60 protein-coding genes and 1 pseudogene (2 of these 61 cut by a window edge) are annotated in these 53,975 nt (G+C 63.5%); 19 read left to right on the forward strand and 42 right to left on the reverse strand.

Going from position 1 to position 53,975, the window contains the following annotated elements:
- Window positions 1-57 carry the end of a DNA-binding protein gene (locus AC5P98_RS18110; RefSeq protein WP_102947322.1) on the forward strand. The gene continues 996 nt to the left of window position 1, outside the view, so only the last 57 of its 1,053 coding nucleotides appear in the window; its start codon lies off the left edge, out of view; the stop codon is at window positions 55-57.
- Between the two features lie 143 nt (window positions 58-200).
- Window positions 201-802: pseudogene (locus AC5P98_RS18115) on the forward strand (DDE-type integrase/transposase/recombinase); the annotation flags it as partial.
- Between the two features lie 41 nt (window positions 803-843).
- Here AC5P98_RS18115 and AC5P98_RS18120 read toward each other — a convergent pair.
- The 3 genes from AC5P98_RS18120 to AC5P98_RS18130 form a co-directional block, all read right to left on the reverse strand.
- Window positions 844-1,146 carry a putative quinol monooxygenase gene (locus tag AC5P98_RS18120; protein WP_102947323.1) on the reverse strand — a complete coding sequence of 101 codons (303 nt, stop codon included), beginning with the start codon at window positions 1,144-1,146 and terminating at the stop codon, window positions 844-846.
- 160 nt (window positions 1,147-1,306) lie between these two features.
- Window positions 1,307-2,974 carry a cyclic nucleotide-binding domain-containing thioredoxin-disulfide reductase gene (locus AC5P98_RS18125; protein ID WP_102947324.1) on the reverse strand — a complete coding sequence of 556 codons (1,668 nt, stop codon included), beginning with the start codon at window positions 2,972-2,974 and terminating at the stop codon, window positions 1,307-1,309.
- 74 nt (window positions 2,975-3,048) lie between these two features.
- Window positions 3,049-3,273 carry a hypothetical protein gene (locus tag AC5P98_RS18130; protein WP_102947325.1) on the reverse strand — a complete coding sequence of 75 codons (225 nt, stop codon included), beginning with the start codon at window positions 3,271-3,273 and terminating at the stop codon, window positions 3,049-3,051.
- 138 nt (window positions 3,274-3,411) lie between these two features.
- Between AC5P98_RS18130 and AC5P98_RS18135 the strand changes: the two genes are divergently transcribed.
- Window positions 3,412-3,786, forward strand: a complete 375-nt coding sequence (locus AC5P98_RS18135) for a hypothetical protein (protein WP_102947326.1) — start codon at window positions 3,412-3,414, stop codon at window positions 3,784-3,786.
- A gap of 497 nt (window positions 3,787-4,283) precedes the next feature.
- Window positions 4,284-4,640 (forward strand): hypothetical protein, encoded by a 357-nt coding sequence (locus AC5P98_RS18140; RefSeq protein WP_495230135.1) that lies wholly within the window; start codon window positions 4,284-4,286, stop codon window positions 4,638-4,640.
- Between the two features lie 804 nt (window positions 4,641-5,444).
- Here the strand turns inward: AC5P98_RS18140 and AC5P98_RS18145 are convergent.
- The 3 genes from AC5P98_RS18145 to AC5P98_RS18155 all read right to left on the reverse strand — a co-directional run bounded on the left by AC5P98_RS18145 (window position 5,445) and on the right by AC5P98_RS18155 (window position 13,382).
- On the reverse strand, window positions 5,445-11,504 hold the full coding sequence (locus AC5P98_RS18145; RefSeq protein WP_495230136.1) for an ATP-binding protein: 6,060 nt from the start codon (window positions 11,502-11,504) through the stop codon (window positions 5,445-5,447).
- A 312-nt stretch (window positions 11,505-11,816) separates the two neighbouring features.
- Window positions 11,817-12,056, reverse strand: a complete 240-nt coding sequence (locus tag AC5P98_RS18150) for a hypothetical protein (protein WP_146027648.1) — start codon at window positions 12,054-12,056, stop codon at window positions 11,817-11,819.
- A gap of 189 nt (window positions 12,057-12,245) precedes the next feature.
- On the reverse strand, window positions 12,246-13,382 hold the full coding sequence (locus AC5P98_RS18155; RefSeq protein ID WP_017354461.1) for a site-specific integrase: 1,137 nt from the start codon (window positions 13,380-13,382) through the stop codon (window positions 12,246-12,248).
- 123 nt (window positions 13,383-13,505) lie between these two features.
- Here AC5P98_RS18155 and AC5P98_RS18160 point away from each other — a divergent pair, with 123 nt between their 5' ends.
- The 3 genes from AC5P98_RS18160 (at window position 13,506) to AC5P98_RS18170 (ending at window position 15,123) form a co-directional block, all read left to right on the forward strand.
- Window positions 13,506-13,790 (forward strand): hypothetical protein, encoded by a 285-nt coding sequence (locus AC5P98_RS18160; protein WP_017354460.1) that lies wholly within the window; start codon window positions 13,506-13,508, stop codon window positions 13,788-13,790.
- Between the two features lie 519 nt (window positions 13,791-14,309).
- Complete coding sequence (locus AC5P98_RS18165; RefSeq protein ID WP_164093704.1) at window positions 14,310-14,663, forward strand: DUF3653 domain-containing protein; 354 nt, start codon at window positions 14,310-14,312, stop codon at window positions 14,661-14,663.
- 67 nt (window positions 14,664-14,730) lie between these two features.
- A complete protein-coding gene (locus AC5P98_RS18170) occupies window positions 14,731-15,123 on the forward strand; it encodes a hypothetical protein (protein WP_164214000.1) in 393 nt (130 codons plus the stop codon).
- Between the two features lie 93 nt (window positions 15,124-15,216).
- On the opposite strand, the gene AC5P98_RS18175 is transcribed toward AC5P98_RS18170, so the two are convergent.
- From AC5P98_RS18175 to AC5P98_RS18215, 9 genes are all read right to left on the reverse strand, one after another.
- Window positions 15,217-15,843: a TraX family protein gene (locus AC5P98_RS18175; protein ID WP_164214001.1), complete on the reverse strand. Its 627-nt coding sequence runs from the start codon at window positions 15,841-15,843 to the stop codon at window positions 15,217-15,219.
- Window positions 15,840-17,042 carry a zonular occludens toxin domain-containing protein gene (locus AC5P98_RS18180; protein WP_495230137.1) on the reverse strand — a complete coding sequence of 401 codons (1,203 nt, stop codon included), beginning with the start codon at window positions 17,040-17,042 and terminating at the stop codon, window positions 15,840-15,842. The genes AC5P98_RS18175 and AC5P98_RS18180 overlap by 4 nt, the downstream gene beginning before the upstream one ends.
- A gap of 1 nt (window position 17,043) precedes the next feature.
- On the reverse strand, window positions 17,044-17,355 hold the full coding sequence (locus AC5P98_RS18185) for a DUF2523 family protein (RefSeq protein ID WP_049405310.1): 312 nt from the start codon (window positions 17,353-17,355) through the stop codon (window positions 17,044-17,046).
- A 2-nt stretch (window positions 17,356-17,357) separates the two neighbouring features.
- Window positions 17,358-18,782: a virulence factor TspB C-terminal domain-related protein gene (locus tag AC5P98_RS18190; RefSeq protein ID WP_164214003.1), complete on the reverse strand. Its 1,425-nt coding sequence runs from the start codon at window positions 18,780-18,782 to the stop codon at window positions 17,358-17,360.
- A 98-nt stretch (window positions 18,783-18,880) separates the two neighbouring features.
- Window positions 18,881-19,114, reverse strand: a complete 234-nt coding sequence (locus AC5P98_RS18195) for a major capsid protein (protein ID WP_164214004.1) — start codon at window positions 19,112-19,114, stop codon at window positions 18,881-18,883.
- Window positions 19,115-19,122: 8 nt separating this feature from the next.
- Entirely contained in the window at window positions 19,123-19,326 is a 204-nt protein-coding gene (locus AC5P98_RS18200; protein ID WP_049405305.1) for a hypothetical protein, read from the reverse strand.
- 3 nt (window positions 19,327-19,329) lie between these two features.
- On the reverse strand, window positions 19,330-19,629 hold the full coding sequence (locus tag AC5P98_RS18205; RefSeq protein ID WP_495230139.1) for a hypothetical protein: 300 nt from the start codon (window positions 19,627-19,629) through the stop codon (window positions 19,330-19,332).
- 73 nt (window positions 19,630-19,702) lie between these two features.
- On the reverse strand, window positions 19,703-20,452 hold the full coding sequence (locus AC5P98_RS18210; protein ID WP_458242291.1) for a rolling circle replication-associated protein: 750 nt from the start codon (window positions 20,450-20,452) through the stop codon (window positions 19,703-19,705).
- Complete coding sequence (locus AC5P98_RS18215; RefSeq protein ID WP_164093702.1) at window positions 20,442-20,840, reverse strand: hypothetical protein; 399 nt, start codon at window positions 20,838-20,840, stop codon at window positions 20,442-20,444. The genes AC5P98_RS18210 and AC5P98_RS18215 overlap by 11 nt, the downstream gene beginning before the upstream one ends.
- 137 nt (window positions 20,841-20,977) lie before the next feature.
- Between AC5P98_RS18215 and AC5P98_RS18220 the strand changes: the two genes are divergently transcribed.
- Both AC5P98_RS18220 and AC5P98_RS18225 read left to right on the forward strand, forming a co-directional pair.
- Entirely contained in the window at window positions 20,978-21,349 is a 372-nt protein-coding gene (locus tag AC5P98_RS18220) for a DUF3693 domain-containing protein (RefSeq protein WP_495230141.1), read from the forward strand.
- Between the two features lie 336 nt (window positions 21,350-21,685).
- A complete protein-coding gene (locus AC5P98_RS18225; RefSeq protein WP_401732953.1) occupies window positions 21,686-21,904 on the forward strand; it encodes a DUF3693 domain-containing protein in 219 nt (72 codons plus the stop codon).
- 25 nt (window positions 21,905-21,929) lie between these two features.
- Here the strand turns inward: AC5P98_RS18225 and AC5P98_RS18230 are convergent, their stop codons facing one another.
- From AC5P98_RS18230 to AC5P98_RS18240, 3 genes are all read right to left on the reverse strand, one after another.
- Window positions 21,930-22,163, reverse strand: a complete 234-nt coding sequence (locus AC5P98_RS18230) for a hypothetical protein (protein ID WP_099475810.1) — start codon at window positions 22,161-22,163, stop codon at window positions 21,930-21,932.
- A gap of 30 nt (window positions 22,164-22,193) precedes the next feature.
- Window positions 22,194-22,889 carry a hypothetical protein gene (locus AC5P98_RS18235; protein ID WP_143570033.1) on the reverse strand — a complete coding sequence of 232 codons (696 nt, stop codon included), beginning with the start codon at window positions 22,887-22,889 and terminating at the stop codon, window positions 22,194-22,196.
- A gap of 67 nt (window positions 22,890-22,956) precedes the next feature.
- Window positions 22,957-23,619: a hypothetical protein gene (locus AC5P98_RS18240; RefSeq protein ID WP_262085326.1), complete on the reverse strand. Its 663-nt coding sequence runs from the start codon at window positions 23,617-23,619 to the stop codon at window positions 22,957-22,959.
- Window positions 23,620-24,369: 750 nt separating this feature from the next.
- Between AC5P98_RS18240 and AC5P98_RS18245 the strand changes: the two genes are divergently transcribed.
- Entirely contained in the window at window positions 24,370-24,726 is a 357-nt protein-coding gene (locus AC5P98_RS18245; protein WP_099475638.1) for a hypothetical protein, read from the forward strand.
- Entirely contained in the window at window positions 24,727-25,197 is a 471-nt protein-coding gene (locus tag AC5P98_RS18250; protein WP_099475639.1) for a hypothetical protein, read from the forward strand.
- Between the two features lie 61 nt (window positions 25,198-25,258).
- Here the strand turns inward: AC5P98_RS18250 and AC5P98_RS18255 are convergent, their stop codons facing one another.
- From AC5P98_RS18255 to AC5P98_RS18290, 8 genes are all read right to left on the reverse strand, one after another.
- A complete protein-coding gene (locus tag AC5P98_RS18255) occupies window positions 25,259-25,927 on the reverse strand; it encodes a nucleotidyltransferase family protein (protein WP_099475640.1) in 669 nt (222 codons plus the stop codon).
- Entirely contained in the window at window positions 25,903-26,964 is a 1,062-nt protein-coding gene (locus AC5P98_RS18260) for an XdhC/CoxI family protein (RefSeq protein ID WP_099475641.1), read from the reverse strand. The genes AC5P98_RS18255 and AC5P98_RS18260 overlap by 25 nt, the downstream gene beginning before the upstream one ends.
- Before the next feature lie 8 nt (window positions 26,965-26,972).
- On the reverse strand, window positions 26,973-29,177 hold the full coding sequence (paoC, locus tag AC5P98_RS18265) for an aldehyde oxidoreductase molybdenum-binding subunit PaoC (RefSeq protein ID WP_262085378.1): 2,205 nt from the start codon (window positions 29,175-29,177) through the stop codon (window positions 26,973-26,975).
- Complete coding sequence (locus AC5P98_RS18270; RefSeq protein WP_014647153.1) at window positions 29,177-30,127, reverse strand: FAD binding domain-containing protein; 951 nt, start codon at window positions 30,125-30,127, stop codon at window positions 29,177-29,179. Before AC5P98_RS18270 ends, paoC begins: the two co-directional genes overlap by 1 nt.
- Window positions 30,124-30,771 (reverse strand): aldehyde dehydrogenase iron-sulfur subunit PaoA, encoded by a 648-nt coding sequence (gene paoA, locus AC5P98_RS18275; RefSeq protein WP_495230151.1) that lies wholly within the window; start codon window positions 30,769-30,771, stop codon window positions 30,124-30,126. The genes AC5P98_RS18270 and paoA overlap by 4 nt, the downstream gene beginning before the upstream one ends.
- Before the next feature lie 233 nt (window positions 30,772-31,004).
- Entirely contained in the window at window positions 31,005-31,733 is a 729-nt protein-coding gene (locus AC5P98_RS18280; RefSeq protein WP_099475644.1) for a hypothetical protein, read from the reverse strand.
- Window positions 31,734-31,812: 79 nt separating this feature from the next.
- Window positions 31,813-32,235: a nuclear transport factor 2 family protein gene (locus AC5P98_RS18285; protein ID WP_234413152.1), complete on the reverse strand. Its 423-nt coding sequence runs from the start codon at window positions 32,233-32,235 to the stop codon at window positions 31,813-31,815.
- A 115-nt stretch (window positions 32,236-32,350) separates the two neighbouring features.
- Window positions 32,351-32,920, reverse strand: coding sequence for a TetR/AcrR family transcriptional regulator (locus tag AC5P98_RS18290; protein ID WP_049407330.1), 570 nt, complete (start codon window positions 32,918-32,920; stop codon window positions 32,351-32,353).
- 168 nt (window positions 32,921-33,088) lie between these two features.
- Here AC5P98_RS18290 and AC5P98_RS18295 point away from each other — a divergent pair, with 168 nt between their 5' ends.
- Window positions 33,089-34,042 (forward strand): alpha/beta fold hydrolase, encoded by a 954-nt coding sequence (locus tag AC5P98_RS18295; RefSeq protein ID WP_049407332.1) that lies wholly within the window; start codon window positions 33,089-33,091, stop codon window positions 34,040-34,042.
- Window positions 34,043-34,096: 54 nt separating this feature from the next.
- Here AC5P98_RS18295 and AC5P98_RS18300 read toward each other — a convergent pair whose 3' ends face one another.
- The gene (locus AC5P98_RS18300; RefSeq protein ID WP_049407335.1) at window positions 34,097-35,293 is read right to left on the reverse strand and encodes a GAF domain-containing sensor histidine kinase; all 1,197 of its coding nucleotides are present in this window, start codon (window positions 35,291-35,293) and stop codon (window positions 34,097-34,099) included.
- Window positions 35,294-35,347: 54 nt separating this feature from the next.
- The gene (locus AC5P98_RS18305) at window positions 35,348-36,247 is read right to left on the reverse strand and encodes a GlxA family transcriptional regulator (protein ID WP_234413153.1); all 900 of its coding nucleotides are present in this window, start codon (window positions 36,245-36,247) and stop codon (window positions 35,348-35,350) included.
- Between the two features lie 155 nt (window positions 36,248-36,402).
- Here AC5P98_RS18305 and AC5P98_RS18310 point away from each other — a divergent pair, with 155 nt between their 5' ends.
- Complete coding sequence (locus AC5P98_RS18310) at window positions 36,403-37,206, forward strand: SDR family NAD(P)-dependent oxidoreductase (RefSeq protein ID WP_032962419.1); 804 nt, start codon at window positions 36,403-36,405, stop codon at window positions 37,204-37,206.
- Window positions 37,207-37,265: 59 nt separating this feature from the next.
- On the opposite strand, the gene AC5P98_RS18315 is transcribed toward AC5P98_RS18310, so the two are convergent.
- Window positions 37,266-39,911: an excinuclease ABC subunit UvrA gene (locus tag AC5P98_RS18315; protein WP_049407339.1), complete on the reverse strand. Its 2,646-nt coding sequence runs from the start codon at window positions 39,909-39,911 to the stop codon at window positions 37,266-37,268.
- A gap of 275 nt (window positions 39,912-40,186) precedes the next feature.
- On the opposite strand from AC5P98_RS18315, the gene AC5P98_RS18320 reads away from it, so the two are divergent.
- The gene (locus tag AC5P98_RS18320; protein WP_049407341.1) at window positions 40,187-40,441 is read left to right on the forward strand and encodes a hypothetical protein; all 255 of its coding nucleotides are present in this window, start codon (window positions 40,187-40,189) and stop codon (window positions 40,439-40,441) included.
- Entirely contained in the window at window positions 40,438-40,860 is a 423-nt protein-coding gene (locus tag AC5P98_RS18325; RefSeq protein WP_014647164.1) for a low affinity iron permease family protein, read from the forward strand. Before AC5P98_RS18320 ends, AC5P98_RS18325 begins: the two co-directional genes overlap by 4 nt.
- Before the next feature lie 21 nt (window positions 40,861-40,881).
- On the opposite strand, the gene AC5P98_RS18330 is transcribed toward AC5P98_RS18325, so the two are convergent.
- Window positions 40,882-42,375, reverse strand: a complete 1,494-nt coding sequence (locus tag AC5P98_RS18330; RefSeq protein ID WP_049407343.1) for an FAD-dependent oxidoreductase — start codon at window positions 42,373-42,375, stop codon at window positions 40,882-40,884.
- Window positions 42,376-42,600: 225 nt separating this feature from the next.
- Between AC5P98_RS18330 and AC5P98_RS18335 the strand changes: the two genes are divergently transcribed.
- Window positions 42,601-42,831, forward strand: coding sequence for a hypothetical protein (locus AC5P98_RS18335; protein ID WP_014647166.1), 231 nt, complete (start codon window positions 42,601-42,603; stop codon window positions 42,829-42,831).
- A 9-nt stretch (window positions 42,832-42,840) separates the two neighbouring features.
- Here AC5P98_RS18335 and AC5P98_RS18340 read toward each other — a convergent pair whose 3' ends face one another.
- The 3 genes from AC5P98_RS18340 to AC5P98_RS18350 all read right to left on the reverse strand — a co-directional run bounded on the left by AC5P98_RS18340 (window position 42,841) and on the right by AC5P98_RS18350 (window position 46,168).
- On the reverse strand, window positions 42,841-43,290 hold the full coding sequence (locus AC5P98_RS18340; protein ID WP_049407346.1) for a BLUF domain-containing protein: 450 nt from the start codon (window positions 43,288-43,290) through the stop codon (window positions 42,841-42,843).
- Between the two features lie 138 nt (window positions 43,291-43,428).
- Window positions 43,429-45,978: a DNA ligase D gene (gene ligD, locus AC5P98_RS18345; protein ID WP_262085317.1), complete on the reverse strand. Its 2,550-nt coding sequence runs from the start codon at window positions 45,976-45,978 to the stop codon at window positions 43,429-43,431.
- A 13-nt stretch (window positions 45,979-45,991) separates the two neighbouring features.
- Window positions 45,992-46,168 (reverse strand): DUF3606 domain-containing protein, encoded by a 177-nt coding sequence (locus tag AC5P98_RS18350; protein WP_065427868.1) that lies wholly within the window; start codon window positions 46,166-46,168, stop codon window positions 45,992-45,994.
- Window positions 46,169-46,415: 247 nt separating this feature from the next.
- Here AC5P98_RS18350 and AC5P98_RS18355 point away from each other — a divergent pair, with 247 nt between their 5' ends.
- Window positions 46,416-46,913, forward strand: coding sequence for a YciE/YciF ferroxidase family protein (locus AC5P98_RS18355; RefSeq protein WP_005416567.1), 498 nt, complete (start codon window positions 46,416-46,418; stop codon window positions 46,911-46,913).
- Between the two features lie 39 nt (window positions 46,914-46,952).
- Here AC5P98_RS18355 and AC5P98_RS18360 read toward each other — a convergent pair whose 3' ends face one another.
- The 3 genes from AC5P98_RS18360 to AC5P98_RS18370 are packed head-to-tail and all read right to left on the reverse strand — an operon-like array spanning window position 46,953 to window position 48,911.
- A complete protein-coding gene (locus AC5P98_RS18360) occupies window positions 46,953-47,687 on the reverse strand; it encodes a DNA-formamidopyrimidine glycosylase family protein (protein WP_049407349.1) in 735 nt (244 codons plus the stop codon).
- Complete coding sequence (locus AC5P98_RS18365; RefSeq protein ID WP_099475646.1) at window positions 47,680-48,447, reverse strand: DUF72 domain-containing protein; 768 nt, start codon at window positions 48,445-48,447, stop codon at window positions 47,680-47,682. The genes AC5P98_RS18360 and AC5P98_RS18365 overlap by 8 nt, the downstream gene beginning before the upstream one ends.
- Window positions 48,444-48,911 (reverse strand): BLUF domain-containing protein, encoded by a 468-nt coding sequence (locus AC5P98_RS18370; protein ID WP_099475647.1) that lies wholly within the window; start codon window positions 48,909-48,911, stop codon window positions 48,444-48,446. The genes AC5P98_RS18365 and AC5P98_RS18370 overlap by 4 nt, the downstream gene beginning before the upstream one ends.
- 303 nt (window positions 48,912-49,214) lie before the next feature.
- Between AC5P98_RS18370 and AC5P98_RS18375 the strand changes: the two genes are divergently transcribed.
- Window positions 49,215-49,538 (forward strand): KGG domain-containing protein, encoded by a 324-nt coding sequence (locus tag AC5P98_RS18375; protein WP_049407354.1) that lies wholly within the window; start codon window positions 49,215-49,217, stop codon window positions 49,536-49,538.
- 101 nt (window positions 49,539-49,639) lie between these two features.
- On the opposite strand, the gene AC5P98_RS18380 is transcribed toward AC5P98_RS18375, so the two are convergent.
- The 3 genes from AC5P98_RS18380 to AC5P98_RS18390 all read right to left on the reverse strand — a co-directional run bounded on the left by AC5P98_RS18380 (window position 49,640) and on the right by AC5P98_RS18390 (window position 51,610).
- A complete protein-coding gene (locus AC5P98_RS18380; protein ID WP_046430681.1) occupies window positions 49,640-50,548 on the reverse strand; it encodes a manganese catalase family protein in 909 nt (302 codons plus the stop codon).
- A gap of 36 nt (window positions 50,549-50,584) precedes the next feature.
- Window positions 50,585-51,106, reverse strand: a complete 522-nt coding sequence (locus AC5P98_RS18385) for a ferritin-like domain-containing protein (protein ID WP_049407357.1) — start codon at window positions 51,104-51,106, stop codon at window positions 50,585-50,587.
- Window positions 51,107-51,265: 159 nt separating this feature from the next.
- On the reverse strand, window positions 51,266-51,610 hold the full coding sequence (locus AC5P98_RS18390) for a hypothetical protein (protein ID WP_495230143.1): 345 nt from the start codon (window positions 51,608-51,610) through the stop codon (window positions 51,266-51,268).
- 207 nt (window positions 51,611-51,817) lie between these two features.
- Between AC5P98_RS18390 and AC5P98_RS18395 the strand changes: the two genes are divergently transcribed.
- Entirely contained in the window at window positions 51,818-52,210 is a 393-nt protein-coding gene (locus tag AC5P98_RS18395; protein WP_014647178.1) for a response regulator, read from the forward strand.
- A gap of 16 nt (window positions 52,211-52,226) precedes the next feature.
- Here AC5P98_RS18395 and AC5P98_RS18400 read toward each other — a convergent pair whose 3' ends face one another.
- The 3 genes from AC5P98_RS18400 to AC5P98_RS18410 form a co-directional block, all read right to left on the reverse strand.
- Window positions 52,227-52,625, reverse strand: a complete 399-nt coding sequence (locus AC5P98_RS18400) for a BLUF domain-containing protein (RefSeq protein ID WP_032955963.1) — start codon at window positions 52,623-52,625, stop codon at window positions 52,227-52,229.
- Between the two features lie 135 nt (window positions 52,626-52,760).
- Window positions 52,761-53,189, reverse strand: coding sequence for a BLUF domain-containing protein (locus tag AC5P98_RS18405; protein WP_049407359.1), 429 nt, complete (start codon window positions 53,187-53,189; stop codon window positions 52,761-52,763).
- An 82-nt stretch (window positions 53,190-53,271) separates the two neighbouring features.
- Window positions 53,272-53,975 carry the 3' portion of a glycosyltransferase family 2 protein gene (locus tag AC5P98_RS18410; protein ID WP_049407360.1) on the reverse strand. 22 nt of this gene lie beyond the right edge of the window, so the window shows 704 of its 726 coding nt (coding positions 23-726); its start codon lies off the right edge, out of view; the stop codon is at window positions 53,272-53,274.

Consider the following 53,975-nt stretch of genomic DNA (forward strand, 5'->3'; position numbering starts at 1 on the left):
CACGCCAACGACAGCGCGGCCGATGCGATCTCATCCCGTGAGAAGGCCGCCCCTTAGCCTCATCGCGTTGAACGTCCGGAGACTCACATGAGCAAACTTGATGATGCCATCGCGGGGCTGGCGCCGCGCGGGAGGCTTACCACGCCCGTTGTCTTATGGTGTGGCAAGAACTGCAAGCCGCCGAGCCGGCCGCTGCGAAAGTGCCGCACAAGGCCTTCAAGCTTTACGAGCCGGGCTACTTCCATATGGACGTCAAGTACTTGCCGCAGATGGCCGATGAGCGTCGCCGACGCTATCTGTTTGTCGCCATTGATCGGGCCACGCGTTGGGTGTTCGTGGCGATCAAGAGCGACAAGAGCGCCGCCAGTGCCCACAGCTTCTTGCAGGCGCTGCACCAGGCCAGCCCGATCAAGATCGTCAACTGTTGACCGACAACGGCAAGGAGTTCACCGATCGCCTGTTCGCCACGCGCGAGCGTCAGCCCAGTGGCCATCACGAGTTCGACCGGCTGTGCCGGGCCTTGGGCATCGAGCACCGCCTGACCAAGCCCAGGACGCCGAAAACCAATGGCATGGTCGAGCGCTTCAATGGCCGCATCAGCGACGTGCTCAACACCCACCACTTCCATGGCGCCGACGACCTGGAGCACACCCTGTTACGTTACGTGGCCTTGTACAACCACCAGTTGCCGCAGTCCGTGTTGAAAAGCAAGACACCGATCCAGTCCATGAAGGATTGGTACAAGTCCCATCCGATGCTCTTCAACAAACGGCCTTATGATCGTGCGGGATGCGACAAGTAGCATCCTCTCGGGTGATCGTACGGGGTTTGCCGGCGTGCGGGCTATGCGGCACCCTTGGCAGCCAGTACGTCGAGCTTGTGGATTTCCGGGTCCTTCGCGAATAGATCCGGTGCTTGTTCCATCAGGGCTTCGGCGACCTTGCCGGATAAATGGGCGTCTCGACCGGCGTCGTCATCAAAGGTGTCGAAGATGCCAAACGTCGACGCCCCCAATTTTACGGCGTACCAGGTCGCGGTGCCGGGTTCCTGCTGAACCAGTTCAAGGCCGCTGTTGAGAAACGCCTCGACCTCGGCTTCCTTGCCGGGTTTGGCTTCGAGTGGGACCCATAGTGCTTTGCTTACCATGTCGGTTCTCCTTGGGGTTGGATGGACGCGGCCCGGGCAGCTTCAGCACTGACCCGGTCCGGTGCTGCGGTTTCGCTCTTCCTGTGACAATCTGGAACAAGACGCCGAGAATGGCTACTCCGCATACCGCCACCACATCACTTTGCATTGGTTAGACAGCTCAACTCTCGCCGAGAATGCTATGCAGGTACTGCACGGCGATCGAGCCCTCGCCGACGGCCGAAGCCACGCGCTTGACGCTGCCGGAACGCACGTCGCCAACCGCGAAGACCCCAGGCCGGTCGGTCTCCATCAGAAAGGGCCTCCGGTCACGGGCCCAGCCCGCATGGCTCAGATCTTCCGAGGCCAGATCGCCGCCGGTCTTGATAAAGCCTGCGTCGTCGAGCGCCAGGCACCCGCCCAACCACCCCGTATTCGGGGTCGCGCCGATCATCACGAACAGGTGGCGTATAGGCCTCTCCTCGGTCTCACCCGTTTGGTTGTTCCGCCAGAGCAGGCTCTCCAACGCACCATTGCCGATCAGGCCAGCGACCTCCGTATGCCGATGAAGCGTTATGTTGTCTGACGGCTCGATTCGGTTGATCAGATACGACGACATGCTGTCGGCCAATCCTTGCCCGCGCACGAGCATGTGGACGTGCCGGGCACGGTTCGAGAGAAACACCGCCGCCTGACCGGCGGAGTTACCACCGCCCACCACCGCCACCTCCTCATCCTCGCACAGCGAGGCCTCCACATGGGTCGCGCCATAATAGATGCCGGCGCCCTGGCAATCGTGTTCGTTGTCGAGACCGAGGCGCCGGTACTCGGCGCCGCTGGCGATGACGACGGTGCGGGTCTTGATCGCCTCGCCGTCGTCGAGTCCCAGGGTGAACGGTCGCTGGCGGCAATCGAGCGAGCACGCGCTGCGCGGTGTCACCACGTCGGCGCCGAACTTCTGCGCCTGGGTCAGCCCGCGCCCGGCCAGCGCCTGGCCCGATATACCCGTGGGGAAGCCCAGATAATTCTCGATCTTCGAACTGGTGCCCGCTTGGCCGCCCGGCGCGGTGCCCTCGATGACGATCACGCGCACACCTTCCGAGGCGGCATACACCGCGGCCGCCAGGCCAGCCGGCCCGCCACCCACCACGGCCACATCGTAGACCTCCACCGCCTCGCGCGGCTCCGACAGCCCCAGGCAGTCGGCGATCGCGCGCGGCGACGGCCGCTTCATCAGCTCGCCGCGGCAGACGACGGCCGGCAGGTCCGCGCGCGCAATGCCGAGCTCGCGCAGGAACGTCTCGGCGCTCGCGTCGCTGTCCACGTCGACATAGCGATAGGGGTGGCCGTTTCCCGTCAGGAAACTTCTGATGGGCAAGGCGCCGCCCGTGTGGCTTGAGCCGACCACGATGACATTGCCCTGCTGATTTTCGATCAGTGCGGTGCGGCGCAGGATGAACGCGCGCGTTACCACCTCGGCGATATCGGCATGCCGCGCGATCAGCCTCCAGAATCCCTCGCGAGCGATGAACAGCATCTGGCCTGCCTCGATCACGGTCCCGCGCACCAGGCTGCGCCGGTTGGAGAACATATCGATCTCGCCGGAAAACTCACCCGGCCCGTGCGCGGTGATCTCCTGTTCGCCCTCCCAGCCCAAGTGGGAGATGCGCAACTTCCCGCTCAGAACCACAATAAACTCGGCGTGCTGCTCGCCGACATCGAACAACACCTCGTGCGCCTCCACGTCATGCACCGTCCCGAAGGCCCGAACGGCCTCGAGCTGCGCCTGGGTCAGCGTCGGAAACGCTTGCGCGCGGCGGCGGGTCCAAGGGTCGGTCGAGTTGGTCATATGATTGCGCGGGAGGTTTTCCAGCAACGTATGTTAGCTATATGGTCGTGATGAGGTTGAAGCTGGTCGTGAGGTCAGTCAACGTCTTCGTCACTCCAGCGCGGCAGGTCCCACGCGATCGCATGAAACCACTGGGCGGCTCTCCCTCGGTCCAGGCTAGTGCCACTTTCAACGGTCGGCGCCAAGTCGGCCATGAACGCCTGCAGGACCGCTGCCGGGGCAGCGCCGTGGCCTTCACAGTACTCGGCGAAGTCAGGCGGCACCGGGATGGTGAGAAGGGGATAGCGGTCGCGCTCCATGCCAGTCCTGGAACTTATTGCGTACGAGTGAGCATAACAGCGCCCCCAAAATTCGAACGGCAGTCATCGACGATCGATGCGCCGGCGGCGTGCGGATGTGCCAAGTGTTGACACACCTACATATGCGGGCAGTCCGACATGGGTGTCAACACCCCCGAGCACGCCACGGAACGGGTCGTGGTCCTGATGCCCCCCAAGCAAAAGGCCAACGCCAGCCGCCGCGCGAAAGCGGCGCGGCTGTCGCTGGGCGATTTCATCCGCCGGCAGATTTTCGGCGATGAGGAGCTCTTATCGGCTGTGGTGGCTCAACTTGAGGAGTCGACCGCCACAGCAACCGCCGCGCTCGACAGCGCGACGGTTTGTCTGGCCGATGCGCGGGCGCTCCAACCCGAATGCGAGGCGCAGGCACGCGCGAGCGCGCGAGCCGAGTTCGCCGATGTCGACCCCGAGGCGTTCGCCGAGCTGGTCGCCGGCGCGCCGGGATCGCGGGTGCACCCGAGGGCGGGCCAATGAACGCCTTATCGGTGGTGGCATAAACCGAACCCGCATGATTCGTGAAAAGAAGATCCCGGAACCCGAGGGATATCCCTTGTTTGGCTGGACATCGACCACTGTCAAAGCCCATCTGCAGGCGCAGCCGCCGGGAGTAGGTGACGCCATGATCATCTACAACGCGCATGGCGGGTTTCATGCGTACCCGCTGGCGACGGTGGTCAACCCATCCGCCGGCCGGCAAAAGCGCTCGTGCTCTCCAAGGCCGGCAGTTCGGGAGGCACCGCGTTTTACCGCAGCGGAATCAACGCGTTCATGCCCAAAGGTCGCACCTGCATGATCCCGCCCGTGCCCGCGCTTTTGAAACACCTTACCTCGGAGTGCGACGTGGTTCTGGATATGCCGCTCAATGCGCAAGAACCGATTCGATAAGGGAAATCATTTACAGATTCAGCCTGTTAGGTAACTTTTGGCTGTTTTTCGCACGAATCCCTGCCGACCCTCATCAAGATCGGATCGTGGGTGTTGCCGCAGCGACCTGCGCCTACTCAACTGTAGAGGCAACCGATATACCACTAGAACATCCCAAACGCGTTGTCCTCAGTGCGTCCATCAAAGGCTTGCTGGAAGCCGCAGTGGACAAGCAATGCATCGTCGATGTGATGTTTGCCGGAATCCAGCCCATGAGTTGGTCTAGCTCGTTGGCTGACATCATAGAAATTCGGGCCAAAGCTTTTGCTGAGCTGCTGGAGCATCCATTGGCCGAAGTTAGGAATCTTGTGGCGGAGAGGCTTGAACGGATCGAGCTCACAGTGCGAAGAGAGCGACAGAGGGAGGCGGAAGATCACAGTCGACGGGAACAGCGCTTTGAATGATGCGTATGGGTGAGATGGAGCCGGCTAGTCATCTTGGTGTTGCGCCCCGCATAGATACTCGGTCCTGTTGGCTCATTGTGAATTCGATGTACATAGATGAAAGGACCCTGTGCACACTGATTGGTTCTACGCGGGCACAATCAGCTGTGGCCGAACAGCAACAGGGCGGCAACTCAGGCGGGACTGTCACTCAAGCAGCTTGGGACCCAGTAAGTCCTTGGTAGCAGGTCGCCGAAGAACCGCCGGATGAACGCTGTTCTTCGGCGTATCCCTGTGGTGACAGACGGCGCTTTGCGTGGTCCAGCCGATATGGGGCCAGCTGGCATCGCCAGGTGAGCCGCTCCAGGTTGTGACGCCTAACATGGCCCAGTCGGATCTGCTGGGCCGTGGGCGTATGCAGGCCGGCTACCTCAACGGGCAGCGGGGCAGCGTGGGTGCAGGCTGCGCTCAAAGATCTAGGAGAGATCTGGACCAATGGTGTCACTTCGACTAGCGCCAAGATTCGACTCTGCCTCTTTTCCAGGCTCCGCGCGAATCCTGGGAGTGACCGGCTAGAAGATATTGAAGTCTCTCCCGATTTATCCGATGCGCCCAGGAAGGATGGGCTTTAGGTTCAGCCTTGGCTCCAACAGCGATGGACCGAAGCAGGCTCAAGGCCAAACATGGATTCGGGGTGTCTATCGTGGTAGGGCAATGGCTGCTTCCGACGCATAGCGGTCGTTCCAGTTCTTACGCCAGAAGGGCTGCGTCAGCGATAACAGCCTGTAGTTTAGCGTCTAGGATCGAAGCGGAGTATGGATGGCCTTAGACCGAGTATCCGCCCTTCGCCGTTCTTAGGAGAGTTTGCCCGCAATTACTCGGCTGCTCTATATGCCTGCTTGCGAACACATTAACGGCTAAGGACTCTTTCCCATAAGCGGCGGTGAGTTGTTCCAGGCCAGCCGGCGTCACAACGAGGTAGCAACCCTCGCCCCACAGAGAATCCGCATCGATTCCAACCGGGCCAGCGTCACGCCACCAGTGAAGCTCTGCGACCACCGTTCCGCTCGCATCGAAGAATACGCTCGGTGTCTCGTCATGAGCGCGCCAGCGAAGCCCCTCAACCCAGTTTGGGCATAATGCAAACGGATTGGCCGCTGTGTCAAAGCCCATGTCCACGGAGCAGACAACTCGCCTTACCAGCGTTGGTGCCAGATCATTGTCGAGTGGGACGTACTGGCCTAGCCAAACAGCGATGGGCAGCTTGGCGTAACAATCGTCGAACTCTTCACTATCAGTCTCTGCCCAAGGTGCTCTAAAGCGGTAGAAGCGGTGCTCTGACAGTCGTGCCTTGTGGATATGGAAGCGAGACACCTCGGCCACGACTTGGCCGTCGCAGTGCGCCAGGAAAGGGGCAACATCGCCGTCAACCTCGTCAATCCACTTCTGCTCTCGCTCGGACCAACCGGCACTTCGGTCAATCAGCGGCCTTCGAATCCACTCGGGACGAACTCGCGGGAGCATCAATGGCCGAGGCGGAAGCGGGTAGCCCAATCTCTCCAACAGCATCGGACTGTCCCGGCTCTCCAACTTGCCGGCCAGGCGCAGCTCCCCTGCGACGTGGCGAAGGGCAGCAATGGCGATGTAGGCGTGTGGCTTCATGTAAGTGATCTGCATATCAAGGACACGAAGCTGAGCCTCAAGCTCTTTGACACCAGAGGGCCCGAAGGCCTCAAGTCCACCCCAATCCTGGATGAACATCGCCGCGCGACGGCGAACTGTCATCTCCTCGATGTCTGCCGCCTTTGCAATGTGACGTGCCGTCGAGCGCAACATACGAGTCCAGCCAAGCGGCGATTCGACGCGCATTGCACCAGTTCTCTCGTCCGTGAATGCCTGGTCGCTCTCTGGCAGGTCACTGAATTCGAGGAGATAGAAGAGCGGCAGTGGCGTCGCGTCAAAAGAGACAGCCAGCCCCCACCGATGCGACAAGAGCGTGGCTGACTCGGCTACTGCAATGTCACGGTGACTGACCATTGCAGCTACGGCGCGGCCCAATACGGGCTCGAGGTTCGCGCTGTCGGCAGCGAGCAGCGTTCCGAGTGCCTGCAAGGGGGCGTCCAAGTCACCGTCCATAAGTCGCCGGATAAGGGATGTGAACAAAGATTGACCCTGTCCGACTTGCCTTGCCAAGCTCAGGGCGCAATTGCGCGCGTGCCGCTGAACCTCTGCAATGGGAAGTCGATAGGCAAAGTGCAGCAACTCCTCCAAAAGGTCCGTGTCGCTGAGTGGTAGCTCGCTCGACTGGAAGGGTCGCCCCAACTGGAACTCGCGAGTGCAGGTCATCTGCTCCTCAATCAGCGACCAGATAGCCGGCCAATCTGGCGTCAAGCTGATGACCGGCAGTATCGAATCCAGCTCTGTGAGCAGTGCCTGGGTATTCTCCTGGCCCGTTGTCACTGAATCGACTATGTTCTCGAAGGCCGCAGGGCATGTGGATGATCCGTGCAGAAGCTTCTTCGCCTTAAAGTAGAAGAACTTGCCGCCACCCATCCCTTGGCTCCAGGAACTCCAGGGGTCGTTGCTTGTCTCGTAGCCTTGCATAAGCTTCTTGGCGTAATCGACCTCATCGGCTGCAGCAAACCGCTTCACCATCAGGAAACGGCAGCGTGCGTTGTCCTGCAATACCTGCCAGCGCTCAAAGACCCTTCGCGCCAGATGAATCGGAGCTATGTCTGCCAGCTCTTCGAAACGGTCCGGGGCGTTGTGGTTCAGCTCGTCGCTATCTGCTTCAAACGCGAGTTCAAGATCCGCGAGAGTAGCTTCCGAGGCGTACTTGTTAGACGTATACGAGTGTCGAGGCTCCGGCGCTTCTGGCGTCCACCGGGCGATGGCGGCTTCGAGCTCAGGCGACGAGAATCCATGCTTTCCGGAAGCCTTGTGAATGCGCTGGAGCAGCGTGATTCTCTCGTGCGCTCTGCTGGCTACCTCGACCGCCCCAAGCAGCATCAGAGCGAGCGGTTCAATCTGGTCAGGGCCGGCTGCGTCCGCGGAGGCGTCGATGAAGTCACCAACATGGGACGGATCCCGGTAGTGCGGTTCCATATAGAATGGCAGGCAGAGACCGCACCAGACGGTCGCGCATGCCAAGACGAGTTCAGGGTTTCGCCTGACCATCCCCGTCATGAGCAGGTCGACACGATTCGGCCAGCCGATTAGATGCCAATCCGCCAGTGTCTTTGACACCTCGAAGCCGAAGCGAGGTCCAACCTGCATCGCTTCCTTAATCAGTGCCATGGTAAGGCGACGCGCGGCCGACGACCCTTCCGTTTTGGTCATGCCACCGACCTGACGCATCAGGTCTGAGACCCGCTTGACACGGTTTTCCGGGTCAGCCGCGTTCGCGAGAGCTAGAGTGTTTCGCCAGATCGCGTACTGCGGGTCTTTCTTGGGAGCCAAGGCATAGCCAAGGCATTGCTCAGGAACCGTCGCCAGCAACTGATTCGCCCGCTCTAACTCCCCGACCGCAGCCAACCCGATGGCTAGATTCGCTAGCCCGTCGATCTGCTCGCTTGGTGTACTTTCTTTAAGCTCCGCCACGAGGGCATTAAGCCGATCCGCCGCCGCCGCACGATCACCGTCAACGCGATATGCATCGACAGCCAATCTGCGTCGCAGGTAAGCAGTTCCCTTCGACGCCGATGAAGCGATGGCTGAGTCAACCTCCCGAAGTACCGCGCGATACTCAGTCTCACCGCGCTCGGCGCCGAGCCTCAGCAGCGCTTGCACGAGCGTGGGGATCGCTTTCAAAGACTGCTGGATACGGTATGACTCGCTGCCGCCTTCTGATGCGAGACGTAGGACATACCCAAGGGACGTGCGGGCTATGCCTTGGATGCCGCCTGCCGATAAGGACCCGTTGACGCCGGCAGCGCGAGCTAGAAGCACACCTATCGTCGAAGCGTGCTGTTGGAGTGGATGAAGGAAGGTGTGCTTCGACGGTGTCACGCTTGGCAGTGGCCTCTTGAGCAGCGTGCAAAGCCTCGCGTGATGCATCACTGCGCCGACCAGATTGCCCAGCCCAGCCAGGTCCGTCTTGTCGTCGCACATGGAGATCATCGGTGCGACCAGCTTGTCGAACAGGGCCTCGGCTAGGTCACGACGGCCAGCTTCGAATGCGATCAGCGCCATCCGTTGACGGTAGCCGTTTGGTACCTCCCCGAACCGGGGAAGAGCGACGGCACTATCAAACAGCGCAAGCGCTTGCCCAACGTCGCCACGTCGACTGGCCGCAAGCCCTGCGTGAACCATCACCGACGGCTTATCTTCGTTGGCTACTCCGAGCTTGCTACATAGTTCTTGAGGATCGGAGCCAACCTTCTGACCTAGCATCGCCTTTGCGGCTTCCCTCCTAAGATGCAGCCGCAGCGCTACGGCAGATTGCGGATCCACCGTTTCCGGCTCCCTTAGACCCTCTGCGGCGAGATGATCAATCGCTATCTGGATCTGCTCGGTGTCTCGGAAGTGGACGGCGCGCATTGCCCATCTTTCGAATTCCTTGATGTTGTGCTGGTGCCCGTAGTTTCTGAACTTGGGCGTATGGAGCTGCGATAGTGGTTCGAGGCTTTCAAACAGCTCCTTCGCGCGGTCGAAGTCGCCTCGCGCTAGTAGGGCGTCGACGACCTCGTAGCCCTGGCTGGGGAAGTCCTGCACGAGGGAGACAGCTGCTTCAATGTTCCCCACCGCCAGCATAGCCAGCGGGAGTTGGTTGGCGTACTCAAGGGCTGATTTGCGCCGATCCACTTCGTCACGACACAGCAGCAGTCGTGTAAAGGCGGTCGCGTCGTGCGTTTCACGCACTGCCAGCAGGGCGAGGCGGATGTCGGCGTGAATCTCGGCGATAGAACGCCCGTCAGCCAGCTGCTGCCTGAAGCGAGCGGGCATCGCCAATGCCAGTACATCGGCACCGTCGCCGGCACGCGCGCGGTAGCGCAGCTCAAGCCAGTACTGTGCCGATTCAGGTGGCGCGCTCTTCGCCAACTGGGCAAGGTTGCGGTATACGCGCTGCGAGTATTCAGCGTCGACGCTCCCGAGGCGGGTTCGCGGTTGAGCGATGACGAACAGCCTAAAGCTGTTGTGGAAGACGCTCCATCCCCGGGATGAACTGCGGAGCAGGTGCTGCGCAATGACCAGGGCGCGTTCAATCGAGGACTCCTTGACCATCGTGGCCAGCAGTCGCAGGTCCATGGGTGCCTCAGCCCGAGCGATGAAGCCCAGCACATCCATGGCATCGACATCGTTTGCGATCTCGCGCCAAGCAGCTGAATATACAGTCTCAATATCGCCGTCGAACGGCATCCCGCCGCTAAGAAGGTGCTTGCGACCAGCTTCGTCAGCGTGCAGCAGTGCCTGAATCAAGTAGCGCGTTGCCAGCGGGTGGCCATGCGTGAGATTGCTGAGATCCAATCTTGGAATCTCGGCAGGCAAGCCTAGCGCATCCGCCATCCAGGTGAGTTCCTCGCGACCGAGAGGCCCCATGAGAACCTGTCGCTCGCTCTTCTCCGCTTGCGCTCTTACGGCGGGCTTCAGATTAGCGAGATCCAACCGTTGCGTGCCGAGCACGAACACGACCCCATTTGGGATTGCCGCGGGAAGAGGCAGCTCTCCCAGAAACGAATTGGTCGGCCGTTCTTCGCGTGGCACATGGTCTAGCCCGTCGACAACGATGATTGTACGGATCCCTTCGCGAGTGAAGCGCTCACCAGCCTGCCGTAGCAGGACGCCGAACTGTTCGCGGCGCTCAGATAGCGAGTCATCGCGAAGACGAAGCCCAACTAAACCGCTGTTCCGCAGCTGCGTACCTACGTCGGTCAGGAAGTTGTCGGCCTCCCCACGACCCACGCCTTGAGCCGCGCCCGGCACGTACGCTAAGTAACGAACGAGCCGGACACTTGCTTCAGTGGCCAGCGCAACCTGCAGGAGAGTGGATTTTCCGGAGCCAGGTGGTCCTATGAGTGAGACGTAGCCGTGATTGGAGGCATGAAGCGCTGCTAGTAGCTTGACCTCAGTGTCCCGATTGCGCTGGACATAGGCGCCGACCGGGAACCGATGGATGAGCAAAGTCTTGGCGGGATCGCGCCATCCAAGCTCATGAAGCAGCTCGTCACGCGTCCACCTGTCCTTGTCGCGTTCATCGGCGACTAGCTTGGGCAGCACGCTGGCAATCTCGCATGCCTGTCTCGCCTGCTCCGCATTCAGCTTGTGCGACTGGATGAAGTTCGCTGCAGCTCCGCACACCACGCGCAGGGCATGCATGAACTGTTCGAAGTCGTCATCATTTAAGCCGGCTTCGCGGCGCAGGTGGTCGATCAGTCGGCTCCATCCTCGCGCGGACCAATCCGACAGCGACCGATTTGGATGCTGTTGGAACTCCTCGAGAAATGCAGCGCTGTGCCGTAGCCTGCCGTCGCCTGGCTTGTCGGTAACCGATGGAAAGTCGTTGACGACCAAGTGAATCTCGACGCGACTTCCTGGGTTGTCCTTGGACAGGCACTGCCAAGCTTGAACTAGGGGCTTCAAGAGACCATTGGCACCAGTAAACAGCGTCTCAACAGTGAAAGTGCCTGGGAACTTGGACGTCTTGAACTGGTGACCGACCACCAATCCATCGAATCCTAGTACCAGGTCGTCCGCAATGCCCGCGTTGCGGTCAGCGACGCCAATCCAAAGCAGCTCGTCGCGCTCAAGCGCGGCATAGATGGCAGCGCCCGCGCGCTCGTACTGGCCGACGTATCCACGAAGCGCTCGGCGTTCGCCCTCCGCCGGTGCCGTTGCGGGAGCTGTAGCAGCGGATGGCTGCGAATTTTTGGGCGCTTTCGAGGCCATAAATATGGATTGGGTAGTGGGTGCGAACCTGAGAAAAGGGAGCCGCTCCAGCATAACCCGGGGGCGTCGAGCACCAGCGGGTATGCCGTCGCCGCATCGAGCGGCATTGTGAATCGAAGTATATCCGTCGTCGATCACATCGGTCACTCGCACGGACGCGAGAACGGCTGTTCAGCCCATGGCTGACATTTGTCCGTAGGAGCTGATCGGACGCATGTGGCCGCAGGCGGACATCAACGGAACAAAGGGGGGGGCAGGGGGAATTATCGGGGGTGAAGCATGGCAGCTGTCGGCCCGAAACGGAGGCTCGACTTACACCTTCCAGACTTTGCTAATCACGGGCACATCAGCTTTATCGAGTCTAGGGAGATAGGCAATCAGTTTGTAGCCGCCAGGTCGAAAGTGGTCGAGACGAAGCTCCGCTTCTGCTTGCAATCTGGTGCCGTCCGGACCTTCGACCATGACCGCATAAACGGGATTCTTCTTGCCATGCGAGAGCGGCAAATCGGACGGCAGGGTCGAGTGGCCATTGCCTTTCGCACCGCCAAGCATCGCAGGATCTTTGGTGTAGCCGCGCGCGATTTACTGGAGACGGCCGACTCAAGCATCGGGCACAGATCACCCGATCTCCGTGACGTGAGGGCCGACTGCGACGGGAGATCATCAGAGACCGACAGTGATAGATCGCAGCGAAGCCGCGACGATCAAAGGATACTTCTACTAGTTTGACCGCACGATTGCCTAGGACTCAGCGCTCGTCGTGTCTCCATACCGCCCTATGGGGCGCTCGGCACTTGACCTTGCGGCAGCTTCCAGCATTCGAGCCGCCGGATTCGTTTCGGCCGCACCGGCCTGATAGTAGCCGATGACACTGACCACCGATCGGTGATCGGTCATTGCCATAATGGCTGGCAGGGCAATTCCTTGCCTAGCACCTTCCGTTACGAAACCCGATCGTAGGCTGTGACCGCCAAAGCTCCCCACCAATCCGGCAGCGCGGGCGCGATTCTGGATGATGGTGGCCACCGACTTGGGTGACAAGCCGGCCCCAACTTTCCCGCGTGTCAATTGGCGGAAGAGGGCACCCTCCTGCAGTCCAGCCGCTTCGATCCAGGTGCGAAGCGCTTCGGCCGGTGGACCTAACAAGGGCTTGTCCGGCGAGCCGCCTGCTTTGACGCCCTCCTGAAGCGTTTTGCCGACGTCCAGGTGGTAGAGGTAGCCGCCGTCGATCGGCGCAAGCTTGCTCAAGACGGCATGGGCCGTCTCGCTCCGACGGCGCCCACCACTGGCGAAGGCGAAGTAGAGCAGGGCACGATCACGTTTCCCAACAAGATCGTCCTCACAGGTCGCAATCATCGCCATCAATTCGGTCGCAGTGATCGCCGTCTTCTTGCTCGGCCGCTCGCCGCGCTTATGTGCGGCGCGACGGCCCTTGGCCAGCAGCTGCCGAACCTCGCTGCTTTCGCAGGGATTGGCCAGCTTGAGCAATTGATGGGCGCTGGAGAGCACCGCAACGCGGTGGACGATGGTCGACAGCTTGAGCGGTCCTTGGCGCTGCTTGAATTTGCCTTCCACCAAAAGCGCATCCAGTGTCGGCGGCAGCTCCCAGGTCAGGGCATCGCCTGAGCGCCGGGCCAGATGATCGATGATGAACTGGATCACGCAAGACGCGTCGACCGGCATGGCGATGACCGCTCCGTAGCGGCCTTGGTACCAGGCCGCCCAGTAGCGCAAGGCGGTGGCGTAACTGCGCGTGGTGTTGGCCGAGGCCGCTTCGGCGAAGACTTCGCGCACCGCGTCCGCCGAGGACTGCGAGAGCTGCGCCACAGTCGGATTGGCAGGAGCCGCGGTGGTCAGAGCTGGAAGAAGGTCGCTCATAAGTGGTTGAAAGTAGGGATTAAAAATAGCCTGAGTTCCGATAAATATATCTTATCGGAACCGTATATGTCGCACTTACTAAGATCACGGAGACACGTTCGGTGTCAGTCTCGAAGGATCGAAATGGCCGTCTATGTTGTCACCTGGAATTTGAACCGAGAAGCCAACTACGACGCAAAGAGGACTGCGTTCCTCAAGCACCTGGAGCGCTACCAGAACGTAGCAGATCCTGATCTGGAGTCGGTCCGCTGGGTGTCCGGGGATATGAGCGCTCACGATCTATCTGCCGATCTTCAACAGAAGCTCGATAAGAATGACGGGATTTTTGTATCCCAGCTTGTCCGTGGCGAGTACCAAGGCTACCTCAGCAAGGCGACATGGGAATGGATCAGTCAGCGCCTTGACTGACACCGCCGAAGTCCAAGGGGTTCTGACGTGGTTGGGGCTCGGGGACCGCGACACCGGAGCCAGCAAGTGAATTGTTCGCTTGGACTCTTCAAAATTGGAGGGTCCAAGCCGCTGAGCTAGCTCAGAAATGAAGCCGACGGTCATAGCCGTCTCCCAAATTAGATGCTCTCGAAAGCGCGTGGCTGCAACGCCTTGGCAACATCATTGGAGATGCAACAGATTCGCGACGCACCATTGGTGATGCACCAAGATCACAGCGAGTCATTGGGACTGCACGTAGCTCAGCGCATCAATTGCTACAAGTTGCCGCGCAAGCTGCCCCAAATTCGCAGCGCTCAACACGCGGGTTGGGCCCGGGCGGCGGTCGCCCGGGCCAGTCTGGCTAGAACATAATATACATTATGCGAAATCGCGTATCCGCCGGATCTGGGCCTTCGTTGGCTCCGCGTGGCAATGGCTGGGCCTCTGGCTCGGCTCTTGCCTGCGCCCTCAGTCCCCGGCCAAGGATGAGATCGCGGCATGATTGAGTTCGACCCGCACCACCGTATCGACTTGACCGGCCCTTGGGCCGGTTTTTCTTTCCTCGGTGATCGCCTGATCACACCCGAAGGCCGCGAACTGGAACCGCAGGATTTGGCCTGGCTGTCGCTCACCGCCTGCCAAGCGCAGGAATGGCGCCGGATGATGGCGCAGTTGCGATCGGTGCCCGCCGGGAAGCCTTCCAGCGCAATGGATTCCGCCGAAGTGATCGACGTGGCCACATTGATGGCACGGCGACAACGGCGGTTGTCCAGGGCGTTGGCTGGCCCCGACGCCGAGCCACCAGCGGCAGTCCTGCCGGTACCGGGGCCGAGACCTCGCCAGCGCGTGTGAGGCGCTTCCGTAGGGGCGCCGCCCCTACACCCCGGCTAGAATGCGTACAGGACGCCTTGGGGGCCGTATGGAACGCGAACGACCGGAGTACCTACAACCCATCCCGCGCGCACGCTGGGAGTTTCCGTGGCTCGGCCTGTGGGCCGTGCTGCTACTGGGCATGGCCGGTGCTGGAATTTGGCTGCACCTGAAGACAGGTGACGCATGGAATGCACGATTCACGCGGAACACCGAAGCAACGCCACCGGTAATGCCAAGCACTGCCGCGATACCTCCGCCCGGTGTAATTGACGAAGCCGAAAAGCAGGCAAAAATCGCGGAAATTCGGCTGCGCCGAGCAGCTGCCGAAAGGGACGCCGAATCGAAAAGGCAACGCGAGGAACTACGCTGCATCAGTGGTGTTGCGTTCCGCCGTATCCCTGGGGGCTGGGAGAACGTGCCGGGCGAAACCTGCCGGTGAGCGCTTAGCGCTTCTGCCGAGCCTGCTGACGCGCGAATGCCCGATCCATCCATCGGGCAACCCAGTAGTGAACGTTGAGGTAGCGGCGCAGATTCATGGCCGCAGTATAGGCGCCAGAAGCCCAATGCACGCAAGGTGCGTCACGTAGTAGCCGTAGAAGGCCCACCGGCCACGCGGGACCGGCAGCGCCACCCGCGACAGGCTCACCCCCACCGGAATGGCCACCAGCGCCCACAGGTTGCCGTTGAACCAGCAGATCGCGGTGAATGCCGGCAGCAACGGCCAGAACTGGCGCCACTTGAAGGCGCACCACACCAGCAGGACGAACCCTACCCCGGCCCACTGGTAGTCGACGAACAGGGGCAATATAGCCGCGGCTAAAGCCAGGCATGCCCACCTCCGCTGGTCGACCAGCCAGATCAATACTGCGCACAGGGCGAACGTGAGCAGGATGTTCAACGGCAACCAGTACCCGAACGCCAAGGCGTGCACCGGCTGCGCAATCAGCCCCCACATGCCGAGCCTGCGCACCGACTTAACCGCGTCAGCGCCGGGCTGGGCGAGGTTGTAGGCCATCACCAGTGCGAACAGGGGAAACGCTACCCTGCCCGCCTCGCTGAGACCTGGCACATAGCCGCCGTAGATCACCTTGGCGACGTGGTCGCACGTCATGAGAACGACGGCCAGCCACTTCAACAGCTCGCGCGCACTGCTGGTCATAGCTTGTCCGGTCCTGGCGCCGTGGTCATGTAGCTTTCGGTTGGGAACGGCGGCGACTCGGGGAAGCTCCCCATGGTCCGCTCCACGTGCTGGACGACACTGCCCGTCAGTGCCACAGACTCCGCTGGGCGCGGCTGGCCGGCCGCCTCAAAGCGCTGGTCCCGCCGATCTTCCGACCGTTCACGATACGGGTTGTAAACCGGCCCATTGCGGGCGAGCGTGCGGCACTCGGGTTGGCTCAGCTCATATGCTGTCCCTTGCTCAGTGAGGCAGCGGCAGCTCGCCTCTTGGCGAACGCCCTGCGCGTCCAGCCCCTCCATGGACGACATACACACCAGCTGCGGGTCAGATCGCGCCTGACGATCATCGAAGACCGGCGCAGTCCACGGCATCGTGCTGATGCGCGGCAGATGATCCTTTGCATAGGCAGCGGCTGAGGGCCAGCGTGGCGCACCTTCCTTTCGCGAGCTGGTACCAGCGTTCGCAGGGGCCGCATCGGCTAACGCCGATTGCGTCCCCTTTGTGTCCGCCACACCCGTAACGGCGGAAGGACGTAACAACGTGTACGCCCAATAGGCGAGGCCAAGGCCAACGAGAGCCATCAGCGGCAGCGCCAGAACCTTGAGCGGAATTCGTGCCTTGATCGTGTGCACCTCAGCCGACTTGTACTGACCGAACACCTGCGACGGCAGCAACCGCGTGGTGCGTTGGGCCATGTCTCGCTTCGCGAGCGATTTGATTTCCTCGTTGAGTTCGCCCCAACGATAGACGTCAAGCATCTTCGTGCCGAAACGCCGCACCACGTGCGAGTGCGCACCTATCAGGCCGCGCACGAACGGATACAGCTGGTTTGGCTGCTGCGTGGTCCATACGAAGTCAAGGCCACGGTGTCGGTGTTCGGCTAGTTCCAGTACATGCCTGGGCGTCTGCTGCCTTGTGGCGTCATGCAGATGGCCGAACCACTTCCATGCTTCGTCCACGAAGATCAGCGAGCCGTTCGGGACGATGTAGTTACCTTCGGTGTCCTTGTTGTTCCAGTGCCGTGCGTCATCAAGGACAGTCGCAAGGCCGGGCTCGAGGCCATCAATGCCCACAGCAAAAATCGGGCGATTCGCTGCCTTCGCCTCCTCGACAAGGCGCTCCATCATGAGCGCGGTTTTACCGTTGCCGGGCTGCCCGGTGAACAGTTCGATAGGCATGTCAGGTTCGCTTCGTCAGGAACGTCTTCGCGGCACCAACCGCGAACTTTGCCGTAACAGCGGAAGCGATCATGGTGCAAGCCACATCGAACTTCATGATGCCGGCATAGGACACCACCAGCGCGCCCCACTCCCCCCCCGGCGCACCGGCACGCATTGCGTCTTCCATCTGGCTGATCCATGGATCCACGAGGAATTCATTCGTTGCCCAGGAGATGCCAAGCCACACCATGGCCTCAGCAACCCATGGACCCCACTTCGAACGGAACAGCGCAGCGAGCGCGGTCAGCAACGTACTGATGAGCATTGGCATGTTTAGGCATCCCTACTGGCGATGATGCGAAGGCAGAACAGCGCGGCGAGGCCGACAACGAAATAGCTGCCCAAGCCGAGCCACCGGCACAGCGGTGTGATATCGAACGCGATGGTTTGGCCCATAACCTCAATTGCGGGCGGCTGGGGGCATCCCCTACCCCAGCCATAGCCGGACGTATCAGGCCGCGTCGGCTGCCCGCTACTCGGCGTCCAGACATCGGAAGCGGGCCGATCAGCTGGTGTTGTGACAGAGCCTCCCGTGCCGGTGAGCGCGTCTCGAATCGCCTTTACGTCGCCGTCTCCACCGCCAGAACCGGTATTGCTCGCCATCTTTTCCAGCGCGCAAGCCGAGCGCCACTGCATCAGGAGTCCGGCGTACTCCATGGCGTCACACTTCTCACCCGTGCAAACAGGCATCGTGCTGCACAGGCCACCGGCTATATTTCGATTCCTACGCGTGTTGCACTCAATCCGCCATTGGATACGCGCCTGCCCGCACATGATCGGCGAGCCGCTGCATGACGGCGGTGAGCTGCAATCGTCGCCCCCGGAGAAAGAGTCCTTATCGCCCGGCTCGTCGGGCTTGCCGTCACCGTCGGAATCCTTCTTACACGTGCCGTCGGGACCGCGCACCTCGCCACTTGCGCATTGCCCATCGCCTGGCAAGCACTTGCCATCAGGAGACCGCACCTGACCAGCCGGGCATTCGTTGTCCTTCTTCTTGCATGTGCCGTCCGACTGCTGCGCCATGCCATCAGGGCAAGGCTCAGGCGCGCACTGCCCGAGCGAGTTTTGCTTGCCGCCGTCCTTGCACTTTCCGTCATCCGGCTCACAAGCAGACATGCCCGCATTCCAGTGATAGCCCGGAAACTGAGCATTGCACTTATCTTCATCGTAGTTGGAGCAAATGCCAGGATCGGACGTGTACTTGCCGTTGAAGTAGCCATCCCCAGTCGAGTACCACGCCTGCTTACAGCCGGCGTTACACGTCACCGAGCCGTTCTTGGGCTTGCCCCCGTTGAGGTACGGATATGGGCCGTTCCAGTCGGGACGGCTCGCGCAATCCTTGCCTTCCGGAAAGCCGTGATTTGAATCCTTATACGGGTCAAACGCCAAGCCACAGCCCCGTGGCCCCGTTGAGCCAGAGCCGATAAATGGCTGCTGACAGTTGAACATGTTTGTGCCGAGCCTCGTGCATGTACCAGCACCATACGAAGTATCGGTAGGTGTGCTGGCCGCCAGTGCCATGCAACCAGCGTAGGCCGCGCCTTCATCGGGATACCAGACCGTTGCGCGAGCCGGTTCGGCGTATAGAAATAACGTCGCTGCCAGCGCGAGCAAAAATGCGCTCAGAGCGCGGCTGCATTTGAATGGCAACAGCATCAGCTGAAGTCCACGAAGATGATCGCGCAGGCCACCAGCCATGCGCCGAGCCAGATCCACCCTTCCATCCCAAGCCCCCTGCCCTATCCAGGGCGTTAAAAGACCGGGGGGAGGGAGTCGGCCCTGCCCCCCGGTTGCCGTTACATCGCGCGGCGCACCCACTTGTAGACCTTGATGCCGACCAGCACGGTCAGCACGGCACCGCCGATGGCGGCGATGGGAGCGGCGGCACCCTGAATCGCGGTCACCACGTTGCCCACGTCGACGCCACCACTGCCGCCCGAGGCGAATGCCGGCGCCGAGGCCAGCGCGGCGGTACCAACAACTGCCAGAGCGGCACCCTTGCCCTTCAGGGCGTTGAAGATCTTGTGCATGTGTCCTCCTAGGACTGTTCGATTTTCTTGCGGATGAGCCGGAACACGTACGCCAAGGCCCACAAGAGCGCGATCTTTGCCCCAATGGCCTGAGCATCCTCAATCGGCAGTTCCGGCAGCAGCGCCGGTTGAGGAATCCAGATCACAGCCGTGCAGGTCCCCGTGGCCGTGTCCAAGTCGGCTTCGCGGCACGCGGGAATCAGCACGGCCATGACTTATGCAGCCTGCTTAGCCGGGGTGCCGGGCTTTGCGCCCTGCGGATCAACAAGCGTCATGCGACGTGCCAGCTCGATACCGAAGCGGCCGGGCACGAGGTCGGCAACAAGATGCCATTCCTTAACCGCACCAACCGGATAGCCCTTCTCGGGGCCGTCAACTTCCACTTCCACCTGGATGCGCATCGCTTCGGTTTCTAACGTTGCGCGCTGGAAATGAACCTGCTTCTGCATGCCGCTCTTGGTGGTGACGTAGCGGATTTCGACGGCGGTATTGATCGTGATCTTCGGAGCGTTCATCGGTTCGATTCCTTGGTCTGTTTGATTGGCTTTGTCGTTTCGTCGTTGGCAAATTTCGGGCGGTACTGTGGGGTCAAGCTAAGTCCCCCCCTACCCCCCCGCAGGGAGATGTGGTGGACCGCTTGTTGCCCCGTTGCGCGATGCTTGCATCAGTCCGCCCGGTGACCAGGTGTCGCCCTGGTCTATCGGATCGCGTGTTGCTGTCGCCTGCGATCAAGGCGTCTTGCTCTGGGCGGCGCGTGTAGTCGATGGGCGGCGGGTTCCATGCCCCGAAGTTCCGCGAGAAATCGACCACACCGCCTTTCGTGACGTACTTACTTACGTAGCCGGTAATGTCCGCCTGGCTGCGCGGCGCTTCGATGCGATTGCGACCGAACTCGCGGTACCACCATTCGTGCCACTCGTAGCGGCTGGCGAGGCGGTTGAGGTCATCGGTAGGTGCAGCTGCAACGGCGTGGAAGTGCAAGCGGCCATCGCGGTGAAACTCCTGTCCCCGCGCCCACTGAATGCCGCCATGCCAGCGCGATGCCCACTTGGGACCGTAGATGCTGCGATTGAGGCAACTGACGAAGTAGCGGAACGCTTTATCAGCCGCTTCCTCGTGCATGCCACCTGTTCGACTGGTCTTGCTGAGCTTGAACGTGAGCGTCCAAAACTGTTGCCAGGGAACCCGCTGGAGTAGCTCGGCGTATCCCTGCGCTTGGTAATCAACGTGCCGCAGCTGGTGCAGCAATTCAGCGTCGCATCCGTCGCCCGGAGGGTCTGTAGGCTGCCCCCGCACAGGTAGCACGGACTGTTGGGGTAGTGAGTCGTCATGGCTCATCGCCCTGCCCGCGCATGCAAGCTAGTTCTGCTGCGGCCAGTAGATCGCCGCGCTTGGTGGCGGCGATTTCTGCCTGATAGAGCTTTTCAGAAAGAGTGACCGGGTCCAGGTCGTAATCGCGACCGCCCATGAAATCCGACGCCTCCCACATCCTCTGCAGTTCGCGGTCGTAGGCGTAGGGGTCGCGCTGGTATGCGGACTCGTCATCTTCGGTCCACCCAGTGGCGGCCAGTTCGGCACGTGCCTGGGCTACGAAGGCGGCTTCGCGTGCACTGCAACGGGCAGACTCCCCGCGCCGGTCGAGGCACCACGAAACGAGTTTGGCGCTGCCAATGGAAACGGCCGCGATGGCCACCAGCAGCACGAAGGTAATGAGCGGATCAATCATCCCTGTTCCCCTGCCCCAAGCCCCAAGAGAACCCGCCAGCGGTCTTGGGGAGCGACTGGCGGGAGTGTCAAGGATTCCTCGACACCGGGACGAACTGTAAAGTACCCCTGTACACCCATGTCAAGTAGGTATCGACAATGAGCGCCAGCTACGACCTGTTCTGCCGGTGGAAGCACGTGCAGAAGATCCAGAGCGACAACGCTGGTGCGCTGGCATTGGGCGTGTCCAGGGCGACCGTTTCCCTCTGGAAACAAGGGAAAAACGCGGAAATCCACTACATCGAGCGGATGGCCGTGGACATTGGTGACAGCCCGGAAATGTGGTCGGCTGTCGTAATGGCTGAGCGGAGCAATTCCGAGGACGAAAAGGCCGCATGGCGCCGAATTGCGCAAAAACTCGCCACTGTGGTCATGGCGCTATGCCTCTTCGTGGGTACTGCCCTACCCCACGACGTGCAGGCTATGCCGCAGGCTGGTAATGCCTTGCACGATATACATTATGCGAAATGATGTGCCGGGCAGTACTTGCGTACGTGGACTCGGACTGGCAGTGGCTGCGACTGTGGCTCTGGCTCTGGCTCCGGTCGGCCCCCACGACAAGGATGAGCCGGCCCTTGGCGTGTTCTTGCTGTTGGGCGGAATCGTTACCGCAGCTCTGAATTGCTGGAGATGACGCGCAGCCCTTGCACGGTCCAGCTGGAAAGGTGACGAGATGATCCTCGCTAGAGACGCTCTCGGGGCTGCTATGAAAACCGCGAAGACTGTATGGGATGATATCTGTCGGGATCGGGCAAAATAGGTGATGCGCTCCGTATCCAGGGGCATGCAGAGCCTGAAAAGCCGGCCATTACTTCGCCCGAGCGGACCTTCTGGAAGCGCTTGGTTGCAACGGCCGTGGCATGCCTGACTGTAGGCTTCGCCCTGCCCTACATGGCTCAGAACGCTTTAATTCTATGCGAGATTCTGATGGGCTTGGGCTGGGTCTTTGGCGAGGCCTGTCCACGCCGCCTCGGCATGGTCAGCTTTCCGAAGCTCCAGCAATACGCATCTCGCACACTTTCGTGATCAATGATCCCGTAAGGCGATGCTGTTAGTGATGCACAGCAAAAACAATTAGCTGCCACTTGATTGGGCCTTGACCAACGCTGTGCTGATGATGATTCTGCGGTGGTAACGGATTGTCTTTGTTTGCTGCTATCTCACTTCCGCAGCCCGAACAACGATAAATTCCAGAATTGTGAGCGATCGTTCCTGGGGGTAGGAGTGCATCGAACGCAACGCTGTCATTGTGAACGAGGAAATTCGCGTTCTTGTAGCTTGCCATTTATCACTCCTTGGTCGTCGTCGATTCAAGCTAGGCCGCTTTTGAATTTGATGCCTTCGAATAGAGGTTGGCGATGTTCAGCATTTCTTCGACCACTAAACGGATGCCATCTCGGAGCGGCGCGATATCACTTTCGCGCGCGTTGTAACGTCTGTTGTGTGCAGAAAGGTCCCCTAGCCGCTTGAATTCCTTCAGGGCTTTGAGTCCCATCCTGCTCAGCGATATCTTGTGATCGCTCTCAACGTAAGCCACAAGCTCACTCAGCGGCTGATAGTGAGCATCTTTCTTAATCTCTACCTCTCGCCCCTGGTGTTCGTACATTTCAATAATGAGAGTCTCAAGCAGCCTGCGGCACATGACGGCACAGCAATCGTAAAGTTTGCAGTCAAAGCTCTTGTTGATCTGATCTGCGATTCTCTCGATGTAGTTTCGAGTGCCATTGACGAGCCCCAGCGGAACTACACTGTCGCTAGCTGGCAACTCGGGCGGTCCGACATAGGTTATATAATCCGCATCCAGTTTCTTTCTTGCCGGTGGCCGAAGCGACCAGCCGCCTCCGGGGGCCACTGCTGTTCGTTTGTCAGCGCGAAGCATTCGGTCTAAGCGCGAAACGTTCTGCTGCGGGTGTCCAGCCGAGCGAAGAATCTCCGCAACACTCTTCGCGCTCAGCCCGATCGACGGATTCTCACGGCCTGCGAGCCACAGAAGCGCGATTGCTCGATCCATTTGGGTCTTGCAACATTCGTCCACTTGAAGAAGAAAGGCTCGATATGGCACGTCTATTCCCTACCTATTAAAGGGATTTCCAAGCACTCCAGTCCTGCTTGCAGAAGCAGCTGGTAATCAATATTGCCTTAGAGACCTGCGCAGGATTCAAGACAACCTGGCCGCCAGGGCGAGACTGAAGCCACTCTGCGCTTTTTATGCCACGCGAGGCGTTGGGGTCCCGAAGGCCAATTGTTCCCAAGACTCCCTGAGCTTGTCCTTGGGTAACGGGGCCAATGCCACCATTTCGGGCCCATAGGCAAAGAGCTGTTGCAGCCAATACAATCGGCGCGACTGCCTTGGGCCCTCGCATAGGAAGTTCCTTCTTCATTTGCTCCCAACAATGGGAGTCCAGTCGCAGGTGCGGCTCCGAAGAAGTGGGATCGCAGGAGCCAACGAGCACATCGAGCTCTACCCCTAGCTCTTTTGCAAATTTGTTGAGGGGCTCGGCGACTGGTGTGTTCTGAGTCTGCTGCTGGGTCTGGACTTTGGATGTATTTTCAGCATCTATGGCTTGCGTTTGTGCGCTAGGAAGCGTCATAGGGTTCAATGTCGAGGAACCGCTGTTTATCGCCGAAAAAACTGCGTTCCACAGTATCGCGTCATCCACTTCTGCGACGACCACTTCATTGGCTTTCAAGACAACGGACATGCTGGCCTTGAGCGGACCTACCTTCTCATTGGCTTTCAAGGGAAACTCCTCTGTGCGCTTTCACAAACTATGCTCAATGATCCGTCTGAAGTCAATATGCGACTTCAGTTGCGTCATGCATCGGAAGCAAGGTTCAAAATGCTCTACAAGACATTGATAGATATAGGAATAAATGCCAGGCGCCCCGACGTCACTGACAGGATCTTCTCTTGGCGAAATTTTGCTCGTTGTAGCGTCAGGGAACTGAGGAGGCTCGTGTCGTCTCTCACGCATTCGATGGATGGCAATCGGGCTATGTACGAAGAAGCAGCCGTACAGGAGAGCTGCTGATGGCTGGCAATCCTAAGCCATCTTGTCGCATCCGCCTCGCTCTTGGTTCGACTGGGTGGATACCGACAGCACACAGGTGTGCGCTTTCGACACCGGGGATAGCATTGCGGCGCAAGGCCTCAGCTACGTCGCAGCATATGCGACAATTCTGAAAATGTTGAAAGTGGTGTCGGCATCGGCCTTACTGCATTGGCAACGCGTACGACCGGGCGTATTTCTTTTCGTGCCACCAATACACCGGTGGCCGGGGCTCGAAATCCCGGTAACGCGACTGTAGTTTGCGCTTGTCAGCCGGCACCACGCTTTGTGGTGCCGGCTGGCAATCCGTCGGCCGGCTATGGCGGGCGGTGCGTGGGGGCCCTGTGCCCACCGGGCCTAGTCGCGTACCGGATTTCGAGCCACGCATCGTCCGCCACCTTTATCGGTGGCGGCTTCTGCATGCACGCAAGGAGCCCAGCCATGACCCAGCCCCACTCCCCTGACCCACATCCGATCCACGACGCGTCTGCGAACAGCCCCGCGCTGGATCCGAATACGCTCATCGCCCTGCTGCACAGCATCGGCTCGGGCGCCGCCTCCGATGGTCAGCCGTGGCCGGAACGCCATCAGATGCCCGGCCGACGCATCGCCCTGGCGGATACCGATTGCTCGCTGGCCGGGCTACGCGTGGTGCTGGAGATCCTGCTGGCCGCGCAGCGTGCCCGCGAGAACGGCGAGCTGGAGCAATACGTCGGCCCGCGCGTGATGGAGGGCCTGATCATGGCCGGAATCGGCCTTACCGCACACGCCAGTACGCGGCTGCATCCGGAGGGCTGAGTGGCGTGGTGCCGCTGGGCGGCCAACGCGCTCTGTCTTGTGGCGGTGGTTGCGGCACAGGCGCTGTGGCCAGCGCCACCGGTGCCCTCGCCTGTCGCGTTCCAAAGCATCAACGACGATCGATTGTCACAGTTGCGCCGCCAGGCGATGCAGTTCGTGGACTCTCGGCCACGACAGGGCTTCCAGTTCGTCGAGCGGCATCGAGATGCCGAGTTCCAGGTTCATTGCCGAGGCATACCCGTGCTGTGGCTGGAGAGGCTCCCGCAACATCTGCTGTTGCAGGTCTCACTGGACGCGGAGCAGCGTGCGCCCGCCGTTGTGCGGTTGCGGGCGCTCCTCCAATGGCAGTTGGAGCCGTTGGATTACCTGGAGCAGGTACTGGCTGGCGTGCCGGAGCCTGTTCTGTTGGATCGGGTGCTGCAGATTCTTGCTGGTGATGTGCCTGATGGGGCGCGATGTGGCGTGCCGTAGTCGAGGATGGCTCGACTCTACAGGGCTGCGGGCAGCGAGGGTTCGGGCTCCGGCCCTACCGCTAGTCACCTGCGCGACGGGCGTTGGCACCGTGATCGTGCGACTCAACCCCAGCATCGATCCAGCCCGCATCGCGCGCACGCGCAAGATCTTCTGGCGTATCGATATCCAGGCCCAGTTCCGGTGCCTGCAGGACATGCACCGTATCGACAGGAAGTTGCCGCAGGCGCGCTCCGAAGCCCCGGTCACCGGCTGTACCGACAGGGGTGAACCAGGCGCGCGGCACGACTGCGGGAACGCCAAGCGCATTTGCGTGGCGGGTGCCCGCGCACGTTGACGCTGCGGCGCGGGCACCCGAAAGCAGCGCCTGCAGATGCAAGCTCTCGATTGCGGGCTGGTCGCATGCCACGACCATCACCGCGGTCACCGTGGGCAGCAGGTGTGCGCCGGCAACCTGCAGACTGCTCGCCAGGCCGCGTTCCCAGTGGGGATTGGTTACCGGCGTGGCGTCCAGCCCGGCAATGCTGGATGTCACTGCCTGTGCGTTCGCGCCCACCACGACCAGTACCTGCGCTGGTGCGAGATCCCGCGCCAACCGCACCACGCGATGTACCAGGGTCTCGCCCTGCCGGGTCAGAAGCTGCTTGGGCTGGCCAAGTCGGGTGCTCCCGCCGGCAGCAAGCACGACGATCGCATGCGCGTCAGTCACCTGCCGTGCGCGCCTCGCCATTGCTGCAGCTGCGCGGCGATGCTGAGCGAAATCGCCTCTGGCCCTCGGCCGCCGATGTTCAGGCCGACCGGTGATCGAAGTCTGGGGGAAAGGCGGTGGCGCTGATCCGGTGTCAGCAGCTTGAACAGGTCCTCGCGCCTTCGCCGCGGACCCAGCAGTCCAATGAACGCGACGTTGGTATCAGCCAGGGCCACCAGCGCCTCCCGGTCCAGTTCGAAATCGTGATGCATCACCAGTGCCGCGTCGCACGGGTCGCCATGAAGGGCCTCGGCCGGGCTGGTCTGAAGATGCGCATCCGCGCACTGCCCGGCTGAGGCCCAGCGCGCTCGACGTTCGGCCACGCTGACCCGCCACCCCAGGCCGCGCAGCAGCGGAACCAGGAAGGGCGTTTCGGGACCGCCCCCCAACACCAGGGCCCGCGGAAGCCGAGGCAACGGCAAACACCACGCACCCTCGCCAAAGGGCTGCGTACCCTCCATCGGATGCAGCTGCCACGCCTGCTCGCGATGGCCGGCACGGAAAACGACCTGCCCCGACGTGCGAAGGTCGCGCTGGAGTGACACGCCCTCGCGCAACCAAGCCTCGATCACGTCGTCGATGCCTGCCATGGCACGCAATGGCAGCAGCGCAATCCGAAGCCGGCCGCGGCAGCCGAGCGCGGATCCGCTCAACAGGTCGTCGTCACTGCGGGTGTCGATCTCGATCCAGTCGACCCGCCCTGCCGCGCTCACCTGCTCCGCGCGTCGCGCGAGCTCGGGCTCCAGGCATCCGCCGCTCAGCCAGCCGACCTGGCTGCCGTTGCAGAACAGCACCATGTCGCCGGCACCGGCGTAGGTGGAGCCATCGGTTTCCAGCACCAGCGCGAGCACGGCGTGCTCCCCCGCACGCATGCGCGTCAAGGCCGTCTCGAGCACGCCGCGCGGGCTGCCTTCGGCGAGGAAGCCCGGCGCTGCGGACAGGTCCTCGGCAAGATCGCCGGGCTCCCCTCCGCCTGCGGCGGAGACCTCCAGAGTGGGCGAGGCTACGGGTCGGTCCATGCGCAACGTCAGCCTATGTCGGGCAAGCCGGGCAACAGCTTGTCCAGGGTGATGGGATAGCTGCGCACGCGCACGCCGGTTGCGTTGTAGATCGCATTGGCGATCGCGGCGCCAACCCCGCAGATGCCCAGTTCACCCACACCCTTGGCCTTCATCGGCGAGATCACCGGATCCAGCGTGTCGAGGAAGACCACCTCCTGGTACGGGATGTCGGCGTGCACGGGAACCTCGTAGCCGGCCAGGTCGTGGTTGATGAACAAACCAAGCCGTTTGTCGACCACCAGCTCCTCCATCAGGGTCGCGCCCGCACCCATCACCATCCCGCCGATGACCTGGCTGCGTGCGGAGAGCGGATTGAGGATCCGGCCGCCATCGCATACGGCAAGCATGCGGCGAATGCGCGTTTCTCCAGTGTAGGCATGCACGGCGACCTCGCAGAAATGTCCTGCATAGGTGCCGACGTCGTAGCCTTGTTTGAAGTCGCCGAAGGCAATGCCGTCCTCCGCCGACAGGGTTCCCGCCTCCGCCAGCGTGATGGTCCGCCCATCCGCCTGGATGCGGCCATTGGCGAAGTTTGCGGTGTCGCCGTCGAAGCCGAGTTTCTCGCCCACCTTGCGGCGCAGGCTGACGCACGCCGCGTACACGCCCGCGGTGGAGCTTGCCGCGCCCCACTGGCCGCCGGAACCGGCGGAGGCGGGATGACGGGAGTCACCGAGGGTGACCTGGACCTGGTCCAGCGGCACGCCCATGGTCTCGGCTGCCGTCTGCGCGATGATCGTGTAGGAGCCGGTGCCGATGTCGGTCATGTCGGTCTCGACAACCACCCCGCCCTGGCCGTCAAGCCGGACCCGCGCCGCCGACTTCATCGTCGGTGCGCCGCGATAGCCCGCGGACACGCCCATGCCGACCAGCCAATGCCCTTCCCTGACCTGCGCCGGCTTGGCATTGCGCTTGTTCCAGTTGAAGCGCTCCGCGCCTTCGCGCAGGCAGCGCACCAGGTTGCGGTCGGAGAACTTCTTGGACGGATCGCCGGGCACGACCTCGGGCTCGTTGAGGATGCGGAACGCGATCGGATCGAGGCCCAGCTTCTCGGCCATTTCGTCCATCGCCACTTCCAGCGCCATGTGGCCCGGTGCTTCACCCGGTGCGCGCATCGCATTGCCTTCGGGCATGTCGAGCGTGGCGATGTAGTTGGCCACCAGGCGGTTGGCGCCTGCATAGAGCTTGGGCGTCTGCAGGGTGCCGTTTTCGCCATCCTCGCCGTTGATGTTGCCCGACCAGTTCTCATGGGCGATGGCGGAGATCCGGCCATCCTTTCCGCAGCCGATCCGCACGCGCTGGAGGGTGGCGTGCCGGTGCGTGGTGTTGTTGGGCATCAACGGGCGTTGCAGCGCGATCTTCACCGGTCGCCCCACCTGCTTGGCCGCCAACGCGGCCAGCACCGCGTCGGCGCGGATGAACAGCTTGCCGCCGAAGCCGCCGCCGACATAGGGCGAGTCCACGCGCACCTTGGCAGGATCGATGCCGAGGATCGCCGCCATGCCCTGCCTGGCCCAGTCGATCATCTGGTTCGCCGTCCACAGCGTGAGCGTGTCACCCTCCCAGGCGGCGATGGTGGCGTGCGGCTCCATCATCGAATGACTTTCGTCGGAGGTGTGATAAGTCTCGTCGAGCTTGACCGCGGCGCTCGCGTAGGCGGTGTCGAAATCGCCCAGCGCCTGCCGGTCGGGCTTGCCGTCACGCCCCTTTGCCAGCGGCGCGGTCGGTGCCAGGGCCGGGAAATCGAAGCGGCCCTTGCTGCGCTCGTAGCGGGTGCGGATCAGCGCCGCGGCGGCGCGGGCCTGCTCGAAAGTCTCTGCCACCACGCAGGCGATGGCCTGGTGGTAGTGGGCCACTTCGGGTCCGCCGAACAACGGCGCGTTGTTCCAGTTCGATTTGCCGACCGGCTTGGTTTCCGGTGCGGTGATGACCGCCAGTACGCCGGGCGCGGCACGTGCGCGGGAGGCATCCATCGAAATGATGCGCCCCTTGCCGATACCCGCACCGACGATGTAGCCGTAGGCCTGGTTCGGCGCCACGTCATGGCGCTCGTAGGCATAGGGGGCGGTGCCGGTGGTCTTGCGCGGACCGTCGATGCGCGGCGTCGGTTTGCCGACGACCTTGGCCTTGTCGAACAGGTTGTCGCCGGCGGGGGCGTTGAATTGAAGGGGCATCAGCGCTCTCCTTCCACCAGCACGGCCGCGAGGGTGCGCTCGGCGAGCGCGATCTTGAACGCGTTCTCCGGCGTCGGACGGGCGCCGGCGAACACCTGCCGGGTCGCGGCCTTTACGCCATCGCGCAGCAGCGGTTCGGCTGCCTCGACGCGCCACGGCTTCGGCGCAACTCCACCGAAGGCGAACCGCGCCGAACCGTCTCGCTGCACGACCGCAGCGACCGACACCAGTGCGAACGCATAGGACGCGCGGTCACGTACCTTGTGGTACACGTGCCGACCGCCCAGGGGCTTCGGCAGCGTGACGTGGGTGATCAGCTCACCGCGCTGCAGCACGTTGTCCTGCTGCGGCCTGTCGCCGGGGGAACGATGGAAATCGGCAATCGGGATGCTGCGCGTACTGCCGTCACCGCTGACGGTCTGGATCGAGGCGTCCAGCACCCGCAGGGCCACCGCCATGTCGCCCGGATAGGTCGCGATGCAGCTGTCCGATGTGCCGATCACGCCCATCTGCCGGGAGAACCCCTCGAGTGCGCCGCACCCTGATCCGGGCAGGCGCTTGTTGCAGGGCAGATGGGGATCGTAGAAATACGGGCAGCGCGTGCGCTGCAGCAGGTTGCCGCCGGTGGTGGCTTTGTTGCGCAGCTGCCCGGAGGCGCCTGCCACGATCGCGCGGGTCAGCACCGCGTAGTCGCGGCGCACGCGCTCATGCGAGGCCAGCGCGGTATTGGTGACCAGCGTGCCGATGCGCAGGCCGCCCTCGTCGGTGGGTTCGATCCTGTCCAGGCCGATGTCCTGCACATCGACCAGGTGCGCTGGCGTCTCGACCTCAAGCTTCATCAGGTCGAGCAGGTTGGTCCCTCCGGCCAGGAACTTCGCGCCCTCGGTACCGGCGACGGCCTTGGCGGCCTCGGCCGGGGATTTGGCGCGTTCGTAACTGAAGGCCCTCATGAGCGCCTCCCTGCAGAGGTCACGCCAGCAACCTCTTCCATCGCCTCGGCAATGTTGGAATAGGCCCCGCAGCGGCAGAGGTTGCCGCTCATGCGTTCGCGCATCTCCATGTTGGTGGCCCGGGGCCGTGCGCTGACGTTTGCCTGCACATGGCTGGGGACACCCCGCTTGATCTCGTCCAGTACCGCCACCGCCGAGCAGATCTGCCCCGGCGTGCAGTACCCGCACTGGTAGCCGTCATGCTTGATGAAGGCGGCCTGCATCGGATGCAGGTCATCGGGGGTTCCGAGTCCTTCGATGGTGGTGATGGCATCGCCCTGGTGCTGCACCGCCAGGCTGAGGCAGGCATTGATGCGCTCACCGTTGACCAGCACGGTACAGGCACCGCATTGACCGTGATCGCAGCCCTTCTTGGTCCCGGTCAGCTTCAGATGTTCGCGCAGGGCATCGAGCAGCGTGGTCCGGGTGTCGAGTTCAAGCTCCCGCCGCTTGCCGTTGATGGTGAAGGCCACCGTGTTGATGACCGGCGGCCTGGGCGGCGGGGGCGTCGCCAGTTCGGCGGCGAGCGATGACGCCCCCGGTGCGGCGGACATTGCCACGGTCGTGACGCCGCCGGCGATCACCTGGCGACGCGTCAACTTCATTCCTTCATCACAACTTGGCACAGTGACCTCCTGGCGTTCGGGAAAATCCCGTGGCTGGATGGACGCGCTCACACTACCCAAGGGGCACTATGCCCATCTGCGGGGTACAGGCCTGTGAAGTCGGCGACATGTACGATCCGACCAATGCAGGCAACCGCGACTTTTACTCTTCAGCGCGGCACTCTTGAGCCATGCGCATGCCTCACCGGATGGCTCACAGTTCTGTTTGTCCCTCACGGCGCTGGCTTCGAGGGTTCGGGCTCGTGGATAGAGCCCTCCAACAATGCCACGTAGGTATCCAGCCTGGTGCGAAGGCCGATCAGCATCCAGCCCAGCAGGTACAGCAGCACCATGGCGAAGATAAGCAGTGCGCCCAGCAGGCCAACGTCGAAAGCGCCCGCCCAGTCGCCCCATTTCCATCCGCGGAACTGCAGGTAGAGGGCAATCAACAGCGGGAATGGTCCAAGCCGCTGCAGCCCGCCATACATCATGCCCATGCGCTCAATCATGTTTGTGCGCAGGTGACTGACGTACTTGAGGCGCCGCTCGCGCTGGACGCGCGGGAATCCGCGAAGCTCGGTCACCACCGCTTGCCAGTGCGCGAAATCGCCATCCATCTCCCGCGCGTGCGAGAGCCGAGGCTGACTGAACTGGCGAATGCCCCTGCGGGCGGCCAGGACGCCCCCGACAATGAACCCTCCAATTTCGATTGCCAGGCAGGCAACAACCACCTGGAGCACTACGCCAACAGGCAGCCATCGATCCGGAACCTGGCCTGTGAGAATGCCGATGATCGCCGCACCCATGCCGATGCGGAACGCCCACGTCTCCACCCTGCCCGCCTTCGGATAGATGCTGTGCTCAACCAGCCCCTGCACTCGCTGATAGAGCCAGTGGAATGTCAGTTCCTGCGAATCGGTCGTTGCCGGCGGATCGACGCCGCCCCCTGCCTGCATGTCCATTGCACCCCTGCCCCGGCCGGCGCAGATGCCGGCCGCCCCATCGTACCTGAGCGCGCTTCGGAAGGCGCCTCAGCGGGAATCACATACCCAGCTCCGACAACCCCGGATGATCATCCGGGCGACGCCCCAGCGGCCAATGGAACTTGCGGTCGCTTTCCTTGACCGGCAGGTCGTTGATGCACGAGAAGCGGCGCTGCATCAGGCCATCCGCGCCGAATTCCCAGTTCTCATTGCCATAGGAACGGAACCAGTTGCCGGAGTCGTCGTGCCATTCGTACGCGTAGCGGACAGCAATGCGGTTTTCGGTAAAGGCCCACAGCTCCTTGATCAGGCGGTACTCGAGTTCCTTGTTCCATTTGCGTGCCAGGAACTGCCGGGCTTCCTCCCGGCCATTGGTGAATTCGGCACGGTTACGCCACTGGGTGTCGAGCGAATAGGCAAGCGACACCTTGTCGGCATCGCGGGAATTCCAGCCATCCTCGGCAAGGCGCACCTTCTGCATGGCCGATTCAAGGGTGAACGGAGGAAGTGGCGGACGGGGTTGTTCTGCGGACACGGGGAGACCTCCAATCGAAATGGATATACGGTTGCTTCAAAGGATCTGGTGTACCCAGGCGCTAACGCTTGGCCTGTTCCAACAACAGCTTCGCAACGTCCTTCGCGGTGTCTGCGGCGCCGTAATCACCCATCACACGCGACAGGGTGATGGCGCCTTCCATCAGGACCAGCAGCTGACGAGCCAATGCCGCCGGCTGCTCCACATCCAGTTGTCCGGTAAGTTCCAGCATGTAATCGAGCAGCTTCTGCTTGTGATTCCGCGCGATTTCCCGGATCGGATCGGCCGCGTCGCCGACCTCCCCCGCGGTATTGATGAAGGCGCAACCGCGATAGCCCTCGGACTGGAACCAGTTCTTGAGCACGGTGAACATGCCGAGGAGGCGTGCTTCCGGGGTGTCCGCCTTCTCGCACTCATGCCGGAACCAGGCCAACCAGCGCACGTCGCGCGCCTTCAATGCAGCGGCGGCCACGTCGTCCTTGTTCTCGAAGTGGCGGTAGATGCTCTTGCGCGCTACGCCCGAGGTCTTCACCAGCAGGTCCATGCCGGTGGCGTGGATCCCGTTCTGGTAGATCAGCGCCTCGGCCGTGGCCAGGATCTTCTGTTGGGTGTCGGTGGTGAGCTTGCTCATGGCTGCAAGGTAGAACGGGCGTTCTACCCTGTCAACAGGCGATCGCGATCGATTCGTACGCGCACATCCGTGCAAGACGATATATCAAGAAATCAGGACAGTTCATCACCCGGACGCCTGATTCCAGGCGCAAAGTACGTCTCACCACCCACCCATGAGAGTTTCCGCATGAACACCTTCGCCCGTACCCTCGCCGTTGCCGCCCTCGCCCTCTCGGTCCAGGCCGGCCTGTCCGCGCAGGCAGCCGAACCGGCCAAGCCGGCTCCGGTCACCGCCATCGCGCGCACCGCCAGCTACATCACCACCGCCGACGGCGTGCAGCTGTACTACAAGGACTGGGGCCCGAAGGACGGCCCGGTCGTGACCTTCAGCCACGGCTGGCCGTTGAACTCGGACAGCTGGGAATCGCAGATGATCTTCCTGGCCAACCACGGCTACCGCGTCATCGCGCATGACCGTCGCGGCCACGGGCGCTCCAGCCAGCCGTGGGACGGCAACGACATGGATCACTACGCCGATGACCTGGCCACGGTGATCAACACACTGGACCTGCACGATGTGACCCTGGTGGGCTTCTCCACCGGTGGTGGCGAAGTGGCGCGCTACATCGGCCGGCATGGCACCGGCCGGGTCAAGAAGGCCGTGCTGATCAGCTCGGTGCCGCCGTTCATGCTGAAGACCGCCGACAACCCCAACGGCCTGCCGATCGAAGTGTTCGATGGCATCCGCAAGGCGCAGATGGATAACCGCGCGCAGCTGTACCGGGACATTCCGTCGGGCCCGTTCTATGGCTTCAACCGCCCCGGTGCGAAGGTGTCGCAGGGGCTGATCGATGCGTGGTGGGCGCAGGGCATGCAGGGCGGCCACAAGAACACCTACGATTCGATCGCCGCGTTCTCGGCCACCGATTTCCGCGCCGACCTGAAGAAGTTCGATGTCCCCACCCTGGTGATCCACGGTGACGACGACCAGATCGTGCCGATCGATATCTCTGGCCGCCAGTCAGCGAAACTGATCAAGGGCGCCAGGCTGATTGTCTACCCGGGTGCGCCGCATGGCCTGACCGACACCCACAAGGACAAGGTCAACCAGGACCTGCTGACGTTCCTGCAGGAAAAGTGAGTGGCCAAGGCTCCGGCGCGGCGCCGGAGCCCTTCTGTTGCCTGGCGCCCACCTTCATGGACGCGCCGCGGTCGGCATCTGGAATGTGAACACGGTGCCGTCGCTCTCACTCGACTGCACGTCCAGTGTGCCGCCGTGGGACTTGGCAATTTCCGATGCAATGTAGATGCCCAGGCCAAGCCCTGGCCTGGGCAGCTCGCCCTGCTCACGCGAAAACGGGCTGAAAATCGTCCCCAGCCGCTCAGGCGCAATGCAGCCGGCGTTATGCACATCCAGCGTGAGGCGATGGGATGCGGCCTGAACCCTCAGCGTGACTGGGGTGGAACGCTCGCCGTGCTGGGCTGCGTTGGTCAGCAGGTTGGCCAGCAGCTGCGACAGCCTGCCGGTGTCGCAGACCACGCCACCTTCGATCCGCATCTGGACGTTGATGTCCTGCCGACCGGTAGCGATCGCCACTTCTTCTGCAACCTGTTCAAGCTCCGCCTGCAAGGTGTGGCTTTCCTGGAGCGAGACCGGAATGCCTCCTCCCAGCCGCCCCCTGGCGAAATCAAGCACATCACCGATGAGGCCATCCATCCGGGTGACGCCGGCGGCGATGTGCGCGAGCATCCGCTGCTGGCGCTCGGATGTTGCCTCAAGTTCCAGTGAATCGGCGGCCACGCTGATGGCCTGCAGCGGGCTGCGAAGGTCATGGCCCAGCACCGCGATGAACTGATCGCGCAGATCGGAAACACGCTGTGCCGTTGAAAGTGCTGTCTCTGCCTCCAGCAGCTGATCCTCTTTGTCGAGGTAGTTGCCAACGAGGTCGGCAAGCAGCTCCATGGATCGTTGGACATGGGCCTCATCGAAGTTGCCCGGCGACGAATCAATGGCACACAGCGTGCCGAAGAAACTGCCATCCGGCCGATGGATCGGCACGGAGGCGTAACTCTCCAGCCCATAGATCCTGGGCGTATGGTGTTTGGAATACAGCGGATGTGCACTGGCGTGCGCGAACACCACGGAGGTCGATGACTGCCTGATCTCGTCACAGAGGGTGGTTTCGAGCACCAGCTGCCCGCCCGGAACGAGCCCGAACCCCAGGGTGTCCAGGGTGGCGCAGGCGGTCCACGTGGTTTCTGTCACCCTGGCAATCGCGGTGAATCTTGAGCCTGTGATATGGGCGACGGTTTCAAGGATGCGCGGCACTGCTTCAATACGGCCGATCTCAGCGATGTCATTCAGCAGGTGCGGATCGGTCAGTGTGTGCATGTAGTGGCAGTCGGGCGCAGTGGTGCATCATCCCATGAATCCAGCCACGAACACTCAGTCCGCCCCGCCCCGTGCGTTGCGCCGCAGCGATTGCGGGGGCTGGCCGAAGGCGCGCAGGAAGGCACGTCGCATGCGTTCGGTATCACCGAAGCCCGTTTCAGTCGCCACTTCATCCATCGTGTAGCGGCTCTGCTCGATCAACACGCGAGCGGCCTCCACCCGCAGGCCCTCCACCGCCTTGGCGGGGGATTGCCCGGTTTCCTCGCGGAACGCGCGACTGAACTGGCGGGTGCTCAGATGCGCGGCCTGCGCCAGTTCTTCAACCGACAAGGTGGCGCGCAGATTGCCGCGTGCAAAGGTCAGCGCGTTCTGGATGCGATCAGACCGGGCATCCAGCTCGAGCAGCACCGAATGCTGGGACTGCCCGCCTCCGCGCCGATGGTAGATCACCAGCTTCCGGGCCACCGCCCTGCACAGATCCGCACCGAAGTCCTGCTCGATCATGCCAAGCGCCAGGTCCAGCCCCGCGCTCATGCCGGCGGAGGTCCAGATCGGGCCATCGGTGATGAAGATGCGATCTTCCTCCACCTGCGCGGCGGGAAAGCGCTGCCTGAGCGCACGTGCGTGAAACCAGTGCGTAGTGGCGCGGCGCCCGTCCAGCAACCCCGCTTCGCCGAGAAGGAACGCGCCGGTGCACACCGACGCGGTCCTGCGCGTGCGTGCGGCCGCGTGGCGGATCGGATCGATCAGCGCGCCGCTGGACGGGGCTGGCTCCAGCAGGCCGGCCACGATCATGGTATCCAGCGGCTGCTGCGCAATTGGCGCTGTCTGCATGGCCATGCCAAGCGAGCTGGGCACCAGCCCGCCCTGTTCGGACAGCATGTGCAGATCGTAAAGGCGCGCGCCTTCGGTGGCATTGGCCAGTTCGAAGGCGGACGCCGCGGCGATCGCCATGGTCTGGAATCCGGCGGGCAGGACAAATCCAACACTGGGCATGACGGTTTTTCAGGGGTGGCCGTAAACGAGGTATATATGACATTTACGACACGTACAAGCCGGCCTAGATTTCCCCTGACCCCGGCGACGTTCGCCGGTTCGGACTGACCTCTGTGAACGACCCTACCCATCACGGCACCGCACTCATCACTGGCGCATCGTCCGGCATCGGGGCGATCTATGCCGATCGCCTGGCCCACGCCGGCCATGACCTCATCCTGGTCGCGCGACGCGCCGACCGCCTGCGCCAACTGGCCGAAGCGCTGGCCCGCAGCACCGGCCGCACGGTGGACATCGTCGCCGCCGACCTGACCACCTCCGACGGGCGTGCCGAGGTTGAAAAGGTCATTCAAGGCCGAGCGGACATCCAGGTGCTGGTCAACAATGCCGGCATCGGCGCTACGGCGCCCCTGCTGCAGTCGGACATCGGCGAGATGGAGCGCATGATCACGCTCAACGTGAACGCCGCGATGCGCCTGGCCTATGCTGCAGCGCCGGTGTTTGTGGCACGTGGCCGGGGCACGATCATCAACATCGCCTCCATCGTCGCGCTGGCACCGGAGCTGCTCAACGGGGTCTACGCGGGAAGCAAGGCGTTCGTGCTGGCGTTCTCGCAGTCGCTCCACCATGAGCTGGCCGACAAGGGCGTGCGTGTCCAGGTCGTCCTGCCGGGCGCCACCGCAACCGACTTCTGGCACCTTTCCGGCCTGCCGGTGGAGCACCTGCCACAGGGCATCGTGATGAGCGCCGAAGACATGGTGGACGCGTCCCTGGCCGGGCTGGCGCAGGGTGAACTTGTGACCATTCCCGCGCTTCCGGACATCGCTGAGTGGGACGCCTTCGAGCAGGCACGCAAGGCAATGGCACCGGGCCTTTCGCGTGCGCAGCCGGCGCCGCGCTATGTGAGCGGCGCCTGATTGGCGAACGGCGTGCAGATGCCCGGCGTGGTGGAGTGCGATAGCCGGGGATGACGTCGCTACAGCGCCAGTTCCCTGGCAAGGAACGGCGCCGTCCTGCTGCCCTTGGCGCGGGCCACCTGGCGTGGCGTACCCTTCGCCACGATGGTTCCACCTGCGCCGCCTGCGCCCGGGCCGACGTCAATCACCCAGTCGGCCTGTGCGACAGACCGCATGTCGTGCTCGATCATCACCACGGTGTTTCCCGCGTCCACCAGCCGCTGCAACTGCACCAGCAGCCTGTCTGCGTCCAACGCATGCAGGCCGGTGGTGGGTTCGTCCAGCACATAGAGCGTGCGGCCGCGTTGGCTGCGCTGCAGCTCGGTCGCCAGCTTGATGCGTTGCGCCTCGCCCCCTGAAAGCTCCGTGGCCGGCTGGCCGAGCCTGAGATAGCCCAGGCCGATCTCCTGCAGCAGCTGCAGCGGCCGCGCGATGGCCTCTTCACCGGCGAAAAATGCCTGTGCCTGGTCGACCGTCATCTGCAGGACTTCGGCAATGTTGCGGCCGTTCCACAACACCTTCAGCGTGGCCTCGTTGTAGCGGGCGCCATGGCAGGCTGGGCACGGCGCATAGACACTGGGCATGAACAGCAGTTCGACACTGACGAATCCCTCGCCTTCGCAGGTCTCGCACCGGCCCTTGGCTACGTTGAACGAGAAGCGACCTGCATCGAAGCGGCGGCGTCGCGCGTCGGGGGTCGCGGCGAACAGCTTGCGGACGTGATCGAACAGGCCGGTATAGGTGGCCAGGTTGGAGCGTGGCGTGCGGCCGATCGGCTTCTGGTCCACCTGCACCACGCGCTGGATGGCGTCCACGGCTCCGGCAAGCTGGCCCCGCGTCGCTTCGATCACGGTTGGCCCGTCCTCGGGCGTGCTGTCGGCGCTGTCGTCCACGGGCTCGTGCCCCAGGTGCAGCAGCATCAGCTCGGGCAGCGCCTGCGCCATCAGGCTGGACTTGCCCGATCCGGAAATGCCGGTCACTGCGGTCAGCACTTCCAGCGGCAGCTGCGCGTCCACGCCCTGCAGGTTGTGGCGGTGGACGCCCTTCAGCTCCAGCCAGCGGTCGGCGCTGCGTTCCCGGCTGGCAGGCGCAGGCACCTGGTCGAACAGGTACCGCGCGGTGCGCGAGTCCTCGATGCGGCGCAGGCCGTCGGGCTCGCCACTGTAGAGAACGCGCCCGCCGTGCTCGCCCGCTTGCGGTCCCACGTCCACCAGCCACTGTGCACGTCGCATCAGTTCCAGATCGTGTTCAACGACGAACACCGAGTTGCCGCCATCGCGCAGCCGGTCCAGCGCGTCGTACAGCGCCTGGCTGTCGGCCGGATGCAGGCCGGCCGAGGGCTCATCGAGCACGTACAGCACACCAAACAGCAACGAGCTGAGCTGTGTGGCCAGCCGCAGGCGCTGCAGTTCGCCGGCCGACAGCGTGGGCGTGGCACGATCCAGCGAGAGATACCCCAGGCCCAGCTCGCGCAGCTGCCGTACCCGCGCCATGACCCCACCCGCCAGTCGCTGCGCGGCCAGGCGTTTTTCCTCCGACAGGGCCGAGGTCAGCCGCACATCGGGCGCACCCTCGTGGGTCGCACGGCCAGTGGCTGCCCGCTTGGCGCGATCGCGGGGCGTCGCACTCCTGCGGGTGCGTGCGCCGTGGCTGTGTGCACTGAAGTCACCCTGCGCGATGGGCTCGAGCAGCCCGGCCAGTTGATCCAGCGGCAGCCGCATGAACTCACCGATGTCCACACCGGCAAAGGTGACCGAAAGTGCTTCGGGCTTCAGTCGCTTGCCCTGGCAGGCGGGGCACAGCTTGCCTTCCATGTAGCGCGAGACACGCTTGCGCATCAGCGCGCTCTGGGTGTTGGCGAAGGTGTGCAGCACGTAGCGGCGGGCGCCGGTGTAGGTGCCCATGTAACTGGGCTCCAGCTTGCGCTTGAGTGCGGCACGCGTCTCGGCAGGCGTGAAGCCGGCATAGACGGGCACGGTCGGCGTGTCCTCGGTGAACAGGATCCACTCCCGGTCCTTCTTCGGCAGCTTCTTCCACGGCACGTCGATGTCGTAGCCCAGGGTGACCAGGATGTCGCGCAGGTTCTGGCCATGCCAGGCCGGCGGCCAGGAGGCGATGGCGCGCTCGCGGATGCTCAGCGACGGGTCCGGCACCATCAGCGCTTCGGTCACTTCGTAGACGTGGCCCAACCCATGGCAGGTGCTGCAGGCCCCCTGCGGCGTATTGGGCGAGAAGTCCTCGGCGTACAGCATGGGCTGGTGGGCCGGGTACGCGCCTGCACGCGAATACATCATGCGTACCAGGCTGGACAGCGTGGTCACGCTGCCCACCGATGAACGTGCGTTGCTGGCACCGCGCTGCTGCTGCAGGGCCACCGCCGGCGGCAGGCCGTCGATGGCATCCACGTCGGGCACGCCCGCCTGGTCGATCAGGCGGCGCGCATACGGTGCGACGGATTCAAAGTAGCGCCGCTGGGCCTCGGCGAAGACCGTGCCGAACGCCAGCGAGGATTTGCCCGAACCCGATACCCCGGAGAACACCACCAGCGCATTGCGTGGAATGGAGACGTCGACGTTCTTCAGGTTGTGCTCGCGTGCGCCGCGGACCTCGATGCAACCGCTGGCCGCGGCAGCGCATGACGACTCGCCAAAGGGGGTGTTGGACATCTTCGCGATCCTGCTGCCAATGAGTGGAATACGTGCATGCGCACACGGGCGGTTATTGTCGCTGCTGCAGGGTGAATGGAGTGAGGGGATGTCTGATTGCGTGCAGCGTCGGAACACCAGGTGACCGACGCCAACCGCGCTACGCGGCTGATTGTTAACCTGCATTGGCTGAAGGCTTGACGCCACGTTGCCGCACCCTTGATGCAGCCGCTCACAGTGCGGCTCCTATGCTGGGCCCGCCACTACGGCAGTGGGACCCAACCTGGAGATTCACCATGCAACGCGATCAGAAAGACCTGCCCCACCCGGACCCGGAAGCACAGCGCACCGATCCGGTCAGCCCGCTTCAGGCCAAGCTGCATAACCATCGCAATCATGAAGAGGCGTTGCAGGAGACGTTCCCGGCCAGTGACCCGATCTCGCCCTTCGTCGCAGCCCCGACGCCCGACGAGCAGGCTGCGCGCCTGGGTGAGCGGGTCAAACTGCCAGACCGCCGAACGGATGAGGAGGCCGGCGGAGGTGAGCAGTGATCCGGCGCGGCTTTGCACGCGTCGCGGCGGCCACGGCGCGGTTGTCCGGCAGTCTGGGGGCATTCGTCGCGGCACTGGGGGTGATCATCGCCTGGGCCGCCAGCGGCCCGGCCTTCCACTTCAATGACACCTGGCAGCTGGTGGTGAACACCGGCACCACCATCGTGACGTTCCTGATGGTATTCCTGATCCAGCATACCCAGAACGCTGACACCGCTGCGCTGCACATCAAGCTGGACGAGCTGATCCGGGTCAGCAAGGACGCCAACCAGGAGCTGCTGAACCTGGAATCGATGGAGCCGGCCCATCTTGAAGAGATACGCCAGCGCTACGAGGCACTGGCGAAGACCGCAGCGGACATCAAGTCCAAGAAGGAGCGCTGCATGCCCTGCGAAGCGGATGCAACCGCCGAAGCCTGAGGTCACCGCTGCGGCGGCGGCCTACAGCGCCGCCGGTGTGAGGTCCTGCCTGGCGGGGCCCTCCAGCAGGGCCCCGGTGGCGGAAAAGCGGCTGCCGTGGCACGGGCAGTCCCATGTGCGTTCATGGCCATTCCATTGGACGACGCACTTGAGGTGCGGGCACAGCGCCGACATTGCGTGCAGCTGGCCATCATCATCGCGGTAGATCGCGGTGCGCTCTCCGCCCACGTCCAGCAGCGCACCGCACCCGCGGCCCAGCTCGCTGGGAGCGCGCGACGACGCGGTTCCAAGGCGATCGCCCACCATGTGCCGCGCAACCGTGGCGTTGGTGCGGGCCCAGCCTGCAGACGAGCGCAGCGGAGTAAAGCGCATGGGGCTGAGCAGCTGCTCGATCTCGCTGGTCGTTCCCGTGATTCCCTCCGTGATCGCGCGCGCGGCCACGCCCGCCCAGGTCAATCCGTCCGGCCCATAGCCGGTAGCGACCCATACATTGTCGTGCGCGCTGCTGCCGATGTAGGGCAGCTGATCCGCGGCCCGGAACTGTTGCGCGGACCAGCACAGCGGCTCGCCCTGCACGCTGAAGTTGCGACGCGCGTCGGCGACCAGATGCTGGGCCGGATCCATCGCCGGGGTTTCGCCAGTGCGATGTGTCTCCCCGACCAGCACCAGCCAGTCGCGGCCATCAGCGCCATGCACCCCGCGCAGCGAGCGGTGCCGGTCGGCGATCCAGTGAATGCCTGCCGCTGGCGGATTGGCCACCGGTACCGCTACGCCGTATTCGCGGTACACCTCCATCTCGGCCTGCACCAGGTTGAATCCTGCTGGCGAGTGGGTGGCCAGCACAAAGTGCCTGGCATGGATGCGGGCACCAGGGGCCGTCGCCACTCCGGCTGAAGCCTCGATGCGGGTGATCCGGGTCCAGTCGTGGATGCGCACGCGGCCCACCAGATGACGGGCCAGTTCCCTGCAGAACGCCGCCGGATGCAACTGCGCCTGGTCGGGAACGCGGAAAGCGTGGCCCAAGGTGAACGGCAGCCCGGATTGGCGGTGCTCGCAATGCAGGCCAACGCGTTGGTAGGCCTGCAGCTCGCGTTCGAACTGCGCCGTGGCCTCGCGCGAACGCTCCTGCACGCCGTACTGCATGGCCACGCGCTCGAAGCCACAGTGCAGATCGTAGCGGTGGACCAGTGTTTCGATGGAACGCAGCGCGTGTTGCCGCCACTGCACGACACGACGTGCCGTGTCACCGCCCCAACGCGCGATCAGGTCTGCCATCCGGGACACGGGAGCGTAAAGATTGCCGGTTGACATCACCGTGTTGCGCCCGCCGATGGGGCCGGCATCCACCACCACCACATCCAGGCCGCTGTCGGCCAAGCGGGCGGCGGTCAACAGGCCGGTCATGCCTGCACCGACCACCAGCACGTCCGCGCGCGTGGTCCCGGCGAGCGGGCGGAAGCCGTGCGGATCGGAATCAGCTGACCATAAGCTGGCGCGCGGGGACGGGTCGGCCATGAAAAGGATCCTTGCAGGTTCATCGGAGAGCCTTCCCTGATACGCCCTGCCGGGTGAAACGGCGGTGGCGTGTCCGTGCAGGAAATGCTCACGTGCGTGGCACTGCCGCGGTGAGGATCAAGACGGGGTGAGTGCCGCATGGACACGATGCCAGCGTCGCCTGTGCAAACCGCTACCCTCTGCTTGCAGCGTGATTGCTAACGTGGCTGCATGGAGGGCCAGGCAGTGAGCACGCACCTGGAAATCGACCTGATGATCGCGCAACTGGAGGAAATGCTGCCGACCTGGGCGGCGTTCTATCCCGAGCCGCAGTTCATCCGCATGCTCGCCGAGGCGCTGGACTACATCGCTGCCAGTGCTGACCCGGATGCCCGCCTGTACTGCGTGATGCGCACCGGGCACCTCGATTCGTGCAGCGGCGAGATCCCCTGGGCGGCGCGCTATGGAGGCCGCTAGGCCGATCGATCACGCCGCGACGGCATAGGGTTCCACCAACCTGGCCAGGACATCCATCGCCGTCTCGGTTGGCGCATCGTCACCGGTCCGCTGGGCGAACCCTGACCAGTCCGCGCGGGCAAGACTCTTCAACTGCTCGGGTTGCGTCGGCAGCCAGCGCATCGGCCAGAACGGGAGACGCCGGTTGCCTACCCTGCCGCGCTGCAGTTCGATCAGTCCCGTGTGGCTTGTAGCACCAAGTACCCGCGAGTACGCCACATTCAAGCCATCTTCGGGTCCTTCCATGTACTGCAGGAAGCGGGCGCCATCGAACAGCAGTACGCCGGTAACGCCGGCATTCCGGTTGAAGCGGGCGGCATCATCGACCAGGTCGTCCAGCTTCCCGCTGCGCAGGCCCAACGGGTCACCGGCAACGGCCGGGCCCGCCTCACTTATGTATGCGACTGCCCTGATCGGCATTGGCTGCTCCTGTAGCGAATCCCCCCAGATTCCGTATCGCAAGCATAGGCCAACCGCGCCGACGATATGTTCCGGCCCTGTGTATTCTGCGAATCAGTTGGGTTCGGGCTGACGGACGGTACGCAGCACGGGCCTGGCCTACGCGTCTGCCCGGGCCCATCGGGCGAGATTCTGCTTCACTTTCGCGATGCCGGCCCAAGGGTCCTTGCGGCGACGTCTGAGCTTTGCGGGTACGTCCTTGATCGTGAAGGCGTCGGCGCGCTTGAGTTTCGCCAGATCACCCCAGGCGATCGGCAGTGCCACCGGCGCGCCCGGCCGGGCGCGCAACGAATAGGACGCGACCGCCGTTGCACCGCGCCCATTGCGCAGATAGTCGACGAAGATCCGCTTGTTGCGCAGGCTCTTGGTGGCGGTTGCCAGGAACCGCTGCGGTTCGGACTGTGCCAATGCATCGGCGAAACCCTTCGCAAAACGCTTGGTCAGGTCCCAATCGCACCCTGGGTTGAGCGGCACGACCACGTGCAGGCCCTTGCCGCCGGAGACTCGCAGGAACGATTCCAGCTCCAGCTGCGCCAGCAGTTTCCGGATGTCGGTTGCCGCTTTCTTGACTTCGGCAAAGGGCACATCCGGTCCTGGATCCAGATCGAACACCACCCGGTCGGCCCTGTCGGGCGCCTCGGCGTGGCTGCCCCAAGGGTGGAACTCCAACGCGTTGAACTGCACCAGTTCCAGCAGGCTGGCTGCGTCCCGCACCACCAGGTAATGGGCGTTGATGCCGCTTTCCTCCTTCAGCCTTACCGGATCGACCAGCGCCAGCCCGGCCGTATGGTGTTTCTGGAAGAAGCAGGGCTTTGCGGTGCCGCTGGGGCAGCGGATGATCGACAGCGGACGATCCACCACCTCGGGCAGGAGGTGCTCCATCACTGCTGCGTAGTAATCCCACACGTCCTGCTTGGTGTAGCCGTCGCCGGGAAACAGGATCTTGCCTGGGGACGACAGCACGGGGGGCGCGCGATCCGTTGCCGGCGCCCTTTCCACCCGGCGCCCACGCCGCGCGGGCGCTTGCGACCGCGCGGCGGCCGGGGCCGCTCCGGCGCGATCGGAATCGGCGAGGTCGGCGATATCCTTGTCCGCCCGCACCGCCTTCAGCGACGCCTGGCGCAACAGTTGCTGCCCACCGATTCCGCGGTAGAAGACCTCCACCACGAAACGCGGTTCGAACCAGGTCGCAGCGCGCAGATCGGTGTCCTGCGTGGGCACGTACGCGGTTGGCTTGCGGCCGCCGCCGCCCTTGATGCGCTTGCTGATGTCGCCAATCAGTTCATCCGAGAACCCGGACCCGACGCGCCCTGCGTAGAGCCAGCCATGCGTTGCGTCTGGCCGGGCCAGCAGCAGCGAACCAAAGCCGGTGCGGCTGACTTTGGGTGCGGTGTAGCCCACCACCGCGAACTCGTCGCTGGCCAGCTGCTTCGTCTTGCGCCAGTCCTCGCTGCGGCCGCTGTGGTAGCTGCGATCGGCGCGCTTGGAAATGATACCCTCGAAGTGCTGCTCACCGGCCAGACGATAGGCCTGGTCGCCATCCCCCTGTACATGCGAACTGAATGCCAATGGGCCGCCCTGCCCCTCCAGCACCGATTGCAGCAGGGTCTTGCGCTCAAGCAGGGGCGCATCGGCCACATCCACGCCATCAAGATGCAGCAGATCGAACAGCGCATACGTCAGGACGCCTTGCTTCTCGCCGGAAAGCGTGGCCTGCAGCAGGTTGAAGTCTTCCTTGGTGCCGGCGCCGGCGATCAGCTCGCCGTCCAGTGCCGCCGAAGTCAGGCCCAGGGCCGCGATCGCGTCACGTATTTCGGGAAGTTTGGCGGTCCATTCCAGCGCGTTCCGTGACCACAGCTGCACGTTGCCCTCAGCCACCGTAGCAAGGATGCGGTACCCGTCCCATTTGATCTCATGCACCCACTGCCCGCCCTGGGGCGGCGCTTCGCCCAGCTTGGCCAACTGCGGCTCAAACGGCCCGGACGGCGCTGCCGCCCTTTTCGCCTTGCTGAGCGCCAGGGCCTTCTTCGCCCAGTTCTTTCGCCGGGCGCGTCTGGCAGGTACCGCCGTCAGCCGCTTCTTCGCGGCCTTGCCGGCGCCGGCACGCTTCAGATCCTCCGGTGGCGCTTCAGCGACGTCCCCCAGCAGATCGTCTGCCTCGATATCGCTGGCAAATTCGTCGTCGTCCTTGAACAGCAGCCACTGTGGCTGGCGCGCGGGCTTTCCCGACCGGACCAGATGCCAGCCGCCTTTCAACTTGGTACCGAACAGCTCGAAGCGCAGATGGCCCTTGGCGAGCTGGGCTTCCGGATCGCCCTGCGTGGCCCATACACCGTGGTCAAACTGGGCGACATGGCCGCCGCCGTACTGGCCCTTGGGAATCTCACCCTCGAACGTCGCGTAGTCCACCGGGTGGTCTTCAACTTCCACCGCCATGCGCTTGACCTTCGGGTCGTAACTGGGGCCTTTGGGCACGGCCCAGCTCTTCAGCGCATCGCCAACCTGCAGGCGGAAGTCATAGTGCCTGCGGCTGGCATGATGCAGCTGCACCACGAAAATGGCGCGCTGGCCTTTCGGCAGCGCCTTGCCCGGCTCGGGCTCCTTGGTCTGGTCAAAACGACGCTTGCGGCGATACTCGACCAGGGACATGGCCAGCTCCGCGCTATTTGCCCAGGTGCTTCCGGACAGCAACCGCCGTGGGCCCGACTGACGCGACGGCCGCGCGAAGTTCGTCGGCGGACACGCCCAGCGTCGTGGTCCAGTACCGCAGTTCGTAATCCTCATTGACGTTGATGCGGTCCCGGTCCGGGCTGCCGGCGTTGTTCTTGTCATCGCTCATGGGAGTCTCCAGCGTGATCGGGGGTGAACTGACCGTACCGGCCATTCCATGGGCACGGAGCGATGCCACTGTGAAGCCATGGCGAAGGCCGCCGGCACGGCGTCCTGCCGATGCGCGAAAGACGCTGCTTCGTGAAGGCAGCGCGCAGGGTCCGCGTGGGAATTCACATGCCGCCTTCACTCCTTCCCCGCCTGATCGCAACCGGACGGGACCTACTCTGGGCACTCCATTCACAGCGGAGCCCAGCATGGCCATCAAGACGGCGGAAGATCTGTTCATCCACGAGCTCTCGGACATCTACAGCGCCGAGAAGCAGCTGACCAAGGCGCTTCCGCGCCTGGCCCGTGCGGCCGAGAATCCGGATCTGGCCGCAGCGTTCGAAACGCACCTGGAAGAAACCCAGGGGCAGATCGAACGCATCGACCAGGTGGTCGAGGTGCTCGGCATCCGCCTGAAGCGCATCAAGTGCGCGGCGATGGAAGGCCTGGTCGAGGAAGGCAAGGAGGTGATCGACAGCATCGACAAGGGGCCGGTGCGCGATGCTGCCCTGATCGGTGGCGCGCAGAAGGTCGAGCATTATGAAATTGCCTCCTACGGCACCATCGCCGCGCTGGCCAAGCAGCTGGGCTACAAGGATGCCCTGCCGTTGCTGCTGGAGACGCTGGAGGAAGAAAAGGCGACCGATGAGAAGCTGACCCTGCTGGCCAAGGGCGGCGGCAATGCCAAGGCCGCGCAGGCCGCCTGAGTCGAATCGCATGCCCCTCGGCCGCCATGGAAGGCGGCCTCAGGGTGGGTAGAGCACCTGATCGTTTGGGCAGAAGAACGTGCGCCGCCGCGTCGTACCCATGTACAGCTTGCTGATGGGGCCACCGCAGAGCGGGCACACCTTTCGCGTATGCACCTGCCAGTGCTTCTTCAATTCGAAGCGCCGTTTCCATTCCAGGAAGTCGAAGCTGTAGGCACGGGCCTGGTTGATCAGGGCGGTGAGCTTGCGCGGTGGCAGGTCGCCCAGTCGCGTGGCCGGATGCACGCGGATGCGGAACAGCACCTCGTTCTTGATGATATTGCCGACGCCCGCGAAGATCGTCTGGTCCAGAAGCGCATCACAGACCAGGGTGTCCGGCAGTGCCTTCAGCTTGCGCCGGGCCAGTTTTGGATCCCAGGCGTCGTTCATCACGTCCGCCCGCCAGTCGTAGAGGTCGTCCAACGGCGCGTCGATCAGCCGGACGGAACACGCGTAGAAATTCAGTTCCCCGTTGTCCAATGCTAGCGACACCCGTGCAGGAGCTGGCTTCCGTTCGTCGATGCGCCAGCTGCCGAACATCATCAGATGGATGCGCAGCGTGTGGTGGCTGAACTCCAGCAGGAAGTGCTTGCCCCAGCTGCGAACCGCCTTGACCCTGCGTCCCTGCAGCGGTGACAGGTCGATGCGGCTGTTGCCGGAGACGCCGCGCACGACGTGACCCTTGAAGCGGCTGGCGGCTTCGCGCAGCAGGACAATGGACGGGCCCTCAGGCATGCGCGTTCTCCTGCAGCAGTGCCTGCAGGTGCAGGGCGTTGCCGGTCGCGTGGCCCAGCGCGGTGTTGTCCAGTACGCACCAGGCGCGGCGCTGCGCAGCGGCTTCACGCTGCAGGTGCTGGGCCAGCCCCGCCAGCGCCTGTTCGCTGTAGGGGCTGCGATAGATCTGCGGCTGCCCGTGCCAGCGCCAGTAGCTCCACGTGCGGTCACCGCCCGGGACAGCTGCTGCCGGTACCCGGGCCGGGTCAGCCGCGACCCGTGCGATGCCATGGTCGCTCAGCAGCGTGTCGACGTCCGCAGTGAACCAACTGGGATGGCGCGGTTCGCAGGCGACATCAACCGAGGTGCGTGCGCGCAGTCCGTGCAGGAATGCCGTTACGGTCGCCGGCTCATACGCCAGGCTGGGCGGCAGCTGGAGCAGCAGCGGCCCCAGCCTGTCCCCCAGCGCGATCACGCCATCAAGGAACAGCGCCAGCGGCTGCATCGCGTCGCGCAGCCGGCGTTCATGGCTGATCACGCGCGGCAGTTTCACCGCGAAGCGGAAACCCGCGGGCACGCTCGCCGCCCACCGGGCGTAGGTCGCCGCCTGGTGGGGGCGGTAGAACGAGGAATTGATCTCGACCATCGGCAGGCGGGTGGCATAGCGCTGCAGTACGCTGTCGCCTGCGCCGAACGCCGCCTGCGCCGCGCGCGACAGCGACCAGCCTGCGCAGCCGATGCGTACCTGTCCTGGCGTGCCCGGGGCGTTGGCTGCGCTCATCGTGCCACCGGTCCGTCCGGCTCCAGCAACCGGCCATCGCCGGCGCCTGGCGGCGCCTGCGCCACCGATTGCAGTCGATCAAGCGCACTGGTGCCAGGAGCGAGCGCGGAGGCGCTGCGCACGAAGCCGGTCCAGTCGGAGATCGCGATCTTTCCCAGCGCCAGCTCATCCACGCGCACGCTGTGCATGCGCCAGTGCGGGAACTGCCGCCGCCCCACCCTGCCCCGGTTGAGTTCGACCAGACCGTTGTGGCTGCCGGCCGCCAGGATGCGGGTGTACGCCGCGCTGACACCGGACTCCGGGCCTTCGAGACATTGCAGGAAGCGCGTGCCGTCGAACAGGAGGACGCCGGTCACATCAACCGACTCGTTGAACAGCATCGCGTCCGCGACAAGCTGCTGCAGCCGTTCTGCAGTCAGGTTTCGGGTGGCTTCACTTACATATGCAATGGCACGAAGAGGCATGACAGCACCGGGTTGTTGCAGATGGCTCTACCTTAGCGGTGCGGATCAAACGCGCGGTGACACCGGCGTGGAGGCGGCGTTGAACCTGTACGTGCCAACGGCGCGCTGCGTTGACACCCGGCTCGAGCACCACGACCGGCATGCCGTGTCTTCCGCCGATGGATTTGCTTTCGTGGAGAATGCATGAGGAAGCGCGTGCCTGCGCATGACATCACGTTGGCAGTGGTGCCACCGCCGTCTAGCGGCGGATCTGGAAGATGGTCGCTGCCGCCAATCGGGCGGCTCACTCCAAGGAGACTTTCCATGGCCAACCAGAACCAGAACCAGGGCAGCAGCAACCGCGGCTTCGCTTCGATGGACGAAGACAAGCAGCGCGAGATCGCCGCCAAGGGCGGCCGCGCCGCGCATGAGTCGGGCAACGCCCATGAATTCAGCTCTGAAGAAGCGCGCGAAGCCGGTCGCAAGGGCGGCGAAGCGGTGAGCCAGGATCGCCAGCACATGGCCGACATCGGCCGCGAAGGCGGCCAGAACAGCCATGGCGGCGGCAACCAGGGTGGCAACCAGGGCGGTCGGCAGCAACAGCAGGAACGTGGCGGCACCAACAACCGCGGTGGCCAGCAGCGTTGATCGAGACTGACCGGTTGCACCCCATGTGGGCGGACAGCGTGTCCGCCCACTTTTTTTTCACGCGAAACGTGGGGCGGAGGCCCGCCCCGGCCTGTCCCGCGTCAAGGCTCCCGTGGCGGCAGGTCGAGCGCACCGGCGCCCGGCCCGGCGCCCAGTTCGGCACCGGTTGTCGGCCGTGCTTCGGGATCGGAAAGCGTTCGCAGGGTCATGGCCTGCACCGCCGCCTGCTCGCGTGGGTCCAGGCCCACCGTGGCGCTGCCGTCACCGCCGTCCACAGCGGCCTGGGCCTCGCGGTCGCTGACCCGCTCCCACAGCTCGCCGCTGTTCCAGCTGCCCAGCAGGTCATCGGCGCCGTCGCCCTGCGACATGTCCATGTACAGGTCGGTAAAGGCGGGGTCACCCGGCTGCTTGCCCGGTGGGAAGTTGGGCTGGATGCTGTGCAATGCCTTTTCGAAGGACTTCTGGTGGGCGATTTCGCGCGTCATCAGGAAGCGCAGTGCGTCCTTGATGCCTGGATCATCGGTCACCGTGATCAGTCGTTCGTAGACCAGCTTGGCGCGGGCTTCGGCGGCGATGTTCGAGCGCAGGTCGGCGGTGGGCTCCCCGATCGAATCGACGTAGGCCGCCGTCCACGGCACCCCGCTGGAATTGACCAGCGCCGGGCCGCCCCCATACAGGATCTGTTCGGTATGGCTGGTGCTGTTCTGGCCCAGCAGCCGCATGTCCTCGGCTTCGGCAAGACCCTCGGACTGGATGGCCTTCGGGCCGCGGTTGAGCATGGCGATGATGGTGCCGATGATCTCCAGGTGGCTGATCTCTTCGGTGGCAATGTCCATCAGCAGGTCCTTACGGCCCGGATCGCATTCACCGAGTCCCTGGGTGAAGTAACGCATTGCAGCCGCCAGTTCGCCTTGCGGGCCGCCAAACTGTTCCAGCATGAGGCTGGCAAGCTGCGGGTTGGATTCGCGCACGCGCACGGTGTACATCAGCTTCCTGTGGTGAAAGAACATGGGACTGTCTCCTGTGTATGGCAGGCGGGATCGGGATCAACGCTTGGCTTGGGCGCCAGGCGTTTCGTCACGGTTGAGGAAGGCGCCGACCAGGCTGTCCTGGTGCTCTTCCAGCCAGCGCGCCATGGCGATCTCTTCCTGCAGGATCTGGCCGCACACGGCCGCGATATCCGGCGCGGCGGCCCGCTCGGCCGCGATCACCAGTGCCCGGTAGGTGGCGATCTCGGTGTTCTCGAAGCCAAAGGAGATGCCGATGCTCTTGACGACCTCGTCCTCCATCAGGGTGTTGCCGGCGGCGTGGATCGCTGCGGTCATGCTCGCGAACAGCCCCTTGGCGGTGGGCACGCTTCCGCCGAGCGCTTCAATGCACTCGCGCAGGGAGGCGGCCTGCTGCTGCGTCTCCAGCACGTGCTGGCCGATGCGTGCGGCAAGATGGGGATAGTTCTGGATGCGCGAAGCCATGGCCTTCATCATGGTCTCCGCCTCCTGCTCCATGGCGTAGGCATCCTGCAGCCATTTCAGCAGGCGCTCGCTGCGGGCGGTGTTCTGGTCTGCCATCACGGTCTCCGGTAGTGGGGCGACATGCCTCCGGAGACCATGGTGGCGAGGCAGCAATCACTGCCTCGTCGGCCGGCGTGAGCCGGCGGGCGTGCGCGCTGCACCTGGCGCTGATGCGGTCATAACATCCGCGGGCGACTGGCAACGCCGACCGTACGGTCAGGCGGGCATCGCGCCGGACACTACAGCGCTGCCGGCGTCGCGACGGGGGCTTGCTGCGGGTGCGCGCGCGCCTGCGGACGCCTTCAACGCCTGGATCACCCGGTGCTGCGCACGGTGCGCGTCACCTTCCACGCCCACCACGTAGACAAAGCGGCCATCGAACTTGGCCTGGGCACCCTCCAGCACGTCATCCTCCTGCAGGGCGCGCTTGAGCGACTTCATCCATGCCCGTTCGGGGGTGCGATCCAGCTCCACGACGATCGCAGCGCCGCCGCAATCCAGGGACATGCACTCCACGCGCAATGCGCAGGGGGCGGTGGGGTCGGTGGCGGATCGAGGCATGGTCATGGCTCCAGTGCTGGGGGACGGCGGCAGTATCCATGGCCGCCGCCAACGCGCCGTCAAAAAAAGCGCACCGCCTTCCACGCCGCATCGACGGCATGGAGCACCTGCGCGGGGCGGCTTCGCGCTGGGCTGACACGGCCCACGCGCGCCGTTGATGCAATACAGCACACACTGCAGTTCCCAAGGCAACACAGGCATGCGCGCATGCAATCGGAAATGGACCAGCGCAGGTGCAACCTGCTGCTGGTTGAAGACCAGCTCGACCTGGCTGCACTGATGGAACAGGCGCTGGAAGACGGTGGCGGCCGGGTGACCCACGCCTACAGCGTGTTCGATGCGCTGGGGTTGCTGGATACGCAACGTTTCGATGGCGCGGTTCTGGATGTGGAGCTCCGCGATGGCGTGGTGTTCCCGGTGGCCGATCGACTGGCGGAACTCGGCATTCCCTACCTGTTCGTGTCTGCGGTTTATGACCAGCTGGTGCCGCTGCGCCACCGCCGCGCAACCTTCGTGGCCAAGCCGTTCCACATCGACCAGTTGCAGGAAGCCGTCCAGCAGGTCGTGGGAGACGCCTGCGCGCCCCCTGCCACGCATTGAGCGGCAGACGCCGGGATTATGCCAGGTGTGGGGCTACCACCTGGCCCAGCTGGCGCAGCGCACCACCACGGGAGAGCCCGCTCCAGTTGCCACGAGCGACGCTGCGGATGTCGGCAGGGTCGGTCCAGAGCAGCCGCATCGACCAATAGGGAAAGAACCGGCCGGACACCCTGCCCCGGCCCAGCTCAAGCAGTTCGCAATGGCTGCGGGCACCGAGGATGCGGCTGTATACCACGTTGATGCTGTCTTCCGGTCCCTCGATGTACTGGAGGAAGCGGTGCCCATCGTAAAGAAGCACACCCGTCACGCCTGCTTCGAAGTTGAAGCGGGCAGCGGCCCTGGCGAGGTCGTCCACAGGGTCCATGGAAAGCCCCGGTATCGCCTCACTTGCGTAAGCGATTGCGCGGAGGGGCACGTTGATTCCTTCTGACGCAGGAAGTGTCCTGCCCTTCCATGATGCTGCCCTTGTCGTAGAGCCAAATGAGGCGGTTCACAACCTGCCTCGCTCCATCCTCTCCCCTGCGGCACACTGCAGTAACAGGTTTCCGGCTCAGGCGGCCTTTGCGTAGGGCTCGACAATCAGCAGCAGCTTGCCCATCGCCGTGGCATCGGCCTGTTCGGTCGCTGCCCGCTGGATGAAGCTGGTCCAGTCGGCACAGGCGATCTCGCGCAGCTCATCTGCAGTGACGGACAGGCAACGCATGGGCCAGAACGGCAGCCGCCGCTGGCCGACACGCCCCCGCGCAAGTTCGATCAGGTGGATGTGACTGCTGGCGCCGGCGACACGGGAGAAGGCCACATCCAGTCCATCGGCAGGGCCCTCCATGTACTGCAGGAAGCGTTCGCCGTCGAACAGCAGCACCCCGGTCACCCCTGCGCCCCGATTGAAGCGCGCGGCATCGTCCATCAGCGCTTTCAGACGTTCCGGCGAGAATCCACTGACGGCCTCGCTGACGTAGACGATGGCTCGATTCGGCATGGTGCCACTCCTGCTTCCCAGCGCTTCACTCTAGGACGGGCATCGTGGCGAAACCGTAAACGCCGGCCGGGAAAACATCACATCACGCCCAATTCAGCGTGGTTTTCGAGGCGCTTCCAGGTACCGCCATCCGCCGATCTGCCGCCGTGGCGGGGCGCGCACCCTCCATTCCGGCCAGGTAGGCGGAGAACCCTCCGGTCGCGCGTCCCACCAGGCGGGCACTGGTCATGACGATGGGAGCGCCGGCCCACCTTACGTCAGCGCCGAGGCGTTGCAGCCTCCTCACCAGTGCAACATCCTCTCCACAGCGCAGGGGAGCAAATCCCCCGGCCGCCAGATAGGCCTGGGCGGAGACGCCGAAATTGGCACCGTGGATGCGCCCATGATCGTCGCCCCACTGCTGCCGTTTCTGGAACGCGCGTCGCAGGCGCTTCTCCGTCCTGGAGGTGGTTGCTATGTCCACCAGTCCGCAGAAGGCGTCGCACCGGCCTTCAAGCTGGGCAACCAGCCATTCGGGAGGTACCTCGCTGTCGGCATCGGTGCTCGCCAGCCATCTCGCACCGCGTCCGAGCAGCTCAGCGGCGGCCGCTGCCCTGGCAACGCCGACGCAGCGTGCTTCCAGGCGCACCGTATCGACCCGCTGCTGCTGGCAGATGGACGCGGTGGCATCCGAGCAGCTGTCCAGTGCAACCACCACCTGCACTGCTTCGCCGTGCAGCCCGGGATGCAGGGCTGCCCTTCGGATCGATTGCAGGCAGCGCTCCACGCTGGCTGCCTCGTCATGGG

This window comes from Stenotrophomonas sp. YJH_SMC_135 (assembly GCF_059372355.1).

What these genes read in the sequence shown, in the direction of transcription:
- paoC (WP_262085378.1), bottom strand. Translation starts at nt 29,177, where the DNA reads ATGCCCCTTCAATTCAACGCCCCCGCCGGCGACAACCTGTTCGACAAG.
- AC5P98_RS18390 (WP_495230143.1), bottom strand. Translation starts at nt 51,610, where the DNA reads ATGCCTCGATCCGCCACCGACCCCACCGCCCCCTGCGCATTGCGCGTG.
- AC5P98_RS18375 (WP_049407354.1), top strand. Translation starts at nt 49,215, where the DNA reads ATGGCCAACCAGAACCAGAACCAGGGCAGCAGCAACCGCGGCTTCGCT.
- AC5P98_RS18290 (WP_049407330.1), bottom strand. Translation starts at nt 32,920, where the DNA reads ATGAGCAAGCTCACCACCGACACCCAACAGAAGATCCTGGCCACGGCC.
- AC5P98_RS18355 (WP_005416567.1), top strand. Translation starts at nt 46,416, where the DNA reads ATGGCCATCAAGACGGCGGAAGATCTGTTCATCCACGAGCTCTCGGAC.
- AC5P98_RS18260 (WP_099475641.1), bottom strand. Translation starts at nt 26,964, where the DNA reads ATGGACCGACCCGTAGCCTCGCCCACTCTGGAGGTCTCCGCCGCAGGC.
- AC5P98_RS18160 (WP_017354460.1), top strand. Translation starts at nt 13,506, where the DNA reads ATGGCCGTCTATGTTGTCACCTGGAATTTGAACCGAGAAGCCAACTAC.
- ligD (WP_262085317.1), bottom strand. Translation starts at nt 45,978, where the DNA reads ATGTCCCTGGTCGAGTATCGCCGCAAGCGTCGTTTTGACCAGACCAAG.
- AC5P98_RS18300 (WP_049407335.1), bottom strand. Translation starts at nt 35,293, where the DNA reads ATGCACACACTGACCGATCCGCACCTGCTGAATGACATCGCTGAGATC.
- AC5P98_RS18205 (WP_495230139.1), bottom strand. Translation starts at nt 19,629, where the DNA reads ATGAACGCTCCGAAGATCACGATCAATACCGCCGTCGAAATCCGCTAC.
- AC5P98_RS18315 (WP_049407339.1), bottom strand. Translation starts at nt 39,911, where the DNA reads ATGTCCAACACCCCCTTTGGCGAGTCGTCATGCGCTGCCGCGGCCAGC.
- AC5P98_RS18125 (WP_102947324.1), bottom strand. Translation starts at nt 2,974, where the DNA reads ATGACCAACTCGACCGACCCTTGGACCCGCCGCCGCGCGCAAGCGTTT.
- AC5P98_RS18155 (WP_017354461.1), bottom strand. Translation starts at nt 13,382, where the DNA reads ATGAGCGACCTTCTTCCAGCTCTGACCACCGCGGCTCCTGCCAATCCG.
- AC5P98_RS18340 (WP_049407346.1), bottom strand. Translation starts at nt 43,290, where the DNA reads ATGCCGATCAGGGCAGTCGCATACATAAGTGAGGCGGGCCCGGCCGTT.
- AC5P98_RS18295 (WP_049407332.1), top strand. Translation starts at nt 33,089, where the DNA reads ATGAACACCTTCGCCCGTACCCTCGCCGTTGCCGCCCTCGCCCTCTCG.
- AC5P98_RS18385 (WP_049407357.1), bottom strand. Translation starts at nt 51,106, where the DNA reads ATGGCAGACCAGAACACCGCCCGCAGCGAGCGCCTGCTGAAATGGCTG.
- AC5P98_RS18175 (WP_164214001.1), bottom strand. Translation starts at nt 15,843, where the DNA reads ATGACCAGCAGTGCGCGCGAGCTGTTGAAGTGGCTGGCCGTCGTTCTC.
- AC5P98_RS18220 (WP_495230141.1), top strand. Translation starts at nt 20,978, where the DNA reads ATGAGCGCCAGCTACGACCTGTTCTGCCGGTGGAAGCACGTGCAGAAG.
- AC5P98_RS18235 (WP_143570033.1), bottom strand. Translation starts at nt 22,889, where the DNA reads ATGGATCGAGCAATCGCGCTTCTGTGGCTCGCAGGCCGTGAGAATCCG.
- AC5P98_RS18365 (WP_099475646.1), bottom strand. Translation starts at nt 48,447, where the DNA reads ATGAGCGCAGCCAACGCCCCGGGCACGCCAGGACAGGTACGCATCGGC.
- AC5P98_RS18120 (WP_102947323.1), bottom strand. Translation starts at nt 1,146, where the DNA reads ATGGTAAGCAAAGCACTATGGGTCCCACTCGAAGCCAAACCCGGCAAG.
- AC5P98_RS18380 (WP_046430681.1), bottom strand. Translation starts at nt 50,548, where the DNA reads ATGTTCTTTCACCACAGGAAGCTGATGTACACCGTGCGCGTGCGCGAA.
- AC5P98_RS18285 (WP_234413152.1), bottom strand. Translation starts at nt 32,235, where the DNA reads ATGCAGAAGGTGCGCCTTGCCGAGGATGGCTGGAATTCCCGCGATGCC.
- AC5P98_RS18215 (WP_164093702.1), bottom strand. Translation starts at nt 20,840, where the DNA reads ATGATTGATCCGCTCATTACCTTCGTGCTGCTGGTGGCCATCGCGGCC.
- AC5P98_RS18165 (WP_164093704.1), top strand. Translation starts at nt 14,310, where the DNA reads ATGATTGAGTTCGACCCGCACCACCGTATCGACTTGACCGGCCCTTGG.
- AC5P98_RS18195 (WP_164214004.1), bottom strand. Translation starts at nt 19,114, where the DNA reads ATGCACAAGATCTTCAACGCCCTGAAGGGCAAGGGTGCCGCTCTGGCA.
- AC5P98_RS18370 (WP_099475647.1), bottom strand. Translation starts at nt 48,911, where the DNA reads ATGCCTCTTCGTGCCATTGCATATGTAAGTGAAGCCACCCGAAACCTG.
- AC5P98_RS18395 (WP_014647178.1), top strand. Translation starts at nt 51,818, where the DNA reads ATGCAATCGGAAATGGACCAGCGCAGGTGCAACCTGCTGCTGGTTGAA.
- AC5P98_RS18180 (WP_495230137.1), bottom strand. Translation starts at nt 17,042, where the DNA reads ATGCCTATCGAACTGTTCACCGGGCAGCCCGGCAACGGTAAAACCGCG.
- AC5P98_RS18305 (WP_234413153.1), bottom strand. Translation starts at nt 36,247, where the DNA reads ATGGCGATCGCCGCGGCGTCCGCCTTCGAACTGGCCAATGCCACCGAA.
- AC5P98_RS18145 (WP_495230136.1), bottom strand. Translation starts at nt 11,504, where the DNA reads ATGGCCTCGAAAGCGCCCAAAAATTCGCAGCCATCCGCTGCTACAGCT.
- AC5P98_RS18320 (WP_049407341.1), top strand. Translation starts at nt 40,187, where the DNA reads ATGCAACGCGATCAGAAAGACCTGCCCCACCCGGACCCGGAAGCACAG.
- AC5P98_RS18360 (WP_049407349.1), bottom strand. Translation starts at nt 47,687, where the DNA reads ATGCCTGAGGGCCCGTCCATTGTCCTGCTGCGCGAAGCCGCCAGCCGC.
- AC5P98_RS18135 (WP_102947326.1), top strand. Translation starts at nt 3,412, where the DNA reads ATGGGTGTCAACACCCCCGAGCACGCCACGGAACGGGTCGTGGTCCTG.
- paoA (WP_495230151.1), bottom strand. Translation starts at nt 30,771, where the DNA reads ATGAAGTTGACGCGTCGCCAGGTGATCGCCGGCGGCGTCACGACCGTG.
- AC5P98_RS18170 (WP_164214000.1), top strand. Translation starts at nt 14,731, where the DNA reads ATGGAACGCGAACGACCGGAGTACCTACAACCCATCCCGCGCGCACGC.
- AC5P98_RS18150 (WP_146027648.1), bottom strand. Translation starts at nt 12,056, where the DNA reads ATGCTTGGCGGTGCGAAAGGCAATGGCCACTCGACCCTGCCGTCCGAT.
- AC5P98_RS18245 (WP_099475638.1), top strand. Translation starts at nt 24,370, where the DNA reads ATGACCCAGCCCCACTCCCCTGACCCACATCCGATCCACGACGCGTCT.
- AC5P98_RS18270 (WP_014647153.1), bottom strand. Translation starts at nt 30,127, where the DNA reads ATGAGGGCCTTCAGTTACGAACGCGCCAAATCCCCGGCCGAGGCCGCC.
- AC5P98_RS18210 (WP_458242291.1), bottom strand. Translation starts at nt 20,452, where the DNA reads ATGAGCCATGACGACTCACTACCCCAACAGTCCGTGCTACCTGTGCGG.
- AC5P98_RS18405 (WP_049407359.1), bottom strand. Translation starts at nt 53,189, where the DNA reads ATGCCGAATCGAGCCATCGTCTACGTCAGCGAGGCCGTCAGTGGATTC.
- AC5P98_RS18280 (WP_099475644.1), bottom strand. Translation starts at nt 31,733, where the DNA reads ATGGACATGCAGGCAGGGGGCGGCGTCGATCCGCCGGCAACGACCGAT.
- AC5P98_RS18130 (WP_102947325.1), bottom strand. Translation starts at nt 3,273, where the DNA reads ATGGAGCGCGACCGCTATCCCCTTCTCACCATCCCGGTGCCGCCTGAC.
- AC5P98_RS18230 (WP_099475810.1), bottom strand. Translation starts at nt 22,163, where the DNA reads ATGGCAAGCTACAAGAACGCGAATTTCCTCGTTCACAATGACAGCGTT.
- AC5P98_RS18255 (WP_099475640.1), bottom strand. Translation starts at nt 25,927, where the DNA reads ATGGCGAGGCGCGCACGGCAGGTGACTGACGCGCATGCGATCGTCGTG.
- AC5P98_RS18330 (WP_049407343.1), bottom strand. Translation starts at nt 42,375, where the DNA reads ATGGCCGACCCGTCCCCGCGCGCCAGCTTATGGTCAGCTGATTCCGAT.
- AC5P98_RS18350 (WP_065427868.1), bottom strand. Translation starts at nt 46,168, where the DNA reads ATGAGCGATGACAAGAACAACGCCGGCAGCCCGGACCGGGACCGCATC.
- AC5P98_RS18185 (WP_049405310.1), bottom strand. Translation starts at nt 17,355, where the DNA reads ATGCCAATGCTCATCAGTACGTTGCTGACCGCGCTCGCTGCGCTGTTC.
- AC5P98_RS18200 (WP_049405305.1), bottom strand. Translation starts at nt 19,326, where the DNA reads ATGGCCGTGCTGATTCCCGCGTGCCGCGAAGCCGACTTGGACACGGCC.
- AC5P98_RS18190 (WP_164214003.1), bottom strand. Translation starts at nt 18,782, where the DNA reads ATGGCTGGTGGCCTGCGCGATCATCTTCGTGGACTTCAGCTGATGCTG.